This is a genomic window from Bradyrhizobium campsiandrae, assembly GCF_014529705.1.
In the GTDB taxonomy this organism is placed as follows: domain Bacteria; phylum Pseudomonadota; class Alphaproteobacteria; order Rhizobiales; family Xanthobacteraceae; genus Bradyrhizobium; species Bradyrhizobium campsiandrae.
This window is the reverse complement of the sequence record NZ_JAANIH010000056.1, coordinates 1-57671: the sequence shown is the minus strand read 5'-3', so window position 1 is coordinate 57671 and position 57671 is coordinate 1. Positions and strand designations below refer to the sequence as shown.

The 57671-nt window shown below is 62.7% G+C and carries 43 protein-coding genes and 3 pseudogenes (1 of these 46 running past the window's edge); 22 read left to right on the top strand and 24 right to left on the bottom strand.

What is annotated here, in order from left to right:
* On the bottom strand, window positions 1-412 hold the 5' portion of the coding sequence (locus G8O24_RS31855; protein WP_024343199.1) for a response regulator transcription factor. The gene continues 242 nt to the left of window position 1, outside the view; the window shows 412 of its 654 coding nt (coding positions 1-412); its start codon is at window positions 410-412; the stop codon falls past the left edge of the window.
* Window positions 413-609: 197 nt separating this feature from the next.
* On the opposite strand from G8O24_RS31855, the gene G8O24_RS31850 reads away from it, so the two are divergent.
* The 3 genes from G8O24_RS31850 to G8O24_RS31840 all read left to right on the top strand — a co-directional run bounded on the left by G8O24_RS31850 (window position 610) and on the right by G8O24_RS31840 (window position 6327).
* The gene (locus G8O24_RS31850; RefSeq protein ID WP_332119274.1) at window positions 610-1806 is read left to right on the top strand and encodes a TolC family protein; all 1197 of its coding nucleotides are present in this window, start codon (window positions 610-612) and stop codon (window positions 1804-1806) included.
* On the top strand, window positions 1803-5033 hold the full coding sequence (locus G8O24_RS31845) for an efflux RND transporter permease subunit (RefSeq protein WP_006022564.1): 3231 nt from the start codon (window positions 1803-1805) through the stop codon (window positions 5031-5033). The genes G8O24_RS31850 and G8O24_RS31845 overlap by 4 nt, the downstream gene beginning before the upstream one ends.
* A gap of 598 nt (window positions 5034-5631) precedes the next feature.
* Window positions 5632-6327: a VIT1/CCC1 transporter family protein gene (locus tag G8O24_RS31840; RefSeq protein WP_006022566.1), complete on the top strand. Its 696-nt coding sequence runs from the start codon at window positions 5632-5634 to the stop codon at window positions 6325-6327.
* Window positions 6328-6875: 548 nt separating this feature from the next.
* Here the strand turns inward: G8O24_RS31840 and G8O24_RS45715 are convergent.
* Entirely contained in the window at window positions 6876-7121 is a 246-nt protein-coding gene (locus tag G8O24_RS45715; RefSeq protein ID WP_080655009.1) for a PilZ domain-containing protein, read from the bottom strand.
* A 145-nt stretch (window positions 7122-7266) separates the two neighbouring features.
* Window positions 7267-7743, bottom strand: a complete 477-nt coding sequence (locus tag G8O24_RS31830; RefSeq protein ID WP_124810153.1) for a hypothetical protein — start codon at window positions 7741-7743, stop codon at window positions 7267-7269.
* 369 nt (window positions 7744-8112) lie between these two features.
* Between G8O24_RS31830 and G8O24_RS31825 the strand changes: the two genes are divergently transcribed.
* From G8O24_RS31825 to G8O24_RS31795, 7 genes are all read left to right on the top strand, one after another.
* Window positions 8113-8409, top strand: coding sequence for a hypothetical protein (locus tag G8O24_RS31825; RefSeq protein WP_006022569.1), 297 nt, complete (start codon window positions 8113-8115; stop codon window positions 8407-8409).
* Window positions 8410-8712: 303 nt separating this feature from the next.
* Complete coding sequence (mgtA, locus tag G8O24_RS31820) at window positions 8713-11427, top strand: magnesium-translocating P-type ATPase (RefSeq protein WP_006022571.1); 2715 nt, start codon at window positions 8713-8715, stop codon at window positions 11425-11427.
* Between the two features lie 561 nt (window positions 11428-11988).
* Window positions 11989-14148, top strand: a complete 2160-nt coding sequence (locus tag G8O24_RS31815; protein ID WP_006022572.1) for a carbohydrate porin — start codon at window positions 11989-11991, stop codon at window positions 14146-14148.
* 87 nt (window positions 14149-14235) lie between these two features.
* Window positions 14236-14934: an MgtC/SapB family protein gene (locus G8O24_RS31810; RefSeq protein WP_006022573.1), complete on the top strand. Its 699-nt coding sequence runs from the start codon at window positions 14236-14238 to the stop codon at window positions 14932-14934.
* A 90-nt stretch (window positions 14935-15024) separates the two neighbouring features.
* Complete coding sequence (locus G8O24_RS31805) at window positions 15025-16089, top strand: sensor histidine kinase (protein ID WP_006022574.1); 1065 nt, start codon at window positions 15025-15027, stop codon at window positions 16087-16089.
* Window positions 16089-16721, top strand: coding sequence for a response regulator transcription factor (locus G8O24_RS31800; protein WP_006022575.1), 633 nt, complete (start codon window positions 16089-16091; stop codon window positions 16719-16721). The genes G8O24_RS31805 and G8O24_RS31800 overlap by 1 nt, the downstream gene beginning before the upstream one ends.
* A 311-nt stretch (window positions 16722-17032) precedes the next feature.
* Entirely contained in the window at window positions 17033-17992 is a 960-nt protein-coding gene (locus G8O24_RS31795; RefSeq protein ID WP_024343196.1) for a LysR family transcriptional regulator, read from the top strand.
* Here G8O24_RS31795 and G8O24_RS31790 read toward each other — a convergent pair.
* The 13 genes and pseudogenes from G8O24_RS31790 to G8O24_RS31730 all read right to left on the bottom strand — a co-directional run bounded on the left by G8O24_RS31790 (window position 17925) and on the right by G8O24_RS31730 (window position 32958).
* Entirely contained in the window at window positions 17925-18164 is a 240-nt protein-coding gene (locus tag G8O24_RS31790) for a DUF2274 domain-containing protein (protein WP_006022577.1), read from the bottom strand. The two genes, G8O24_RS31795 and G8O24_RS31790, sit on opposite strands and share 68 nt — an antisense overlap.
* Before the next feature lies 1 nt (window position 18165).
* Window positions 18166-18648, bottom strand: a pseudogene (locus tag G8O24_RS31785) (TraB/TrbI/VirB10 family type IV secretion system protein); the annotation flags it as partial.
* Between the two features lies 1 nt (window position 18649).
* Window positions 18650-18808, bottom strand: a pseudogene (locus tag G8O24_RS31780) (DUF736 family protein); the annotation flags it as partial.
* Between the two features lie 581 nt (window positions 18809-19389).
* Complete coding sequence (locus tag G8O24_RS31775) at window positions 19390-19830, bottom strand: hypothetical protein (protein ID WP_006022613.1); 441 nt, start codon at window positions 19828-19830, stop codon at window positions 19390-19392.
* Between the two features lie 142 nt (window positions 19831-19972).
* Window positions 19973-20140, bottom strand: a complete 168-nt coding sequence (locus tag G8O24_RS31770; RefSeq protein ID WP_006022614.1) for a hypothetical protein — start codon at window positions 20138-20140, stop codon at window positions 19973-19975.
* A 178-nt stretch (window positions 20141-20318) separates the two neighbouring features.
* Window positions 20319-20723 (bottom strand): hypothetical protein, encoded by a 405-nt coding sequence (locus G8O24_RS31765; protein WP_155248356.1) that lies wholly within the window; start codon window positions 20721-20723, stop codon window positions 20319-20321.
* Between the two features lie 133 nt (window positions 20724-20856).
* On the bottom strand, window positions 20857-21780 hold the full coding sequence (locus G8O24_RS31760) for a DUF2493 domain-containing protein (RefSeq protein ID WP_006022616.1): 924 nt from the start codon (window positions 21778-21780) through the stop codon (window positions 20857-20859).
* A 308-nt stretch (window positions 21781-22088) separates the two neighbouring features.
* A complete protein-coding gene (locus tag G8O24_RS31755) occupies window positions 22089-23126 on the bottom strand; it encodes a DUF7146 domain-containing protein (protein ID WP_006022617.1) in 1038 nt (345 codons plus the stop codon).
* Entirely contained in the window at window positions 23126-27439 is a 4314-nt protein-coding gene (locus tag G8O24_RS31750; RefSeq protein ID WP_006022618.1) for a strawberry notch family protein, read from the bottom strand. Before G8O24_RS31750 ends, G8O24_RS31755 begins: the two co-directional genes overlap by 1 nt.
* A 149-nt stretch (window positions 27440-27588) precedes the next feature.
* The gene (locus tag G8O24_RS31745; protein WP_006022619.1) at window positions 27589-28002 is read right to left on the bottom strand and encodes a hypothetical protein; all 414 of its coding nucleotides are present in this window, start codon (window positions 28000-28002) and stop codon (window positions 27589-27591) included.
* Window positions 28003-28168: 166 nt separating this feature from the next.
* Window positions 28169-30307 carry a ParB/RepB/Spo0J family partition protein gene (locus G8O24_RS31740; protein WP_188106285.1) on the bottom strand — a complete coding sequence of 713 codons (2139 nt, stop codon included), beginning with the start codon at window positions 30305-30307 and terminating at the stop codon, window positions 28169-28171.
* 187 nt (window positions 30308-30494) lie between these two features.
* Window positions 30495-31613: a DUF3800 domain-containing protein gene (locus tag G8O24_RS31735; RefSeq protein ID WP_006022621.1), complete on the bottom strand. Its 1119-nt coding sequence runs from the start codon at window positions 31611-31613 to the stop codon at window positions 30495-30497.
* Window positions 31614-31764: 151 nt separating this feature from the next.
* The gene (locus G8O24_RS31730) at window positions 31765-32958 is read right to left on the bottom strand and encodes a hypothetical protein (protein ID WP_024338475.1); all 1194 of its coding nucleotides are present in this window, start codon (window positions 32956-32958) and stop codon (window positions 31765-31767) included.
* Between the two features lie 256 nt (window positions 32959-33214).
* Here G8O24_RS31730 and G8O24_RS31725 point away from each other — a divergent pair, with 256 nt between their 5' ends.
* The 11 genes from G8O24_RS31725 (at window position 33215) to G8O24_RS31675 (ending at window position 46700) form a co-directional block, all read left to right on the top strand.
* Window positions 33215-33844, top strand: coding sequence for a DUF6088 family protein (locus G8O24_RS31725; protein WP_006023614.1), 630 nt, complete (start codon window positions 33215-33217; stop codon window positions 33842-33844).
* A gap of 75 nt (window positions 33845-33919) precedes the next feature.
* Window positions 33920-34750 (top strand): DUF6088 family protein, encoded by an 831-nt coding sequence (locus G8O24_RS31720; RefSeq protein ID WP_006023613.1) that lies wholly within the window; start codon window positions 33920-33922, stop codon window positions 34748-34750.
* Window positions 34747-35826, top strand: a complete 1080-nt coding sequence (locus G8O24_RS31715) for a nucleotidyl transferase AbiEii/AbiGii toxin family protein (protein ID WP_006023612.1) — start codon at window positions 34747-34749, stop codon at window positions 35824-35826. The genes G8O24_RS31720 and G8O24_RS31715 overlap by 4 nt, the downstream gene beginning before the upstream one ends.
* Entirely contained in the window at window positions 35823-36680 is an 858-nt protein-coding gene (locus G8O24_RS31710) for a response regulator transcription factor (protein ID WP_006023611.1), read from the top strand. Before G8O24_RS31715 ends, G8O24_RS31710 begins: the two co-directional genes overlap by 4 nt.
* Window positions 36677-37255, top strand: coding sequence for a hypothetical protein (locus tag G8O24_RS31705; protein ID WP_006023610.1), 579 nt, complete (start codon window positions 36677-36679; stop codon window positions 37253-37255). The genes G8O24_RS31710 and G8O24_RS31705 overlap by 4 nt, the downstream gene beginning before the upstream one ends.
* A gap of 1 nt (window position 37256) precedes the next feature.
* The gene (locus tag G8O24_RS31700; RefSeq protein ID WP_006023609.1) at window positions 37257-40658 is read left to right on the top strand and encodes a UvrD-helicase domain-containing protein; all 3402 of its coding nucleotides are present in this window, start codon (window positions 37257-37259) and stop codon (window positions 40656-40658) included.
* A gap of 81 nt (window positions 40659-40739) precedes the next feature.
* Window positions 40740-41486, top strand: a complete 747-nt coding sequence (locus G8O24_RS31695; RefSeq protein WP_006023608.1) for a multiubiquitin domain-containing protein — start codon at window positions 40740-40742, stop codon at window positions 41484-41486.
* Window positions 41461-42633 (top strand): ThiF family adenylyltransferase, encoded by a 1173-nt coding sequence (locus tag G8O24_RS31690; RefSeq protein ID WP_006023607.1) that lies wholly within the window; start codon window positions 41461-41463, stop codon window positions 42631-42633. The genes G8O24_RS31695 and G8O24_RS31690 overlap by 26 nt, the downstream gene beginning before the upstream one ends.
* The gene (locus G8O24_RS31685; protein ID WP_006023606.1) at window positions 42630-43070 is read left to right on the top strand and encodes a ubiquitination-like system serine protease family protein; all 441 of its coding nucleotides are present in this window, start codon (window positions 42630-42632) and stop codon (window positions 43068-43070) included. The genes G8O24_RS31690 and G8O24_RS31685 overlap by 4 nt, the downstream gene beginning before the upstream one ends.
* 277 nt (window positions 43071-43347) lie before the next feature.
* Window positions 43348-43584: a DUF2158 domain-containing protein gene (locus G8O24_RS31680; RefSeq protein ID WP_006023605.1), complete on the top strand. Its 237-nt coding sequence runs from the start codon at window positions 43348-43350 to the stop codon at window positions 43582-43584.
* An 11-nt stretch (window positions 43585-43595) separates the two neighbouring features.
* Window positions 43596-46700 (top strand): DEAD/DEAH box helicase, encoded by a 3105-nt coding sequence (locus tag G8O24_RS31675; protein ID WP_006023604.1) that lies wholly within the window; start codon window positions 43596-43598, stop codon window positions 46698-46700.
* A 306-nt stretch (window positions 46701-47006) separates the two neighbouring features.
* Here G8O24_RS31675 and G8O24_RS31670 read toward each other — a convergent pair whose 3' ends face one another.
* From G8O24_RS31670 to G8O24_RS31635, 8 genes and pseudogenes are all read right to left on the bottom strand, one after another.
* The gene (locus G8O24_RS31670; protein WP_188106284.1) at window positions 47007-48368 is read right to left on the bottom strand and encodes a tyrosine-type recombinase/integrase; all 1362 of its coding nucleotides are present in this window, start codon (window positions 48366-48368) and stop codon (window positions 47007-47009) included.
* Between the two features lie 199 nt (window positions 48369-48567).
* Window positions 48568-50202, bottom strand: coding sequence for a recombinase family protein (locus tag G8O24_RS31665; RefSeq protein ID WP_188106282.1), 1635 nt, complete (start codon window positions 50200-50202; stop codon window positions 48568-48570).
* A 732-nt stretch (window positions 50203-50934) separates the two neighbouring features.
* Window positions 50935-52692, bottom strand: a complete 1758-nt coding sequence (locus G8O24_RS31660; RefSeq protein ID WP_188106280.1) for a type IV secretory system conjugative DNA transfer family protein — start codon at window positions 52690-52692, stop codon at window positions 50935-50937.
* Window positions 52692-53327 carry a MarR family winged helix-turn-helix transcriptional regulator gene (locus G8O24_RS31655; RefSeq protein WP_188106278.1) on the bottom strand — a complete coding sequence of 212 codons (636 nt, stop codon included), beginning with the start codon at window positions 53325-53327 and terminating at the stop codon, window positions 52692-52694. The genes G8O24_RS31660 and G8O24_RS31655 overlap by 1 nt, the downstream gene beginning before the upstream one ends.
* A gap of 181 nt (window positions 53328-53508) precedes the next feature.
* A complete protein-coding gene (locus G8O24_RS31650) occupies window positions 53509-53841 on the bottom strand; it encodes a hypothetical protein (protein WP_188106276.1) in 333 nt (110 codons plus the stop codon).
* Window positions 53841-54065, bottom strand: coding sequence for a hypothetical protein (locus G8O24_RS31645; protein WP_188106275.1), 225 nt, complete (start codon window positions 54063-54065; stop codon window positions 53841-53843). Before G8O24_RS31645 ends, G8O24_RS31650 begins: the two co-directional genes overlap by 1 nt.
* A 497-nt stretch (window positions 54066-54562) precedes the next feature.
* A pseudogene (locus tag G8O24_RS46395) lies at window positions 54563-55306 on the bottom strand (autotransporter outer membrane beta-barrel domain-containing protein); the annotation flags it as partial.
* A 507-nt stretch (window positions 55307-55813) separates the two neighbouring features.
* The gene (locus G8O24_RS31635) at window positions 55814-56152 is read right to left on the bottom strand and encodes a hypothetical protein (RefSeq protein WP_188106273.1); all 339 of its coding nucleotides are present in this window, start codon (window positions 56150-56152) and stop codon (window positions 55814-55816) included.
* 927 nt (window positions 56153-57079) lie between these two features.
* Here G8O24_RS31635 and G8O24_RS31630 point away from each other — a divergent pair.
* Window positions 57080-57671 (top strand): hypothetical protein (locus G8O24_RS31630; RefSeq protein ID WP_202988788.1); only part of this gene is annotated, 592 nt, incomplete at its 3' end.

Here is a 57671-nt window from a genome sequence, read left to right as displayed (position 1 = left end):
CAACGGGGTCAAGCACGATATCTCCGTGGCGCAATTCGGAGGTGGCTTGGCCCGCGACGCGCCGCATCAGCGCGCGCAGGCGAGCTGCGACTTCGTCGACGTGAAACGGCTTCGCCACATAGTCATCAGCCCCTGCATTGAGACCTTCCACCTTCTCAGTCCAGCTGCTGCGCGCAGTCAGGATCAGGACCGGTGTGGCGGCCCCGGTACGTCGCAACCTCCGTAAGACCTCGATGCCTGACAGGCCGGGTAAACCGAGATCGAGAACGATCGCGTCGAATTCTTCTTGCAGCGCGAAGGAAAGGGCGTGCTCACCATCTTCCACATGCTCAACGACAAAGCCAAAGCTGGCCAACCCTTCCTTCAGGCGGGCGCCAATGTCCTGATCGTCTTCGACAAGAAGAATGCGAATGGTCATGTCTCCTGATTGCTGCAGTCCGATACTGGATCAACCTGCATTTACGCTGACAGCTTGTGTTCAGACTAGCGTGGCAATCAGGCGTCTAGAAGTCAGTGTTGAGACTCGTGCCAATGTTAAAATTGCTCCTGATAATCGTTCGCATATCAACAATTATCTTGGTGACCCCAGCCTTCGCTCAGCAGGCCGCCGTGCTGTCGATTGATGCACTTGCCAATTCCGTCGTGGCAAGTAACCCCGAACGACGCTTTTATTTCCAGCAGATCGGGCTTGCAGGTGTTGAGCGCGACGCGGCTGATCGCCTGCCGGACCCTGAAGCTGCATTCGAGTTAGGCGAACGCCGGATGGCCGACGGCCTGACAGGTGCACCGAAAGGCGCCGGGCCGACATATGGCTTGTCGATTATGCAGCCGCTCGACTTTGCCGGACGCGGGGCGCTCCGTCGCGCCATCGCCGAGCATCAGATCGCGCTGGCGCGGCTCGGTCTTGCGCAATTCGACGCAACGCTCGCAAGCCGGGCACGCTCTTTGGGATATGCCTTGTTCGCGGCCGAGCGGAAAGCCGCCGCGGCACGCGACGTTGCCGCGCGGATGCGCGAGCTTGCACGCGTTGTGGAGCAGCGGGATCCGGCGGGCATCGCCACCACGCTGGACACGGCCATTCTGGATGCGGGTGCCATCACGGCGGAGCGAAATGCCGCGATGGCTGATTCCGAGACCAGCACGATCGTCTACGAACTGAATCAACTTCGCGGCGCGCCGCTCAAAGCGCGGCTCCGCATTGCTCCGCCCGATATCACGCTGCCCGGCCTTCCGTCGGTCGAGCGCATGGCGCAACAAGCTGGCATCAACAATTTCGAGATTCAGTCGCTGCGCGCGCAATTGCAGCAGCAAGGGTTGCGCGTTGACCTCGCACAAGCAGCGCGTGTGCCGAACGTCTCAGTCGGTCCCTACTTCAATCGCGCGAAGTCAGACAGCCGCGAGACCAATTTCGGCATACGGCTGACGACGACGTTGCCGCTTTGGAATAGCCAGGCTGCTGGCCTCGCACAGGAGTTGAGCCGTCAATCCCAGGGCGATGCGGCCCTGCTCGCCGCCAACCGACGGATCGCGAGGCAGGTTTACGAACAGGCAGCCTACTACGAGGCGAAGCGTCGAGCCCTTGCGGGCTGGCCAGCCGGGGCCACCGAGAAATTTGCGGCCGCAGCTACCGCCGCCGCCGATAGTTATCGCCAGGGAGCGATCCCGATCGCAACTTACGTCGAGATGCAGCGCCAGTATCTGGACGCGCTGTCGGCTCTGCTCGACACGCGACGTGAGGCTATGGAAGCGATGCTTCAACTTCGGGCGCTCAATGGCGGCCGCAGCTTCGACGGCGTGTCCCGATGACGCGGCGGATTCTGGAATGGACAACCGGTCGACCAGCCACGGTGATGATCATCGCTTTGCTGATCGCTGGTCTTGGAATCTGGTCTTTCGTGAATCTGCAAATCGATGTCATTCCCGACATCACAGGCGTGCAGGTGCAGATCAACACGACTGTTCCTGCCCTGGCGCCAGAGGAAATCGAGCGTCTTGTGACGCTGCCCATCGAGCGCAGCATGGGTGGTCAGCCGGGCCTGCGGGAAATGCGATCGCTCACCAAGACCGGACTGTCACAGGTCACGCTCATCTATCAGGACGGCACGGACCAGCTTCGCGCACGCCAATTCGTCAACGAGCGGCTTTCTGCAGTGCGCGACATGCTGCCAGCCGGATCATCGCCGCGCCTCGCTCCGATCACCACCGGGCTTGGCGAAATCTGGTACTACACACTCGAATGGGCGCAACCGCCGTCCGATTTGGACGAGCGGCAACAACTGATGGAGTTGTTCGAGGCTCAGGAATATATCGTGCGCCCGATGCTGCGCGCGATCGAGGGGGTCGCCGACGTCAATTCCAACGGCGGCCTCGAACGTCAGTTTGTCATCGAGCCTGATCTGAAGAAGCTCACGACAGCGGGCATCACGCCGAGCGAGCTTGCCCAGGCTGTTGGCGCCAACGTCGCCAATGCCGGCGGCGGGACCATCACCAAGAACGGCCAACGCTTCACCGTCCGAACCGAAGCGCGTGTCACGACGGCGGAGATGATCCGCGCATTACCCGTGAAATTCGCAGGTGGCGTGCGGCCGCTGACTGTAGCGGATCTGGCGACCGTGACCATCGGCCATGCTCCACGCGATGGCGCCGCGACCACCAACGGCAAGGAAACCGTGCTCGGCACAGTGATGATGCTGGTCGGGCAGAACAGCCGGGACGTTGCCCGGCGCGTCGATGCGCAATTGCCGAACCTGCGCGCCGCGCTGCCCAAAGGCATGATCCTTCAGGTTCAGTACGATCGTTCAGAATTGGTGGATCGCACCATCGCGACGGTCGAGCGCAACCTTGGCGAGGGAGCGTTGCTGGTCGCCGTCGTATTGCTGATCGTGGTCGGCAACTGGCGCGCGGCATTTATCGTCGCGTCGGTCATCCCGCTGGCCTTTCTCATGATGATCTCGGGCATGCATGCGCTCGGTATATCGGGCAATCTGATGAGCCTCGGCGCGCTCGACTTCGGCCTGGTCGTAGATGGCGCGATCGTCGTCGTGGAAAACACATTGCGTCTGATGGGCGAGGCACAGCGCCTCAAGGGGCGCGAGCTGACGGCCGATGAACGCCGTCGCATCGTCATCAACGCTGCGGGGGGCGTGGCGCGGCCCGTGTTCTTCGGCATGGCCATCATCGCGCTGGTTTATGTGCCGGTACTCAGCCTGGGCGGCGTCGAGGGGAAGCTGTTTCAGCCGATGGCGCAAGCCGTGATGCTGGCGCTGGCAGCGGCGCTGATCGTTACCTTTACGCTAGTGCCGGCGCTGTGCGCCCGGCTGCTACGAGGCGAGAAGGTGCGTCAGCCGAGCGTCAGTGAAAAGGAAGATTCTCTCCCGGAGATAACCGCCGACAACCACATCACGCATAACGGTGGCTTCGCCGGCCTCGTGATCCGGGGCTACCGTCCCGTCCTGGACTTCGCCCTCCGTCATCCCGCTGCCCTTCTCGTTCCATCGGCAGTCCTGTTGGCCGTGGCATTGAGGATATTCCTGACCCTTGGCTCGCAGTTTACGCCACGCCTCGATGAGGGCTCCATCACGGCGATGGTCTACAAGCCCGTGGGGATGTCGCTCGACCGTAGCCTTGAGATCGAGCAGCAAACCGAGCGTGAAATTTTGCGTCGCTTTCCGCAAGTGACCCGAACCTTCTCCCGCATCGGCACCAGCGCGGTTGCGACCGACCCGATGCCGCCGAATGAGAACGACCTCTACATCTTCTACAAGCCGCTCGACCAATGGCCGCAAGGTCCGGACATGCCGCGCAACAAGAGCGAGCTGGTTGCGGCGATCGAAAAGGCTGCCACTGCGCTGGCGCCGGAGCAGTCATTCCTTTTCGCGCAGCCTATCGAGATGCGCTTCAACGAAATGTTGGAGGGCACGCGGGCGGATCTGTCGGTCAAGATATTCGGAGACGACTACGACGTGCTTGAGCGGCTCGCCGCGCAGGCGCGAGAGGAATTGCAAGGCGTGCCCGGCACCGCCAATGCCGCATTCGAAGCGGCCAGCCGCACCCACAGTGTGGTGGTCGAGATCAATCACGACGCGATGGTGCGGTTGGGGCTGGGAACCGCCGAGGTCAACCGTGCCATTGCGTCAGCGATCGGTGGGGACGAGGTCGGCTTCATCGCGGACGGAGAGCATCGACACGCGATCGTCGTTCGTATGCCCGAGTCCTTACGCGCGGACACAAAATCGATCCTCTCCCTTCCATTGCGCGTCGGCGCGTCCGGCCTTGTGCCGCTGGACCGCGTTGCAAGTCTGCGCGAGATGAGAACGGTCGAACCGATCCTGCACGACAATGGTAAGCGCCGCGCCGCCTTGATGGTCAATCTCAACACCAGCGACATCGAAGGTTATGTGACCGCAGCGCGTGCACGCCTCGACGGCAAGCTTGCGCTGCCTGAATCCTATCGCATCGAGTTCGGAGGCCAGTTCCGTCAGCTAGAAGCGGCCCGAGCCCGTCTGATGATCGTCGTGCCGGCGGCGCTGCTGATGATCTTCTTGCTCGTTTATTCGGCGTTGGGGAGCGTCCGTCATGCCGCCGTCGTCTATACCGGTATTCCGTTTGCGATCACCGGTGGCGTGCTGGCACTCTGGCTACGTGACATGCCATTCTCGATCACCGCCGCGATCGGCTTTATCGCGGTCTCCGGCATCGCGATGCTGAATGGTCTCGTTCTGATCGATCATATCAATGCGTTGCGGCGGAAGCTGCCTGTTATCGAGGCAGTCCGGCAAGCCGCCACGGATCGGCTCCGTCCGGTATTGTCGACCGCCATGGTCGCGGGAATCGGCTTCGTACCGATGGCGATTTCACAGGGCGCGGGAGCGGAGGTGCAACGACCGCTCGCCACTGTCGTCATCGGCGGCGTCCTGTCGTCCACCGTTCTGACGCTGCTGCTGTTGCCGGCGATCTACCGATGGATGGAGCGCCGCTCCGCAGCCGTCGTCGAACGAGAGAAACAGCCGTTGGAAGTGGAGGTTTCAGCATGAAAAGATCGAATCGGCTCCGTGACGTGGCAATCTTAGCCGCTATGACGTCACTTTTCTTTGTCTCGCCGGCCCTCTCGCTCGCAAGTTCTCCTGTCCATGACAATCAACCCAGTCCTTTCTACGTGCAAAACCTGCCGGCGGAAGTGCGGGCAGGCCTTCAAAAATACAGGAAGGTATGTGGCGATGAATTGACAACAACGCGTGGCTTCAGCCGCTTCATTGACGTTGGGAACGTTCGTCTCATCGCTCTTCATCTTCATGAACTCAGATGTGGCGACCGCCTTACGTTTTGTAGCAGCGGAAAATGCCTCCATCAGGTCTACATGTCGCACCACGGACGATATCATCTGGTGATGAGTGTCAGGGCAAATGAAGTCACGTTGAGAGGCCTGGACAACACTCCGGCGATTGAAGTTGAATGCGGCTTTGGACTACAGCGTATGTGGCGATGGAACGGTAGGCGTTTCATCGGAAGATAGCATCATTGATCAGCCTGACCGGCCAAGTTTCCAGATCGATCTCGAAGGCAAGGCGCCTTTTCCTATGTGCTCAGCGCCGCGTTACAAAGCCTTAGAAATGTAATTCAGGACCATGTTCCATGCGAGCCCTTCATAAAGAGAACCATCTGATCGAACGAATAGGTTGGCTTCGCGCAGCGGTGCTAGGCGCCAATGACGGGCTGATTTCAACATCGAGTCTGATCGTCGGTGTTGCCGCCGCGACCGCCGCTTCCCACGAAATTCTGGTTGCTGGCGTAGCGGGGCTCGTCGCCGGAGCAATGTCGATGGCTGCAGGCGAATATGTGTCGGTCAGTTCCCAGGCCGATACGGAAGAAGCCGACATGGCGCGTGAGCGCCGCGAACTTGCCACGCAACCTGAAGCGGAGCTGGCCGAACTCGCCGCGATCTACGAGCAGCGTGGTGTAACGCCCGAACTGGCGCGACAGGTCGCCGAGCAGATGATGGCAAAGGACGCCTTCGGGGCCCATGCGCGGGATGAACTCGGACTGACCAGTCATGTGATGGCGAAGCCAGTTCAAGCGGCTTTCACTTCGGCGGTCACCTTCGCATCTGGCGCGACTTTGCCGCTGGCCGTCGCTCTCCTGTCGCCGGCCTGGACCGCCACCTGGACCGTCTCCATTGCCTGCCTCATCGGACTTGGCGTTCTCGGAGCGATCGGCGCTCGCGCTGGCGGCGCCAGCATATGGAAACCCACTCTTCGGGTCGTGTTTTGGGGAGCAGTCGCCATGGCCTCAACTGCGACCATTGGTGCCCTCATCGGTCGAGCCGTCTAGTTCGCGGAGCTCTCTATTTTTTAATCGATTTTGCACTCGATATTTGCATCGCTGCAGAATGGGATTTTCTGCGATGTATTCCAGCGGTACCCAATCACACATGCCGCGGACTTCAGGACTAGGAGAGAGCCACTGCGTACGCGGCCCAGATTTGGAAAGAGCTAGTCATTTCCTCATAGACCCGGGAGAAGCAAAATACCGGATACCTTGTACTTGGTCCGATATCAGCTCCGCGTTCGGTTCGGCGCACCCGTTTGGGTGGGGCTATTGGCGGCAGCCGGCGAACGCTGAAAGATGAGAGGATCACGATGCCCCAAAATAAATTAATCGCAGATTCAATCACATATGCGTTCGCACTTTTATCCAGTACGGCGCGCCATTCTCCTTGTGAGATTGGCTCTTTCCCCCACACATTGTCCTTGTTATTTCTGTAGCCTGCCGTCCGGCCATATCAGCCGTCACGCCTGCAGCGCCGTGCGCGCGGCCAGTATCTCGGGCCAGCGCCTTTACACTCGCCCTTGAAAGTGAAGGCGCGTTCTAGCTTTGTGTCAATCGAACGCCACGCCGATGCGCGTAGCGCTCCGCCAGACTATTCGACACTGTGAGCAAGCGCCGCCAGGTTCTATTTTCAGCTCGAAGGCATCCGGAATGTTCAGGGCAGCAGGAACTTCGAGGCAGGCGCCTGTGTCCGACAAGTTTCGGACGACGCAACTTATCACGGACGATCGCTGATTGAGAATGATCTTCCCCGTCAACAGCGTGCGGCGACGGCGAGTGGTGCGACGCTCCGTCATAACCAATACCAAACGACGCCGCAGGCGGTTGTCGCTGCCCCGCGTCTCGCCTCGACGGCCACCTTCGCGATTCCCGTATCGCGTGGCAGGTTATTGGCGAGTATTTTGAAGACGAGAGCCCCCGGCATAGCGCACTCGCAATACTTCAACGTAGAAACACCATCCGCGCGGTTTGGCCGAGCAGGACAAAGGCCAAAGATTCGTCCCAGTAGCTCAAGACTCCCAATCTGAATCGTTGGTGGTTCATGAGGGCCAAGGCACAGCTGATAGCCGCGCTCATAAACAGCATCATCGTAAGCGCTTTCCCGAATCCCCAGGGCAGCGGGCTTTGAGCACCGGCAAAGATCAGCACGATCAAAAGTTTGAGAGAAAGGCGACGGAGCACAAAGCGCGAGTCCGACGTCATTTTCGGCTCGGCTGCATAACGACGTCGTATCCGCGAAGAGGCAGTACGAAAGAGACACTGCGATAAACGCAATGTCGGTCGGGCAAAGGCATCCAAGCCCGTGCGGCGAAACCGAAACGCCGCTTTCAGAAAGGTTAAGGACAACGAATAAAGCAATCGCCGAAGACGAGGGCTTCGCGCGACGATGCGCTCGACAAGAACCATATCGATACCCACACTAGACCTCGGATCGAAATAAATCAGAGCGATCACATCGCTAGTGAAGTCGACGCGCCCGTGTCCGGTGAGTCTAAGCGGCTTGATATTGCGCAGGTAGTTATCGCCGAAGACCTTACAATATACGATGGTATATCCCGGATATTGTTTTGTATATCGGATCAACCCCGCAAGACACTGTCACTCAAGGAATGACGGTGATATCCAGCCAATGTCATCTAGCGGCTCCAACCCGCTGCCGACGCATGAGGATCAACGAGCAATGCCAAGCGACAGTAGTCGAGCAAGCGTGCCGCTCAGGTCGTTCTCGCGAGTCTGAATCATCAGTCTCGCCTGTGACGGCCGAGCGGCTCGTCACGGAGGTGAGACATGACTCTCCAATTTTTTACTCTGCCGGCTTCGCTCCGCGTTTCGCGGATCGCCTCGCCGAAACGCAATCCCGCATTCGCCGACCCGCGATGCGAGCGTGACCGTCCTTTCACGAAGTCTCCCCGCACGAACCGGACTCGACTGGTCGCGGCGTGGCGTGTCAATGGCGAGACCGGTCGGCTCGAATGCATCTGGATGCTTGACGCCGAACCAGACACGGGCGGCGGGTTGCGCCGATTGATCGAGCGCGCCGGACTCCTTCTTGCAGTTTACCAGCATGGTCGCTTTGCGGCGTGAGGCGTGTGATGCATTCCCTCACGCTGCATAAGGCCAGCACGGCGATGGTTCTGGTGTCCGCCGGCCTGGACGGGCTTCACCCCCGCCGGGGCGGCAATCCGTACTCGCGCAGAATCGCACGGTCGCGCGAAGGTGCGGACCCTCCCTGGTGAAGAGCGGCTGCGCTGCTCAAGCGCGGTCCGAATGCCGAGCGTCGTGAAGATGCATCGGTTTCATTATCCCCTCAGCCGACCAAGACCCCAAGCGCCGAAGACCGTGCCGAGAGGCGCATGGTCTCGGCGCTTGCGGCAGGAGATTCATCCAATGAATGCCCCCATCCTCAAGGCGGCTCTCAAGCCGCGCGGAAAAGACGAACGCAAGCTGTCGATGAAGGCGGTCCGTGAAGCCCAGAATGGGTTGGATGACACCTTCGAAAACGTCAAAGGCGACCGCAACGGCCTGATTGCCCGAGATGCGATCGAACGGCTGGCAAAAGACGGCCCCAATGAGGTTGCGCAAGAGCGACGCCTGCCAGCGGTTGTTCAGTTTTTTGGCGCTTTCAAGAATCCGTTCATTGCAGTGCTGCTGATCCTGGCTGGGATCAGCGCTGTAACGGACATCTGGCTTCGGCTTCAACATGGCGAGGATGCGGATCCGACAAAAGTCACCATCATCATCGTGATGGTGCTTGCCAGCGCCTTGATGCGCTTCGTTCAGGAGTACCGATCGAGCGCTGCGGCCGAAGCTCTGAAGGCGATGGTCCGCACGACGGCGACGGTTCTTCGTCGAGGATCGGCAACGTCAAATCCCGAAGCATTCGAAATCCCGATGCGAGAGATCGTCGCCGGCGACATCGTGCGTCTTTCAGCAGGGGATATGATCCCGGCAGACGTGAGGCTGATCGAATCCCGCGATCTGTTTGTGAGCCAGGCAGTGCTCACCGGTGAGGCCATCCCTGTTGAGAAGTATGACACGCTCGGGTCTGTCGCCGAGAAGTCCGCGGCGAGCGTAGCGTCCAGCGAAATGAACGCGCTCGACATGCCCAACGTCTGCTTCATGGGCACCAACGTCGTGAGCGGCACGGCGACCGCGCTTGTCGTTGCCACGGGTGCTCGCACCTATTTCGGATCGTTAGCCAAGGCGATCGTCGGATCGCGCGCTCAAACGGCGTTCGATCGCGGCATCAACAGTGTGAGCTGGCTGCTCATCCGCTTCATGCTCGTCATGGTTCCTGTCGTCTTTGTCATCAACGGCCTGACCAAAGGCGACTGGGTGGAAGCGCTGTTGTTCGGCCTTGCCGTCGCCGTCGGACTTACCCCCGAAATGCTGCCGATGATCGTTTCCTCGAACCTCGCGAAGGGCGCCGTAGCGATGGCGCGGCGCAAAGTCGTCGTGAAGCGACTCAACGCCATTCAGAACTTCGGCGCGATGGATGTTCTCTGCACGGACAAGACCGGCACGCTGACTCAGGACAAGATCATTCTGGAGCACCACGTCGACGTTACCGGGCAACCCAACGCTGACGTTCTCCGGTTGGGCTGGTTGAACAGCTACCACCAGAGCGGCGTGAAGAACCTGATGGATCAGGCCGTCGTGCGATTCGCCGGGGCGGAGCCAGCCATCACGAACACGGCCGCGAGCTACCGAAAAGTCGATGAACTTCCGTTCGACTTCGTGCGCCGCCGACTCTCAGTGGTCGTCGAGGGCGAGGACGGAGATCACTTGCTCATCTGCAAGGGCGCGGTTGAGGAGATGCTGTCGATCTCTACGCACGTCAGAAGAGGCAAAGATCTGATCCGCCTTGGTGACGTTGAGCGCAAGAATCTGGCTGCGATGGCTCGGGCGTACAACGAGGACGGATTCCGTGTGCTGGTCGTCGCCACCCGAGGGTTTGTGGCGTCCGAGGCCAAGACGCATTATGCCATCGCGGACGAAGCCGATCTCACGATTCAGGGGTTCCTTACTTTTCTCGACCCGCCAAAGGAGACGGCTGGACCAGCAATCGCTGCGCTCGCGGAGCATGGCGTCAAGGTCAAGGTTCTTACGGGCGACAATGCGGTCGTGAGTGCCAAGATCTGCCGTGAAGTAGGACTTGAACCGGGCCAAGCCGTACTCGGGCGCGACATAGAAAAATTGGACGACACCGCGCTTCGCGTTTTGGTCGAGGAGCGGACGATCTTCGCGAAGCTCACTCCGCTCCAGAAGTCGCGTGTATTGCAGGCGCTTCAGGCTAACGGTCATACCGTCGGATTTCTCGGTGACGGCATCAATGACGCCCCGGCGCTGCGCGATGCCGATGTCGGCATTTCCGTCGATAGCGGCGCCGATATTGCGAAGGAGTCGGCCGATATCATCCTGCTCGAGAAGAGCCTGATGGTTCTTGAGGAGGGTGTGCTGAAGGGGCGCGAAACCTTCGGCAACATCATGAAATACCTCAACATGACCGCCAGCTCGAACTTCGGAAACGTGTTTTCAGTGCTGGTGGCGAGCGCATTCATTCCGTTCCTGCCGATGCTGTCGATCCATTTGCTCGTGCAAAACCTGATGTACGACATTTCCCAATTGGCGCTGCCTTGGGATCACATGGACAAGGAGTTTCTCAGCAAACCGCGGAAGTGGGATGCCAAGAATATCGGTCGTTTCATGATCTGGATCGGGCCGACGTCCTCGATCTTCGACATCACGACGTTCGCTCTGATGTGGTTCGTCTTTGCCGCCAATAGCCCGGAGCATCAATCGCTCTTTCAGTCGGGCTGGTTCATCGAGGGCCTGCTTTCTCAAACGCTCGTGGTCCATATGCTGCGTACCCAGAAGATTCCCTTCGTCAACAGCACAGCGGCTTTGCCGGTCTTGCTGATGTCGAGCGTCATCTGCGTACTGGGGATCTATTTGCCGTTCTCTCCGCTGGGAGCAGCCATCGGATTGCAGCCCCTGCCTATCGCCTACTTCCCGTGGCTGGCCGGAACGCTGCTCTGCTACTGCCTCGTCGCTCAACTGATGAAGACCGTCTACATCCGCCGGTTCGGACAATGGTTCTGACGGCCAAGCGCATGAGAGGTCCTGATCATGTCCACATCACCGTTGATCCTGAGATTTGCGCCGCCGCAGGCTGGAGACTGCCCGCGACAAGGGCCGCCACCGCCGAGGCGACAAGCGCCGCGTCCGCCCCACAATCGCGAGCCGGGCGATGCCAGGTCGTCGCTTCGGAATCGGTTGGACAGACGTTTGTGTTGGGCTTTGGCGGTTTTGGCGATGTTCGTGACGCATGCGGCCGTTCACCTTGCTCGTCGCCGTCTGCTGGACGGTTTCAAGCTCAGATTCCTGCTGCGTTGCGGCGCACGGTTGAACAGAGCGGCGATATCGCGAATGCGGCGTTGCCGCTGGTGAGCCACACAAGCGCAAAACGATCGCTTGCATGGAACCAAAGCACGAGGCCCGGACCTGAACCGGACTTCGATCAGCAAGGAGCTTCAAATGGACGACCCATCTAGTCGCGGCGCGACCAACAACTCGCGCCGCTTGAATTCACGAGAAAACTAGGAGGGCAGCTCGCGGCTATTGGCGCCGGGCGCTCTCGCAACCCGACGCCAGGAGTAGCCCATGACTTATTTTACGACCCACGGACTTCCCAATTTCACTATCACCACCGGACTGAAGGTTTTCAGGCGTCGTCGGGTTCTTTTTTGCCGACTGATGGTGATCGCTTTCTACTTGCTGGCGCTCGGTCTTGTAGCGGTTCTTCAGGTAACCAAAGCGCACGCGCAAGAACTTCAAACGACTCCCGGCCATCCGGATGCGGCACGGCTCAACACTAGTGGACCGCAACCCATCCTGGCGATGCCAACGAAGGCACCGGGGGCCTCGCGTGACAATAAGGTGGAATCGGGCGGGCCCGACTGGTCGGGCGTCTATTTTGGCGGACACACCGGTTTCGGGGCTGGCAGCCTTGGCCCGGGAACGAACCCCGTCTTGAATCAGTCCGTTGGCCTGCCGCCTACGGTGACAGGAATGATCGGCGGCTTTCAGGGAGGCTACAACTTTCAGGCCAGCGATCGTTGGGTGCTCGGCGCGGAAGCCGATGTCACTTTTGTGAGCCCGCCCGATGAGACGCGACGGATACCGGCTCCCTTCAACACATCCCTGGATGTCGTGGGGACGGTGCGTGGCAGGATCGGCTATGCTTTTGGCCCATTCCTCCCCTATGCAACGGGAGGCCTCGCTTGGACACGAACGAACGTCGACATCAATGGCGATGACGGCAGCGTTTTGTCAAAACTGGGGCGCTGGCACGCTGGGTGGACGGCAGGCGCAGGTGTCGAAATGGCCTTGGGCGGACCATGGACGGCACGCGTCCAGTACGACTACCTCGATCTGGCTTCCTCGACCTATCGACTCGATGGTGCCGGACTGCGCGATGTGTCCGTCCGCCCCCGAACCCAGAGGTTCACGCTTGGCCTGAACTACCGACTGGGCGATGTGGCCTCGACACTCCCAAGACCACCGGCAACTGTCGAAATGTCGCCGGACTGGAATATTCATGGCCAGACCACATTCATCGCCCAAGGCTATCCCGCGATTCGTTCCCCCTACGCTTCCAGCGCCAGCCTGCCCGGTGGTGGGCAAGTTCGTGAGACGTGGACCGCGGACGCATTTCTTGGCGTGAGGCTTTGGGACGGTGGTGCGTTCTATTTCAATCCCGAGCTAGCCCAAGGCTTCGGGCTGAACGGGACGCTCGGACTCGCAGGCTTTCCAAATGGAGAAGCGCAAAAAGGCGGCGCTGAATTTCCGAAATTTCGGCCACAGCGCTACTATCTTCAGCAGACATTCGGTCTTGGTGGCGAGCAGGAGGATGTCGCAGACGGCCCCCTGCAACTGGCGGGGCGACGCGATATCGATCGCGTCACTGTCACGGTTGGTCGTTTCGCGGTTGGCGATTTCTTCGACGCGAATGCCTATGCCAAGGATCCGCGCGCGGATTTCATGAATTGGGCAATCTGGTCGTCGGGGGCCTATGACTTCCCCGCCGACCTTCCCGGCATGACGCGCGGTGCGGTCATCGAGCTGAATCGTAAGGATTGGGCTGTGCGAGCCGGGGCCTTCCAAGTGCCCAGGGAGCCGAACAGTGATGTTTTGGTCTTCAATGGGGGCGGCGGTGGCGCCGTCGAGTTCGAGGAACGGCACAGCCTGTTCGGGCAGCCGGGTAAGGTTCGGATCGGCGCTTTCATCAACCGTGGTTACACCGGCGCGTATCGCGACGCTATCAACCTCGCGCAAGCGAGCCCTCAAACAGATATCAACGATGCGATGACGGCCCTGCGCCGCAATCAGAATAAGTATGGCTTTTATGGAAATATCGAACAGGCTTTGACAGCTGACCTCGGGCTTTTCGCCCGTGCAAGCTGGAACGACGGCCGCACCGAAATCCTCTCCTTCACGGACATCGACCGCAGCATTTCCGGTGGTTTCTCCCTAAAGGGTTCTGCATGGGGACGGCCTGCGGACACGATCGGAGTCGGTGCTGCGGTCAACGGCCTCTCGAGTGCACATCGTAACTTCCTCGCCGCCGGAGGCACGGGGTTGCTGATCGGTGATGGGAGACTGCGCTACGGCCACGAGTCGATCGTCGAGGCGTATTACGCCTTGCGGGTCAACGGCTGGAGCACCGTCACCTTCGACTATCAGTTTGTTGCAAACCCCGCCTACAACGCCGACCGCGGACCAGCCTCGATTCTGTCGCTTCGCGCCCACGCCGAATTCTGACAGCGAGTGGAGTGGCAATTCCAGCAATAGCGCGGGCTTGCGCCTCGGGAGGGCGCGACCGACGCAACGAGATGGGAACACATTCAGATGGATTGGCAAAGCCTTGGCCACACCGCACTCACGCTCGGGGGCGCATTCCTTCTTGGCGGCTTGATCGGCTTCGAACGGCAATGGCGCCAGCGCCTGGCCGGGCTGCGAACCAATACCCTCGTCGCGCTCGGCGCGGCCATCTTCGTCCTCTTTGCCGGGCTGTTCCCCGGCGAGGCGAGCCCGACGCGCGTTGCGGCCCAGATTGTTTCCGGCATCGGCTTTATGGGCGCCGGCATCATCTTCAAGGAAGGGTTGAATGTGCGCGGGCTCAACACCGCCGCGACGCTGTGGTGCTCCGCCGCGATCGGCGCGCTGTGTGGGGCCGGATTTTTCTTTCATGCATTGATTGCGACGACGTTCGTCATCGCCGTCAACGCAGTTCTGCGCCCGCTCGTGCGCCTCGTTGAGCGCCAGTCATTCGCCGCAAGCCCGTTGGACAGCGCATATGCGATCAGCATCATCTGCCATGGAGAGGCTGAGGCGCATGTTCGGGCGCTTCTTCTTCGCGATCTCGCCGGTGCGCTGCACATCCGCGACCTCGAAAGCACGAATATCGAGGACACAAACCGAGTCCAGGTGAGCGCGACAGTGCGAGCCGACACTCGGCAGGATCGCCTTTTGGAACAGATTATCGGTCGTCTCAGTCTGGAGCCGCTGGTAACATCTGCTCGGTGGCGGTTCGAGCCAGGCGAGTGACCGAGAAGCAATAGTTATCTAGGTACACGGCGGAGTAGATTCTCCAGGGAAGAATATTGAAAGTAGGTAAGTTGATCGAGAAGGTGAACAATGCTCAAGATCGCCAATGATATACGTCCCGGATCGGCGCTGACGTTGATCGCGATGGGCGTTGCGATGGCCGGCATTTTTATCGCCGATACGGTCACGGACTACGCCATCGCAGCGGCCGTATTCTACACAGCGGTCATTCTCGTTGCGACACGCATCTTGTCTGGCACGGCTGTAGTGGCCCTCGCTTGCATTTGTGTCGCGCTGACCCTGATCAGTTTTTTCTTGACCCACTCCGGTGCGTATGAGGTCGGCATCGTCAATACCGGGATTAGTATCGTTGCGATCGGCGTTACAACCTATCTCAGTTTAAGGATGGTGGCTGCGAAGGCCGAGGCGCTGGAGGCGCGCGATCGGCTTTTGCGAATTGCGCGGGTCACGACGCTCGGTCAACTGTCGGCGTCGATCGCGCACGAAGTCAACCAGCCCCTGGCTGCCGTCGTCGCCAGCGGCGGCGCGTGCACCCGATGGCTTGCCCAGGAGCCGCCAAATCTCGACAAGGCCCGCCTCGCGCTCGACCGCATCGTCAGCGATGCCAACCGGGCAAGCCAGGTCATCGCGCGCATTCGCGCCCTTTCGAAGGGCGAGGCGCCGCGCCGACAACCATTCGACCTCAGGGAAGCTGTCATGGAAATCGCGACCTTGTCGCGCGGCGAGATCGAGCGTGGCGGCGTCGCCTTGCAACTGGACCTGCATGACGGCCTACCTCGCGTTTTTGCCGATCGGGTCCAGATCCAGCAGGTCATCAGCAATCTCGTCCTCAATGCGACCGAGGCGATGTCGGACCGCGCATTGCCCGAGCGTCGTCTGCGAATTGCCGCCTCGCAGGATGGACGGGATGCGATCGTTCTCGCGGTGGCCGATTCCGGCACCGGTCTGGCGCCGGGAGCTCGTGAGCACCTCTTTGACGCCTTCTGGACGACGAAAGAGGGAGGCATGGGTCTTGGCCTTACCATCAGTCAGACGATCGTTGAAGCGAATGGCGGACAGATTTCCGCGGCTCCAGTCCCTGGAGGCGGGACCGTATTTGAGGTGCGCCTGCCGCGCCACATGGAGGCAGCCTGATGAAAAATGAACCGACGGCGGATTCGCGGCCGCAGCCCATCGTCTATGTCATCGATGACGATCGGTCCGTTCGCGCCGCGCTCGAAGATTTGCTCGCATCCGTTGGGCTACAGGTGCGCTCGTATAGCTCGGTTGCCGAATTTCTGGAAAGCTCCATGCCGGACGCGCCCGGCTGCCTGCTGCTCGATGTGAGAATGCCCGGACAAAGCGGGATCGATTTTCATCGGCAAATGCCTGAATACGGCATTCATCTGCCGACGATATTCATCACGGGACATGGGGACATCACGATGGGCGTGAACGCCATCAAGAATGGCGCCTTCGAGTTCTTGACCAAGCCGTTTCGCGACCAAGACCTGCTGGATGCTATCCAACAAGCGATCGAAAAAGACCGGCGAAGGCGCGAGAGCGAAGCGCGTTCGCTGGATTTGAATGCGCGTTGGGAGACATTGACGCCCGGCGAACGAGACGTTTTCAAGCTCGTTGTAAAGGGCCTCCTCAATAAACAAATCGCCGCCGACCTGAATGTTAGCGAGATCACGGTGAAGGTTCGCCGTAGCCATCTCATGCAGAAGATGCAGGCCAAGACGATTATTGACCTTGTTAGAATGTCGGACAGTTTGAGCGTTTGAATCTCGACTGAGAGGAGAGCCCCTGCACCGCGAACTGGTGCGCGATCTGCGCGGGCGTGCCACCCCCCCCCTTTCAGAACACGGTATATTTCGAAGATACGTTGGTATATCGAATCTATATAAGATCATCGGCCAATGAGCGTCTGTAGCCGTCTATTCTAGGGTGAGAATCGGGAGGTCTTGCCTTAGCTGCGGTCGGGGCGCGATGGTCGTGGTAGATGGTGCTTACAGAGCGATGCTCGCAACGAGCGGACGATGGACCGTCGCGAGGCCAGGAATCATTTCGAATAGATCTCGGTCGCAATTGACCGATGCTTGAATTCCGCCAGATCCGGTATTTTCTTGCGGCGGCCGAATATGGCAGCTTCCGAAAGGCGGCCTTGGCCTTGGGAATACAGGAATCGGCGATCAGCCGTCGCGTTCGCGATCTCGAAGACGAACTCGGCGCTTCCCTATTTCAGAGGCACAACGGCGGCGTCTGCCTGACGTTGGCAGGACAGCAGTTTGTGCGTCGAGCACGCAAAGCACTTCAACAGATCGACTGCGGCGCGAAGGATGTGGCCGCCATAGGTCGCTCCGAGCGGGGGCATATCAAGGTCGGCATCTTTTCGTCGCTCGCGTCTGGATTCCTGTCCGATCTGCTGGGAGCCTACGGCAAGGAGCATGCAAGTGTACGGGTCGAATTTTTTGACGGCGATCCTGCGGATCACGTTGCCTCGATCCGGCGACTTCAACTCGATGTGGCTTTTATCACGGGAACCACACAGTGGTCGGACTGTGAAACAGAGCAACTTTGGTCCGAGCGAGTATTCGCCGTACTTCCCAGCGATCATCCTCTCTCTGAGAAATCGGAGCTTGGCTGGCGTGATCTTGTGGACGAGAGATTCATTGTAAGTGACGGTGCCCCTGGATCGGAAATTCACGACTATTTGGTTCAACGCCTCGCCGATCTTGGGCGTCACCCAGAAATCGATACCCAATACGTCGGGAGGGACAATCTCCTGTCGCTTGTGGCGATCGGCCAAGGCGTCACGGTCATGAGCGAGGCCGGGACGGCGGCTCAGTTTCCGGGAACTGCCTATCGGCAGCTTGCCGGCGAGGTTCTGCCGTTCTGCGCGGTGTGGTCGCCGCGGAATGATAACCCGGCCTGGCGCCGCCTCCTCAGTCTTGCGCGTTCAATGTCGCGCTCGGCTGCCGCCACAATCATTCAGACGGTTTCGGCAGTTCTTTTGACTTCCTCGCTTTCGCAAATCCCCGATCCGTGGCTATGAACCGCTCCAGCATCGGAGCGATGAGGCGAACGGGATCGGCCGGCGGTTGCCTCGCTTCGCGGCCGAGAATTTCTGCGTAGGCCGTTAGGTCGCGATGCAGGCTTGCCGGTAACTCCACCGTGACCTTCACCGGTTTGTCGTCGACGATCGCTCCCAATTTCAGCTTGGTCATGTCAGCCTCCGTAGGGTTCGAGAACGAGATCGCGGGTGACGATGACGCGGACGGGCAAGCCTGGCCGGATGGTGAGGGTCGGTGCGATGTTGAGCTGGCGCTGGACGATCTGCTGGCCGGTTTGACTGACGCTATTGGAGGCACCCTGTCGCAGCGCCCGCACAATATCGCTGTCCTGGCCAGACGAGCCCGCCTCCGCACCGATGCTCAGAATCGTGGAAAGTGCAGCGGCCTTGAACAGTTCGCCCCAGTGATAGTCGACGCCATCCTCAAGGCCCGCATAGCCCTCGGCGTCCGCACCAGGCTGACGCTCCAGAACGATGGAGCGGCCATTGGGGAAGATCAGCCGGTTCCAGACGAGAAGTATGCGCCTCTGACCGAAGCCGACGCCACTGTCATACTGGCCGATAACGCGCGTGCCCTGTGGCACAAGCAGGATCTTGCCGGTCGGGCTGTCATAGATGTTCTCCGTCACCTGTGCGGTTTTCCGCGCGGCCGACCAGAACCCGGTGGCTGGGGGCGTTCTCGCCGGTGGCGCGGGTGTCGGGGACGATGCGCACGCCCTTGGCTTGGACGCTGAGGGTTACGATTTCGCCGGTGAACTCGTTCGAGCCGGTCTTCTTGAAGGTGCCGATGGTCGCCATTGTAAGTCTCCGTTTCGTTTTCGGGACCGCTCCATTGCGGCCTCGATGGCGATCGACAGGCCGGAGGCGACCGACGCCGCATCGCTTGCGACCGGAGCAACGCGGAGGATGGCAGGAACGACTTTGTTGTTTCGCGAGGAATGACGGCCTTGGCCGGCAGGGGAAGAAAGTCGGGACGCGCCGTTGCGGCATAGGCGGTCGAGGCGCAGCCGTCCTTCGGTCAGATCAGGCCATTGGAGAGGCCGTTCGGAGCGGTCTGGAGACAATCAGGAACGGAAGATCATGGCGACCCGGTCGCAACCAGCAGACGGCGCAAGCTGAAGATCATCTGCGACCCGTCCTCCCCTTGTACAGGCGAGGGTCGAGCTTTCGTTTCGAAGTCGGCCAGTGGAGATGACGCCCTCGACTTCGTGTTGCACCGTTCCCGCGCACAGAGGCGCCGAGCAGAAATCCGGGCGCTGTTGAGGCGGCCGCACGATGGGCTTCAGTCAGGTTCCGGTGACGCGGCTCCCTCTCCAACTGCACAACGCTGAGGGCTGAAACCCCCGACTGGTCGTCCCGGCGACGGTTCCGTCGTGGTGTCAGGCTGGTGCAATGCCCTGGCTGGACGGGCCGGTGCTTGCCATCCCAGCGACGCGCGCGAACGCGGTGACGCCGACCGCGACCGCACCGATGACGGAGAACACGAGCTGCCAGGTCTCCGACGGCATGGTGTGTTTCACGATGCCATGCGTGGCGTGGAAGCCGGCGATCGCCGCGGGTGCGACAAATGCCAGCGCGATCAGCAGGCGTGCCCAGAGCGGGCGGACAATTCCAAGCAAGAGCTGCCCCACGCCCAACGTCAGGCCGGCGCCGAGCATGCCGATAAGGATGGCGCCGAGCCAGCCCGCGCCAGTGTCATAGGCCCAGGTGCCGGCGGTCACGCCCGCGAAGAATGGCAGTGCGAACACCGCGAGCGTGAACAGCAACCAGCACAAGATGCCGATGGCTGCGAAGGATAGGACAATGCCGAGGATAATCATGGTGGTGTCTCCGAAAGAGCAAATTCTGACGGTCGCGCCTTCCACCACCACCACGGCGCATTCGGGAGCATAGCAAAAGCTGTGCTCCGTCGGGAGCGGAAACCGCAGGGGTCTCCGCGTCGCCTGGAAGGGTGGCGCGCCGTCATGGCGCGAAGGGATCGACCTCGTGGACGATCTCCGAGACGTCGCCGTCGTATTCGTTTGCGGGTGTCACCGAGAGAGTGCCGTCGCCCGCGCGGAAGATGACGATGACGGCCATCAGCGTGGTGGCGAGGCTGAAGGCGAAGGCGTGTGCGTCGGGGAAGGACATCGATCCGGCTCCTGTTTCGAGCGGAGGACCATCCCCCCGCTGACAGGCGCCCGATGTGTTCGGCCGATGGCCGCAATCACCGCGCAGGCAACGCCGGCGCGGCGGCACGCTATGCGTAGTCCGACCCTTTACGGGTTGATGGCGTCAGGCCATCGGCTGGACCAAGGACCAGCGCCATTCAGCGGGGAGTGGTCTTCTCCGGGCTGGGAGCCGAGTCGATGTGGCCGTGACGTTGGTGAAGCCGTACTGTCTGCGCGAGCTGCCGTGCGACCTCACCTGCGTCATCCGCAAAGCCTGGTGGCCATTTCCTCGACGGCTCGCGCTGAAACCCGCCACGCTGAAAATGCGGATGGAGGTGGCTGATAATCCACTCGATGCGTGAAGGAGGCACCAAGCCGGCTTGAGCCGAATAATGGAGTGCCTTGGCGAGATCGTGCCCGATGTTCGCGCGGTTCCAAACATCATCGGTCGCGACGTTAAGCAGATAGGATTTGAGGAGGAGTTCGATGGCAATTGCAATCGCATGAAGGGCTTGATTGTCGAATCCTTGATCCGCCGCCCATTCGGCGGCTGCAGCCTTCACGGTGGCATTCTCCAGGAAAACCGCAGCGAGAACGGCGTCCGAACGTGCCGGTTTCGGGAGTGGCTTCAGTCGCTGCATTCGTTGCGTTATGCCATAGGCTTGGCCGTTTAGCAGGTGCCCGATGCGGCGGCGCTTACGCGCCGCCGAATTTCCACACCGGGATGCCGAGCTTCTTGGCTTTGTCGGCGAGGTTGTCATTGATGCCGGTGCCGGGGAAGTGCAGCACGCCCTTCGGCAGGATTTGCAGCATCTCGTCATTGCGTTTGAAGGGTGCTGCCCGGCCGTGCTTCGTCCAGTCGGGTGCAAAGCCGATCTGTGGGACATTGCGATTCCTGGCCCAGAGAGAAGCGATCTTCTCGGCACCCTTCGGCGACTTGCCGTGGATCAGCACCATGTCGGGGTGCTTCTCGTGAACCTGGTCGAGCTTGGCCCAGATGAGGTGATGGTTGTCGAAATCGAGCCCGCCGGTGACGGCGATCTTCGGTCCAGGCGGCAGGAGCACTTCCTGCTCGGCACGCTTCTTCGCCATGATGAAGTCGCGGCTGTCGATCATCGCCGAGGTGAGGTTGCGATGATTGACCTTCGATCCTGACCGCGGGAGCCAGGCTTTGCCGACCTGGCGTTCGTAGTGCTCGGCGGCCTGGTCGCGCATCAGTTCGAAGGCGGTCTGGCGTTCGACCTGTGTCTTGCCCTCGGCGATCAGGCGCTCGAGATCGACCGACTTCACCTCGCTGCCGTCCTGTTCGCGTTGGGAGCGCTTTTGGGCCTGCTCGTTGTCGTCGAGCTCGCGGTTGATCCGTTCGGCGGCGCGATGAAAGACGTTCACGGTCGACCAGAGGAGATCGTCGAGGTCGGGTTCGAGGCGCGTGTCCTCCAGGGTCACGATCAGGGCGTCGAAGATGTCGGCGACCGCGCCCGCGACCGCGTTGCCGTCCGGCAGAAGCCGCTGATCGGGTTCGTCGGCGAAAGGCCGGTAGCCGTGGAGCTGCAATTCGTTGAGGACGTGGTCAGTCGGTGAGGATTCGTGGTGCGGTTCGTAGTCGTCGAGATCGCGCATCGGATGCTCCGTCGGATGGACCGCGACCGTCGCGGCCTTCATGGCGACGAAGCACACCGGCGGGGCGGCCCTGCACCCGGAGCGCGAGCGAGGGCCGGAGCGTCAGCGGAGGATGGCGGAGGCCGGCTATTTTGTTTCGCGATGGAAAGCGGCCCCTTGGGGCCGCGCCGGAAAATAGTCGGCCGCAGCCATTGCCGGGCCGGCCTGCCTGTGGGCCGATCGCCCTCTCGAAGGCCGAGGCGCGGTCCTCTCCGATCCGCTGCGTCTGAGCGAGTACGGCGGCGGGGCCGCTGCCGCTTCCTTACCGGCTATGCCGCCAGCGCCATGAAGCGTGCGACGTCCTGCGGCCCGAGCTGTACCCGAGTCTGACTGCGCAATGTCGCGATGCCGAGGGTGCGGAGATCCTCGTTGAAGTCCCCGAGCTGTGGAGAGATCACGATCGCCTCGATCCCGGCCGCGTTCGCCCGTTCGATCAGGCTGTCACGCGCACCATCGCCTGCCGGATCGTCATCGCGCAGGATGTAGAGCCGCCGCAGCGTGTCCGGGAACAGGATGGCGGCGAGATGTGCCGCGGAGAGCGCCGCCACCATCGGCATGTTGGGCACGACCTGGCGGATTGAAAGGACCGTCTCGATGCCTTCGCCGGCTGCCATCACTTCGCCACCAGCGCCAAAGCGGACCGCGTTGCCGAGGAGATCGCCCATCGCCCGGCGCGGGGTTTCGAATGGCGCCTTGTCGTGGCGTCGTGAGTCGAGCCAGGTGCGATGCGCCCCGGTGATCATGCCGTCGAGGTCAGTGACAGCGGCGATCATGGCCGGCCAAGTCTCGGTCGGCGCATGCTCGTCCGGGCGATAATAGCAGTGCGGGTGGAAATACAGATTTCCGGCTCCACGGAGATCCGTAATGCCGCGTTGCCGGAGATACGCCGCGACGATTGTGCCCGCAATCGGCTGCGACATGCGGATGAGGCGCCGTGCGGCTTCGGGCGATCCATGTGGTGCGGGCGCCAGCGGCTGGAAGGCGGAGGGTTCCGGCGCTGGTGGTGGCATGCTGAGGAAGAGCCGAGCCTCGTCGGCGACATCCTTGAAGTCGATGAGGCCGCAGCTCTCGCGGATGACGTCGAGGAGGTCTCCATGCTCGCCGGTAGCGGCGTCAGTCCATTTCCCGGCGGGGCCTTTGGGCGAGTCCTTGAGCCGGACGTACATCGAGCGGCCCTTAGTGTTACGGGCGTCGCCCACCTGCCAGTAGTTGCCCTGACGGTGGCCATTGCTGAGATAATGGCGGCACACCGCCTCGGCCTGTCGGCCGAGACGTTGCGCGAGATCGGATGCGTCGAGACGGGCCATCACGCTGCCTCCCGCTCGCCGACGCGCTGGATCGGGTAGGTGCCGATCAGCTTGCCGATGATGGTCGCGCCGTCCGCGCCGACGGGCACGAAGAAGCGGAGCTTCCACGAGATGATCTCGCTGAAGAGGCCAAAGGCGCGCAGGCGCTCGCGCATCGCGTCGGTGAAGCCGGAGAGTTCGATGCGATCGGCGCCCATGACGCGCACGCGACGGAGTTGGAGGCCTTCGGCGAGATCGAGGATTGTCTTGCCCTCGATGAGCGCGGCATAGGCATGGTCGGCGGACAGGTTCGTCGTTCCGACTGTCGTGGCGTTGGCGACCCATGCGGGCGACACGCGGCGGCCGATGATCCGTTCCCCGTCATCGGTCTGGAGCCGATAGACACGGCTCGACTCGTTGGGCAGCCGCTTCCAGATCGGCAGCAGCAGGCCAGCGACGATGTGGATCGTGGAATCGGAATAGGCTGGCACCTCCGCGATCTCGGCGTTCCAGGCGGCGGTGAACTCGGCGCGACTGGCGGCGATCCAATGGCTTTCGTCCATCATGCGGATGGAGGCGTGATGCTGCTCCATCGGCCGGATCAGCCGCACGCGGCGTTCGATCTCCCCGTCGTCGAGCATCAGCGAAGGCGCTGGAAGCTGAACCGCGGCGCGGTGGGAGCGCTCGTTGACCAGCAACTTGGCGACCGGATCGTCGAGCCAAGCCATCGCCTCCTCGGCGGTCATCGGCCGGTTGCGCTCGCGCTGTTGGATGGTCAGCAGGCTGGTTTCCGCGCCGGTGCCGGGATGGGTGTAGATGGTCTGGCGATCGGTGACGACGAAGCTCTCCGCGCGCAGCGTCTCCAGTCCGATGTCGTAGATGCCGGCGGCGATCGCGCCCTCGACCTTGGCGGTCAGAAGCTGCTCGAAGGCGGCGAACAGGACGTCCTGCAGGTCGATGGTGAGCGCGAGCAGGCGGTTGAGAAAGGTTGTGATCGGCGGGAGCTCGTCCTTGATGCCGTTGTCGTCCATCAGCTTCAGGCCGGTCGTGTCCTCGAACCGCTGGAGCGAGCACCCTTCGATCTTGCCGCGGACGATCAGGATGTAGAGCTGGCGAAGCGCATCGCGCGCATAGTGGCTCTCCAGATTGTCCTCGGGTCGGAACAGGCCCTGGCCGCCGGTCTGGCGCTGTCCGCGCGTGATCGCGCCCAGCGTGTCGAGCCGGCGCGCGATGGTCGATAGGAAGCGCTTCTCCGCCTTCACATTGGTCGCGATCGGACGGAAGAGCGGCGGCTGCGCCTGGTTGGTGCGGTGGGTGCGGCCGAGGCCTTGGATCGCGGCGTCGGCTTTCCAGCCCGGCTCAAGCAGATAGTGGACGCGAAGCCGCGTGTTCCGTGCCGACAGCTCCGCATGGTAGCTGCGGCCCGTACCGCCGGCATCGCTGAACACGAGCACGCGCTTCATGTCGTCCATGAAGGCCTGGGTCTCGGCGAGATTGGCGGACGCCGCGCGGGTCTCGACCACAAGGCGCTGTCCCTTGCGCACGATACGACGCGAGCGGCCGGTGACTTCGGCCACCACGTCCGCGCCGAAATGCTGGACGATCTGGTCGAGCGCGCCCGGCACCGGCGGAAGGCTCGCGAGTTTCTCGATCAGCTCGGTGCGGCGGGCGACCGCCTCGCGGCTCTCGACCGGCTGGCCGTCGCGAAAGACCGGACGCGAGGACATATTGCCCTCGCCGTCGCTGAAGGGCTCGTAGAGCTGCACCGGGAAGGAATGGGCGAGATAATCGAGGACATATTCGCGGGGCGTGATGTCGACGCGAATGTCATTCCACTCCTCGGTCGGAACTTCGGCCAAGCGCCGTTCCATCAGCGCCTCGCCGGTCGAGACGATCTGGATGACCGCGGAATGCCCGGCCTCCAGGTCCGCCGCGATCGAGCGGATCAACGTCGGCGTCTTCATCGATGTTAGCAGATGACCGAAGAAACGCTGCTTGGCGCTTTCGAAGGCGGAGCGCGCGGCGGATTTGGCCTGGCGGTTCAACGTCCCGGTCGAGCCGGTGATGTTGGCCGCCTGCATGGCCGCATCGAGATGGTTGTGGATGATGGCGAAGGCGCCGGCATAAGCATCGTAGATGCGCCGCTGCTCGGCGGTCAGCTCGTGCTCGACCAGCTCATATTCGACGCCGTCGAACGACAGCGATCGGGCGGTGTAGAGGCCGAGCGCGCGAAGGTCGCGGGCAAGCACCTCCATCGCCGCGACGCCGCCGGCCTCGATCGCCTCGACAAACTCGGCGCGGGTCGAGAAGGGAAAATCGTCGCCACCCCACAGACCGAGGCGCTGCGCGTAGGCAAGGTTCTGGACCGTGGTGGCGCCGGTGGCGGAGACATAGACGACGCGGGCATTGGGCAAGGCGTGCTGCAGGCGAAGCCCCGCGCGCCCTTGCTGCGAGGGCGTGACATCGCCCCGTTCTCCCTTGCCGCCGCCAGCGTTCTGCATCGCGTGCGCCTCGTCGAAAATGATCACTCCGTCGAAATCGGAGCCCAACCATTCGACGATCTGCTTGACCCGCGAAACCTTCTCGCCGCGGTCGTCGGAACGCAGCGTGGCATAGGTTGTAAATAGGACGCCTTCCGGCAGAGCGATCGGCTTGCCCCGCGGGAAGCGCGAGAGCGGCGTGACCAGCAGGCGCTCCATGCCGAGTGCGGACCAGTCGCGCTGCGCATCCTCAATCAGCTTGTCGGATTTGGAGATCCAGACCGCCTTGCGCCGGCCCTGCATCCAGTTGTCGAGCACGATGCTGGCCGACTCGCGCCCCTTTCCGACGCCGGTGCCGTCGCCGATGAAGAAGCCGCGGCGGAAGCGGACGACGCCGTTTGCATCATCGGCGGCGGCCGCCACGACATCGAAAGTGTCGTCGATGGTCCAGGAACCTGCGAGAAAATCGGAATGGGCTTCGCCCGCGAAGATCAGGGTTTCGAGCTGGGAGTCTGAGAGCGAGTCCATGATGGTCGCTGGCAGCGTCGGCCGATAGCTCGGCTTGGGCGGGGCGACCGAGGCCATGGCGGCGGATTGCACGAGCTTGGTGGGATGGGCCTGAGAGCCGGGAATACGGATCGTCTGCAATCCGTATTGCTCGTAGATCGCGTCGCTGAGGCGGGCGCCCTCGGCCGGGGTCCAGTCGACGGTCTCATAGGCGAGCGGCACGCCCTCGGGATCGGCGAGGCCCACGCGGGTCGCCGATGTCGCCGCGGTGCGCGCGAGATAGCCGCGAACGGTGCGCGGCGTGGCGCCGGTCGGCATGACCTGAACAGCAGGCGCGACAGCCAGGCGCGGCGGCACATGCTCGGCGATCCACGTCATCAGCGTGGCGATGTCGGGAGCGGTGCCGGGGGACGCCGGAAATGCGGATGGCTCGTCGGCCGGGATCTTGTCGATCACGGTCAGCCGGGTTTCGACGGTCGTGCCGTGCTTGGCATAGACTGAGCCATGGACGGCGGCGGTGAACACGACGCGGCCCCTCTCCTGCAGGCGGACGAAGGCGTCGCGCCAGGCCGGTATGTCGGGGCCGAAATTCGCGCCGGTGATCGCGACCAGGCGCCCGCCATCGGCGAGCCGCGCGAGCGCGGATGCGAGATGGCGATAGGCTGCGTCGGCGACACGCCCCTCGACATTGGCGAGGACCGAGAATGGCGGGTTCATCACCACGATTGTTGGGACGGTCGCCGGGTCGAGATGATCGTCGATCTGGGCTGCGTCGAAGCGGGTCACGGGAATGGCCGGAAAGAGGGAGGAGATGAGTGCGGCCCGGGTTTCGGCGAGTTCGTTGAGGACAAGCGTGCCGCCGGCGATCTCGGCGAGGATGGCGAGCAGGCCGGTGCCGGCCGATGGTTCGAGCACGCGATCGGCGGGTGTGATGGCGGCCGCAGTGATCGCGGCCAGGCCGAGCGGGATCGGCGTCGAGAATTGCTGGAAGGCCTGCGCCTCCTCGGAGCGGCGCGTGTGGGTGGGCAGAAGTCCCGCGATCTTGCCGAACAGAGGAACCGCCGCAGCCGGAGACCCGGCTTTGCGCAAAAGCGCCTTTCCGTATTTGCGGAGCATGAGGACGGTTGCGGCTTCGCAGGCGTCATAGGCGTCCTTCCAGTCCCAGGCGCCGGCAGTATCGGACGCGCCGAAGGCGGTCTCCATGGCGGTGCGCAAGACCGCGGCGTCGATGCGCTCGCCGCGCTCGATGTGAGGAAGGAGGAGAAGTGCCGCGGCATGGATGGCGGCAGCGTCGGTCGGCTGATCGGCGGCGGTCGGCAGCGCCGCCGCAAGGGTGTGAGCATTCATGGGAGACGTCCTCGGGAGAGCGGAGCGGGAAAGCCCGCCGGCGCTCTCTCTCGGACCGGACGGGCTCAAACCCGTCCCGGCCTTCCTCTCGCTCTCAAGGGGCGCGGCCCGGCCGCGCCATCAAGCGACAGACAATGGTCTCGATGATGTCAGGCACCATCGCCGCCATCGATCACCTCGGCGAGCCAACCGTTGGTATAGATCCACGCCACAGTTTCGCCGGTCGCGAGATCGAGGACATGCGCGCCGCCACCGAAGCCATCGAGACGCGGCCGGGAGCAGGTGTTGGCGTACTGAAAGCCCCATCGGCCGGTGAGGTGGAATTCGGCGGCGCAGCGTATGACGAACTGGATCAGCCGTTCGGGATCGCCGGTGACATCGTCGCGCATCCAGAGTTTGGAGCCGCCATGCTCGGGCTGGATGGACAGGAGGAAGCCATCGGACGGCGGTTCCTCGGATGCTCCGTCCTCGGACAGTTGGTTGTAGAGATCGAGCGCGCGGGCTGCGGTCTCGGGCGTGCCGACATCGAGCAGGCATGAGAAATGGGTGAAATAGTCGGCCATGAGGCCACTCCCGGAGAGCAGGGAACGGGAGAGCCGGCAGGCGCTCTCTCCTCCATGTCCGGCTCGCCACGTCCGGGCCAAACTCTCCCTCTCGATCGGCGCGCATGAAAAAAGCCCGACGCCCCCGAAGGGACGCCGGGCTCGCCAAGTCAGATGAGGACCGCCGTCACTCCGCGGCGGCGAGGTGCCGTTCCTCCTCATCATCGGTGTTGGTCTCCTCGTCATCGCCGTCGAGGAAGTCCGGCAACGCCTCGTCGCCCTCGCCAGAGTCCGCCTCGGTGCTTTCGGCATCGGCGCCGGAATTGCGCAGCGGTTCGGGCAGCCAGCCCGTCTCGGCGAGGAGACGTTCGGCTTCGGTCGCCATGTCGCCCTTCTTCAGATGTGCGATGAGTTGGGCGGCGCGCTCGCCGGCGCCTTCACGCACCGCTTCGAGGATGCGGGGCTTGGTGACGCGGCCGAGATAGTTGGCGACGGTCGGCCGCCACCCGGCTTCGGCCATGTCGAGCCCGACCGCCAGCGACAGGCGATCGGCTTCGGCGATGCGCTGTTCGACACTATGCGCCGAGACACGGCCACCGTAGCGATCGGCCCGCTCATAAAGCGCATTGACGCCGAACGAAGCGCAATGGGCGAAGAGTTCGGCCTGTTCGGGGCCAGTCAGTGCGGCCAGCCCATCCCAGAGATCAGCGACTTTGGCCGGGAGCCGTTTGCGCCAGCTATCGTGCCGGGCCTCGATCGCCTTGGCATAGACGCTGGCACGAAGCCCTTCGGGCTGCGAATGGAAGGTCGTGCCCCGCACGCTGACCTCCATCGCGAAGCCGTACTGGCTGCCGCCGTAGAACACGTCCTGGCAGAACTTGTGCAGGACGGCGACGAAGGCGACCGAGGGATCGGTGGCGAGCTTGTCGCGGAGCGCGAGGGTGCGATCGGCGGTCAGCTCCGTGATCAGTCGATCGGGGAGCGGCTTGATCGTGTCGTCCTCGTCCTCCTCCTCGGGCTCGGCAGGTTTGCCGCAGATGGTGATGACCGCGCGCTGGACCGAAGGCGACGCCGGATAGTCAGCGTCATCGTCGCCGCCATCCTGCTCTTCACCCTCGCCATCGCCCGCCTGGTTGGCGATCTCGTCCTCGGGTCGGACATAGCCGCGGTCGATCGACAGCGTGCCGTCGGCGTCCAGGCTGACGAAGACCCCGGCGATCGCGATGTCGGCGGGTTCGTAGTGGACCGGCCGCTCGTCGAAGCTGGCGAGCGCGGTTTCGATTTCGCCAAGGCGCTGATCGATCTCGTCCGGCAACTCGTCGGCGTTCTCATATTCGGCCTCCAGCTTGGCGCACTCGGCGTTGAGCGCCTCGATGGTCGCCTGTTCGTCAGCCGTCAGGTCGAGCGGCGTGCCCACGATCTCGCGCAGGCCGTGGGTGGCGCCATAGGGGAAGCTCATCGCCACCTCGATCCATTTCCAGCCTTCGCCGGCGATCGCTTCGGCGGAGGCTTTCAGCTTGTCGGCGACCAGGCGATCGAGCAGCGCAGGATCCTGCAGCCAGCCGCCGTCGTCATCCTGGAAGAGATCGCGCAGCACGCAGCCGCCGTTGGTTTCATAGGCATCGATGCCGACGAATACGGCCCGCTTGTCGGATGCGCGGACGGCGGTCTCGGTCAGCATGCGCCGGATCTGGTAGGGTTCCCTCTGCCAGCTATTGCGAACCGACTCCCAGACCTGCTCCTGACGCGCATGATCGTTGGTGACGGTGAAGGCCATGAGCTGTTCGAGCGTGATGCCGTCCTCGGCATAGATATCGAGCAATGACGGCGAGACGGCCGCGAGGCGAAGCCGCTGCTTCACGACCTGGACGGACGCGAAGAATGCAGCCGCAATCGCCTCCTCGGTCATGCCCTTCTCGCGCATCGCCTGGAACGCGCGGAACTGGTCGAGAGGATGCAGCGGGGCGCGTTCGATATTCTCGGCCAGCGACACCTCGTCGACGAGGATGTCGGCATTGGCGTCCGACACCACGCACGGCACCTTGGAGGTCTTGGTGAGGCGCTTCTGCTTGACGAGGAGCTGCAGCGCGCGGAAGCGACGCCCGCCCGCCGGCACTTCGTACATGCCGGTTTCCTGGCCGTCGGCATCGAGCACCGGCCGGACGTGGAGGGACTGGATGAGACCGCGCCGGGTGATCGACTCGGCCAGCTCGTCGATCGAGACGCCAGCCTTGACGCGGCGGACGTTCGACTGGCTCAGCACCAGCTTGTTGAAGGGGATGTCCTGCGCCGACGACAGGGTGATCTTCTGAATGGCAGTTGCCATGAGACTTACTCCGCGACGGGCGCCGAAAGCCTCTCTCTCGACCCTAAACCCGTCACGAAGCGAAGCACCGCCCTCTCACTCTAGGAGGGCAGCGACACCATCAAACGCCATCGGTAAGGTCACTGCCAGAACCGGCGATGATCCCGCGCCAGTCCTTCGTATTCGCCCATGACGGCTTGATGCCGCCCTAGAAATTCGAGCGCGGTTCGATGCCGAGGAAGCGGATCATGTTGTCGGGCGCGACGAAGTTGACACCCGAACCCAAGCTGCGGTCGCCTGTTGCGACGAGGCGGCGGAAAATCGCTACCTTGTCAGGATGCATGGGGGCGCCGCCCCACACAGCGTCCTGTACATATCGCGCGATGAAACCGGCGAGGACGTCGGCGACCTGAATGCCGATAGAATCGTGCGATCGCTGGAATTGCAGGTCGGCCGCCTGCGAGAATTCGAAGTCGGCCGTCTGCAGGGGCAATTTCACGCCAAGCTGCGCCAGGTCCTCTGCGAGCTTCTTGTTGTGCAGAAGAATGTCTCCGAACTGCAATTGCTCGTCGTGGAACAGCGTCACGCCGGAAACCTGCTTTCGCGCGAAGCGATTGATCCGGGCGTAGATGTTGGTGAACGATGTCAGGTTCGGCAGAACCCAGAGCAGCTTCCCGGCGGGATTCTTGTCGGGAATCGGTAATGCCCGCTCGACGGCCTTGGCTTTCGGCAGCTTGCGGAAGTCCTTCAAGCTGTCGCGCGCAAAACGGATGATCCCCGCCGCCACGTCAGTAGGCGGAACTCCGCTTCCCTGCGCCCACCGAATTATTTGCTTGTAAAGTTCGCGTATTTCCGCGTGGTCTCTGCTTTGGCAACATGCGGCAAAGGCGTGAGCCAGCTCGGGAGGTGCATATAGCGCCATGTAGTTCGCCATAACGCCCTTCATCCAAAGGGCGCCAGGTTGAGTGTCGCATTCCCCCACATAGGGCACCACCATTCGCTCGATGATGTTCACGACAACGAAGAAGTGCTTGTCGACAAGCTCGATAAAGATTGGGGCGCGGCGCGTCTCAAGGAGGTCCAGAAGATCAAAGATGAAGCGCGGCTTGTCATAAGCCTGTTTTGATTTGAGCTCCGACGACTGGATGCGGTGCGCCTTTTTTAGTGCGCCCAATTTATCGGTGAAGTCCTGGTCGAGCGTGCAGCCGAATGCAGCCAAGGCGAACATGCGCTGTTCGACGAAGTAGGAGTCGATTTTGACCGTGCTCAGGTCGCCGGTATTGCCGCTTTCATCGATGTAATATTCCGCAGGCGCCTGCTCTAGCATTCTGTATCCAGTCGCTCGTTTGGCGATTGTGCTCCATGCCGCACCACTGAATAGGTGACCTGGATCTGGGCCACAAGACAGCCCGGAAACAGTATGGCTAGGGGACGCAAAGCCGGAGACACGGACAACCGCATCTCCGGCATTGCGGGGATCAGGCGGCGCGATCGAGCAGCTTCTTGGCCTTGCCTTCGAGCTCGAGCCGCGCGTCCTGGTGGGGCTTGTCGCGCGCGACGGCGGTGATGCCCTGGACGAAATCGAAGATGCTTTCCGGCGGGCGGCCTTCCTCGGCCAGCACCGCGTCGATGATTTTGCCCGTCTCGGCTTTCGAGAAGCCGCGGCGGCGCAGGAATTCGGTGCGCTCTTCGTCCTTGTGCGCGACGATGCGTTCGCGCGCCGCCTTGATGCCGGTGATGAACGGCTGCGGTGAGGAGTCCGCGAAGCTGAGCAAGGCCGGCGCCGCCTCATGGGCGAAGCGCGAAGCGGCGTATTTGGAATGGCGGATGGAGATCTCCTCGAAATCTTCGACGCCCCACAAATTGCGATTCTGGCACACGGCCCTGAGATAGAAGGACGCGATACCAAGGGTCTTGGCGCCCACTTCGCTGTTCCAGGCATAGAAGCCCCTGAAATAGAGATCGGGCGATCCATCCGCGAGCTTGCCGGCTTCGATCGGATTCAGATCGTCGACGAGGAAAAGGAAGACGTCGCGATCGGAAGCGTAGAGCGTCGTGGTGTCCTTGGTGATGTCGACGCGCGGATTATAGACGCCGGTCGACCAGTCGAGGACACCGGGCACTTTCCAACGGGTGTCGCCGGTGCCGTTGCCGGCGATGCGCTGCACGGCTTCGACCAGCTCGTGGTCGTAGATCCGGCCGTAGTCGGGGCCGGTCACGGCGCGCAGCTCGACGCGGCCGTCGTCGGTCTCGAGGGTCTTGATCTGCTCGGCGCGGTGGGCGGTCAGCCCATATTGCAGGTTGATGCCGGCGAGCGCGGCGGGGAGCTGCCGCAGATAGGCGGCCGGCGCGCCGACCTGGCTCGCGAGCTGACCAAAACTCCAGTGCGTCGGAGCGATGGGCTTGTCGGCGCCTGGTAGGATCAGGGCAAGCCGTTCGGGATCGGTGCGGCTGGCTTCGACATGGATAAGCGCGGATTCGACAACGCGCGTTCGGCTGCGCTCGGTGCGCTCGCGGACGGTCCGGCCGAGTTCGGCGAGCGAGAGATAGCGCTCGTCGTCGGGTCGCGAGAACCACTCCGAGGAAACCCGACCGATGCGCTCGCCGCGGTTGATGTCCACCTTCCAGCCGCCACTCACGTCGCGCCGGGCATCGAGAACCTGCATGTTCATGGGATCAAACTCCATGACGGGCGCCGGAAGACTCTCTCCCGACCCTCAACCCGTCACGGAAATCCGGTCCACACTCTCACTCTAATGAGGGCGTTGCGGGGTCTCCCCGCAGAAGGGGTCGGCCGAGACCCTGGGCTCGGCCGCAGGGGAAGGCTTTCCCCTCCAGGCCCCCTCTCAATCGCTGGCCCTTCCAGTCGGTTTGGGGGAGATTGAAAACTGTCAGAAAACCGCATATATTTCTGACAGGAGAAGTGCCGTGCAACGACTGACCGAACAGATTCTGGCGCACACCGAGGGCTTGCCCGAGGGCGCTCCGATCGCGGCGAAGAGCCTGCTCCATCTCGGCAATCGCGCCGCGGTGGATCAAGCCTTGTCGCGACTGGCTGAACGTGGCCGGCTGATGCGTGCCGGGCGCGGCGTCTATCTGCGCCCGGTTTCGAGTCGGTTCGGCGTCCGCGCGCCCTCCGTCGAGAAGGCCGTCGAAGCCCTCGCGCTCCAGCGCGGCGAAACCATCGTGTCGAACGGTGCCGCGGCCGCTAACGCGCTCGGCCTCACGACACAGGTGCCGGTCCGGTCGGTCTATCTGACATCGGGCCGTAGCCGGACGATGAATCTGGGCCAGCAGGTCGTCGAGCTGCGGCATGCGCCGCGCTGGCAGTTGGCGCTGGCCGATCGGCCCGCCGGACAGGCGGTGCGAGCGCTCGCCTGGCTGGGGCCGGAAAAGGCAGAAGCCGCCTTGATGACGTTGAAGCGCAAGTTGCCGTCTTCCACGTTCGGCGAACTCGTCGCGGTCGCGCCCCAGCTACCGAGCTGGCTCGCCAGGACGGTCGGCAAAGTTGCATACGGCCGAAGGAGCCATTCTCAGGTGGGCGGCCTACCTATTTAGATTGTCCGAAATTTGTATATTTATTTCGGACAATCCACTTGGTTCGCGTCCGAAAAAGGACTACAATTTTCGGACATGAACACCGACTCGCCCGATCTGAAGAAAGCCATGCTCGAGCGCATCCGTGCGGATGCGCCACGCAAGGTCTGGACGCCCAGTGACTTCGTCGATCTCGCCTCGCGGGACGCGGTCGATAAGGCGTTGCAGCGGCTGACGAAGGTCGAAATCCTTAGGCGGATTGATCGTGGGCTCTACGATCAGCCTGGCTTCAACAAACTCACCCAGAAACCCAATCCGCCTGATCCGCGCTCAGTCATCGACGCCGTCGGGCGACGTGACCAAACCCGGATGCTTGTCGACGGCATGACCGCGGCGAACGATCTGGGCCTAACTGACGCCGTCCCCGCCAAAATCGTGGTGCACACCGACGCTCGGCGCCGCGCGATCAAGCTCGGCAACGTAACGATCACCTTCCGTCCAACCGCGGCCAGCAAGCTATTCTGGGCCGGACGACCAGCGATGCGCGTCGTCCAAGCGCTTCACTGGCTGCGCGATCTCCTGGTTCGTGAAGGAGAAAGTGATCAGGTTAGGCGCAAGCTCGCCAATCTTTTCGAAGATCCCACGGTGGGACCGCCCCTCAAAGCGGATCTCACTGCCGGTATGACAGCTCTTCCGACATGGATGTGGGTGTTTCTCAAGCCGCTCGTTGAAAGCGACGCCGGCGTTCGTCGTCGGCACGTCGATGATGATCGTGATGATGCTGATCATGATCGTCATCAACAAAGAACGGCGGACGATGCCGATGATCAGCGTCATGCTGCCGTCGCCCGGCCCAAGCGAAAGCCGCTCTCCCCGCAGAAGGCACAAACTGCCAAGCGCGGTGCAGCCCGGGCGGTGAAGACATGAATCCGGCTTTCGACGAGGTTCTCGCGGCCGGGTCGGACGCGATGTTGAGCGCCTTCGATACGACGGCGCTACGCCTCGGCACGGCGTCTCAGAATATCGAGAAGGACTTCTGGGTCTGCTGGACGCTGGATGCCTTGTTCAATGGCTTGAAAGAGGGCGGACCCCGCCTCCTCTTCAAAGGTGGAACCTCCCTGTCCAAAGGGTTTGGTTTGATCAATCGCTTCTCCGAAGACATTGATGTCACGGTGTTTCGGGACGACATCGGCGAGCCGGCGACCATCGAGGAGCTCGAAGCGCTGAGTAGCAAAAAGCGCCGGGCGCGCCTCGATGCGATCAAGGACGCCTGCCAAGCCTACATCAACGGCCCGCTGCGGGCTGAGTTGACGCAGATCCTGCAGGACCGGCTTCAGGCTGCCGGCCTCGATGCCGGCGCGGCCCGAGTGGAAGCCGATGACGCTGATCCCGACGGGCAGACGCTTCTGATCTGGTATCCCGCGGCGACGCCGCGATCGGATTATGTGCGGGCAGCGATCAAGATCGAGTCGGGCGCGAAATCCGCGCTCGATCCGAACAGCGAAGTGCCGATCAAACCCTATGTCGATGATGATCTGCCGGCGCTCGACCTGACCGTGCCGGCCGTCCGCACGGTCGATCCGGAACGTACCTTCTGGGACAAGGTTGTCATCCTCCATGGGCTGCGGCGCTGGTTCGACAAGCGCGGCGAGCTGCGCGGGGGCGGCCAACGCGTTTCCCGTCACTATTATGACCTGCACCAGCTCGCCGCGGCCCGCGTCGGCGCCGCCGCCATCGCTGATCCGGCGCTCGGTGCGGATTGCGTCGCGCACGCCCGGATGTTCTTCAATCGACCGGACTTCGATCTCGCGAGCGCTGCGCCTGGCTCGTTTGCACTCGCCCCGCATGACGCGATGATCGAGCAACTGCGCGTCGACTACAGGGCCATGCAGGGCATGATCTTTGGCGATCCACCGGATTTCGAGGCGGTGCTCGACAGCATCGGCTCGCTCGAGACGCGTCTCAACAAGAAGGGCGATACGGGAGGCGGGGCCGCGCGATGAACCAGTTGGAGGGAGCTTTCGACACCGGGCAAAAGGCAGACGCGCGTGGCGCGGGCGAAGCGATCGTAACCCCGCTGCGCAAACGCCGCCTCAGCGGCGAACTCTACGAGCGCGACCCGAAGATAGAAGCCCTCATCGCCGAATTGGCAGTCCTGCCGCGTGATGGCTTGATCGCCAGGGCGGAAATCACCAAGCGCTCGGACCCGGGCTACGTCCCGAGCGAATGTCTCGTTTACTTCATTCGCGCGAGCCGTCGCGACAACAACGAGGTGTGGTTCGAGCGCCTCTATCGGATCTTGACCGAACGGGTGCTGCGCAGTTTGCCCAGGGCGGAAAGCTCCGATGGAAAGACGGAATCGCTGACGCGCGGGGTCGTGCGCGACAAGGTGTTCGGCCGGTTCGTCGAGCTCTTTTCGGCGGACCGCGCCGCCTACGACGAAAAGGTCGACTACTTCGAGGTGCGCTTCGATGGCGCGCTAGCGAGCCTGCGGCGCGATGCGCAGGAAAAGGCCTGGCGCGACGAAAACCGTTCCCAGCCCCTCGAATATGACGAGGAGAGCGGAGAACTGTCACCGGAGGTCGAGGCGGCCGCAGGGACCCACGATCCCTTCGCCGTGTCGGATTTCGACGACCCGTCTTACCGGTCGCGCCTGGATGCAGCGATTGAAGCTCTACCGACAGAACAAAGCAGGATCATTCACATGTTGAGACAGGGCTTCCCCATCGACTCCAAGGAGCCGGACGTCATGACCATCGCCAAGGCTTTGGGCCGCTCCGAAAAGACCGTCCGAACCTACCGCGACAAGGCCTTCGCCGCCCTGCGAGCTGCCATGGCCGACGGAGACGAGCGGTGAGCCCCGGCGGCGGACGTCCATCCCGCGAGGCCGTGCTCGACGCGTTCGCGGTCGAGAGCGAGCCTGGCCGGTCGACCTTGGAACGCTATCTGCGGCTATACCCGGAATATGCCGGGGAGCTCATCGACCTCTCGCGCGAACTCAGCCGCGAGGCTTATGAAGATGCCGCACCCCTCTCTGCTACCGATCGGGCGCTGATCGACGCTGCCTGGTCGCAACACGCGAAGGTTATGCCGGCGGCAGCAGCCGACCCTTTCGCGGCGCTGACGGTCGATGACTGGCGCGCCGTCGCGCAGCGTCTGGACGTGCCCCGGCAGGTCGTGACCGCACTGCGCGAACGGCGGGTCTCTCTCGTCAGTATCCCGCGACGCTTCCTGGCGATATTGGCGGATGCGATGCGCAGCTCTGTCGCACAGTTGGAGTCGTCCTGGGGGCCAGCGCACCTGATTGTCGCGCGCAGCTATAAGGCCGACAGCAAACCGGTGGCCGGCGAGCAGGTCACCTTCGAGCAAGTGCTGATCGATGCCGGCGTCCCGGCCGAGAAGCGCGCCCGGCTGTTGGCGGAGGCGGACTGACATGGACAGTGTGGAGCTCGCCAGGCAAGTCGCCGCCGAGCTTCACGCTCGCCTCGTTGCATCCGGCGCCGATCCCTGGTCGCCCTATGACTTTGCTGTCGCCGAGGCCAAGCGGCGGGGGATTGATGTCGAACGGACTGCCGCCGGCGCAGCCGTCCTCAATGGCGGCCGCGCGACTTTCGTCGCCGCCGACGATCTGATTCTTCACGAGAATATGGGCTCTCCGTTCGAGCAAGCTTTCCTCGTGGCGCATGAGATCGGCCATGTCGAGCTGGGCGACGATCCTGGTGGCGAAGCGGCGCCGATGATTGATCCGGCACGCCCGGCCGAGCCCTCACCAGTCGGAATGGATCGGGTTGTCGATTATGGACGCCGGCAACGCCGCGAAGTCCAGATGGACCTGTTCGCGCGCGAACTGCTGCTTCCGCGCACCGTCGCGCGGGCGCTCCATGTCGACCAAGGGCTCGCCGCGTCCGCCATCGCCGCGAAGCTCGGCGCGCCGTTCGAGGTCGTCGCGCAGCAGTTGTTCGATGCTTTGCTGCTGCCGCCCGTGCCTCCCGCCGCGACTGCGGCGCATGTCGAACGGCCGCTCAATCCGCTGCAAGCGGCCGCTGCGGCGCATCGCGGCGAAGCCTATCTGCTTGAGGCGGGGCCTGGCACCGGCAAGACGCAGACGCTGATCGCGCGCGTCGAGGGCCTTCTAGGCGAGGGCGTCGATCCACGGCGCATACTGCTGTTGACCTTTTCGAACAAGGCAGCGGGCGAGATGGCCGAGCGGATCGCGCGCAAGCGGCCCGAGGCTGCGGCCGCGATGTGGATCGGCACGTTCCATGCCTTCGGCCTCGATATCATCCGTCGTTTCCATGCGGAGCTCGGCCTGCCGAAGGACCCGCGGATGATGGACCGGACCGAAGCGGTCGAACTCCTCGAGGGGGAGTTCCCGCGGCTTAGGCTCGCGTACTACCGCAATCTTTACGATCCGACCCAGATCATTGCCGACATGTTGGCCGCCGTATCGCGGGCGAAGGATGAGGTGGTCGACGCCGAAACCTACGCCGCGCTCGCCGACGCCATGCAGGCGAAAGCCCAGGACTCGGATGCGCGCGAGGCGGCGGAACGCGCCGGCGAGGTTGCCCGCGTCTACGCGGCCTACGAACAGCTCAAGCGCAACGCGCATTGCATCGACTTCGGCGATCTTGTCGCCTTGCCGGTGCAACTGCTCGAAAAGGAGGCGGCCATCTGCGCGGCGCTGCAGGCGCAATATGATCATGTCCTGGTGGATGAGTATCAGGACGTGAACCGCAGCAGCGTGCGGCTGCTGAGCGCACTGCGGCCCGACGGCCGCAATCTCTGGATGGTCGGCGACGCCAAGCAGTCGATCTACCGGTTTCGCGGTGCCTCATCCTTCAACATAACCCGGTTCGGCAAGGAGGACTTCGCCGGTGGCAATCGCGGTCGATTGAAGCGTAATTATCGTTCGGTGCCGGAGATTGTCGCCAGCTTCTCCAGTTTCGCGATCACGATGCGCGCCGGCGATGCGGATAGTGGCCTCGACGCGGACCGCGACGCCAATGGACATAGGCCCGAGTTGCGCACGGTCCAGCGCGCCGAGCAGCAGCAGGTCGCCCTGGCCGACGCTATCGAGGAGCTGCGGCGTGACGGCTACGCCTATCGTGACCAGGCGGTCCTGTGCACCGGCAACGAAAAGCTGTCGACGATCGGGCAGGACCTGGAACGGCTCGGCGTGCCGGTCCTCTTCCTGGGAAGTCTGTTCGAGCGGGGTGAGGTCAAGGATCTCCTGGCTCTCCTCTCGATCCTGGTCGATCGGCGCGCCATGGGCCTGGTGCGCATTGCCTGCTGGCGAGACTTCGCCACCTCCTTTGCCGATGTGGTCGCGGTCTTCGACCATCTGCGGGCGGCCGAGCACGCGCCGGCGGGCTGGCTGCGGCATGGCGAGGCGATCCCCGGTTTGAGCGACAGGGGGCGGCAGACCGTTGCCAAGCTCGCGACTGCGCTCGATGGTTTCGATCAGACGGCCTCGCCCTGGACCGTGCTCGCGACGCTGTTGCTCGATCGCACACGCATCGCCGCGCGCCTGGGCGCGTCGGAGGATCTCGCCGACCGCACACGGGGCATCGCGATCTGGCAATTCCTCAACTTTGTGCGGGTACAACCGGCCGGACGCGGGCTGCCCATCACGCGCCTGCTCGATCGTGTGCGCAGGCTCGTGCGGCTCGGCGACGACCGCGACCTGCGCCAATTGCCGGCGGCCGCCCAGCATCTCGACGCCGTGCGGCTGATGACCATCCATGGCGCCAAGGGCCTAGAGTTCGGTGGCGTCCATATTCCTGGGCTTAACAGCGACACGATCCCACGCACGCCGCCGGCGCCGCCCTGTCCGGCGCCCGACGGGATGATCGCGGGGGCGGAGGGCAGTGCGCTGGAGGCGTTCCGCGCAGGTCAGGCCGAGGAGCAGGAGTGCCTATTTTACGTGGCGCAGTCGCGCGCCCGCGATCGCCTGATCCTTTATGCGCCGACCGAGAAGAGTAACGGCCACAACCGACCGCTTTCGCCATTCCTCGACCGTCTCGGGGCGACCTTAACACGCCGTTCGCTCGTGCCGGCACGGCCGCTTCCCGTGGCCGCGGAAGCTCGGGATATCGATTTGGTGGTCGACGGACGGCTGCGGTTAGGCGCCCCGCAGATCGCTCTTTATGAATCCTGCCCGCGTCGCTTCTTCTACACGCATGTCCTGCAGGTCGGCGGCCGGCGAACCGCGACCGCCTTCATGCATCTGCATGAGGCGGTTCGCGTGGTGGTCGAGGCGGTGATCGCGTCGGATGGACCCGTGTCCGAGCAGGCGCTGCAAGATCGCATCGATGCGGCGCTCGCCGGCGAGGGGCTCGGCGAGCACGGCTATCGCGCGGAATTCCGCGATCTGGCGCTGGCAATGCTGCGCTTCTTCCTGGCGAACCGCGCCGAAGCAGTCCCCGAAGCGCCGGTCGCGCTCAGCCTCAGTTTCGGCGGCGAGGAGATCATCGTTCGGCCGGACGAGGTGCTGGTGCGGCCGGACGGCATCCGCGCCGTGCGCCGCATTCGCACGGGTCACATGCGGTCGGCCGAGGGCAAGGATGTCGGCGCGGCGGCGCTGATGCTGGCGGTCAGGCAGTCCTTTCCCGGCGCGGTCGCAGAGCTCGTCCATCTTTCCGACGGCGAGGCACATGCGCTTGCCTTGTCCGATCGGGAGCTGAAGGGGCGCAAGGACAAGCTCGCAAAGTTTCTCGGCGACATCCGCGCCGGACGGTTTCCGGCCGAGGTTTCGTCGCGCACCTGCCCGAACTGCCCGGCCTTCTTCATCTGCGGGCAGACCCCCGACGGCCCCTTGCAAAAAAAGTTCGTCTGACCTTACCGGTCGGCCTCCCTCGCTCCGATTGGACCCTTAGAGCCGCGGCGCTGCCTCGGCCGAACCTAAGGACCCAATCTTATGAACACCGAAGAACTTCTTGATTACGACGATCTCGGCAACGCCCTGCGCGAAGGCCGGGCGTTGCGTCCGGCGCGGGGGTATCGCTTTCTCCTCGCGCAGGGCGATCTCAACTTCCAGTCCCGTGTGGTGAGCGATCCCGTGCCGCTCGGCCGCCAGTTGCTGGAAGCCGCGGCACTCGACCCGCGGGACGGTTACAGCCTCATCGCGATCCTGCCCTCGGGCGATTTCGAGGATGTGAGGCTCAACGAGCCGTTCGACCTGCGTGAGCGCGGCGCCGAGCGGTTCATCGCCTTCCAGACCGACCGCGACTTCAAGCTGACCCTCAACGACCACGAGCTGCTCTGGGGCAAGCCGGTCATCAGCGGCACGGTGCTCTACGGCCTCGCCAAGCCCGGCGAGGGGGAGGCCGTCTTCCTCGAGGTTCCCGGCGGTGAAGATCGCCTGATCGAGCATGGCGAGCTGATCGATCTGGTCCAGCCCGGCATCGAGCGGTTCATCACCGCGCGGCTGACGTTCGAGATCATCGTCAATTCGCGGCCGCGCACGGTGAACGCCCGCACGGTGACGTTCGAACAGATCGTCCAGCTCGCCTTCCCGGGCCAGCACGAACCCAACGTCGTCTTCTCGATGACCTATCGGCACGCGGCGTCGACGCCGCCCGCCGGTGAGCTCGGGGTTGGCGGCTCCGTCGACGTCAAGAAGAAGGGCACGGTGTTCAATGTCACGCGCACTGTTCAGTCGTAATCCGGACCTCAAGCGGCTGCGGGACGAAGGCTACTTCGTCCAGCAGCAGGGCGGGTATCTCGTTATGCGCGAGGTGCCGTATGTCGATGCGCGCCGGGAGGTGCGCATCGGCACCCTCATCTCCAGCCTCACGCTGGCCGGAGATCAGACGCGCCCGCCCGACACCCATGTCATCCACTGGGACGGCGATTTCCCGTGCCACGCCGACGGCAGGCCCATCCAGGGCATCTCGCATGCGGCCGGCGCCTTCGATCTCGGCCACGGCCTGAAGGCGACGCACAGCTTCTCCAGCAAGCCAGACGGCGGCTACTCGGACTACCACCACAAGATGACGAGCTACGCGAATATCCTCGCGGGCCCGGCCGCAGTGCTGAAGTCCGGCGCGACGCCTCGCACCTTCCGCGAACCGGAAGAGGAGGAGGACAGCGTCTTCAACTATGTCGAGACCGCCTCCGACCGTGTCGGGATCGGCGTCCTGACCGAGCGACTCGTCAACGAGCGGGTCGCCATCATCGGCGTCGGGGGGACCGGCGGCTACATCCTGGATTTCGTCGCCAAGACGCCTGTCCGGGAAATCCGGCTGTTCGACAGCGACGAGTTCCTGACCCATAACGCGTTTCGCGCGCCGGGCGCTCCGAGCCTGGAGGAATTGCGGGAAGCGCCCAAGAAGGTCGAATACCTGAAGCGCATCTACAGCCGGATGCACCGGAACATCGTGGCGCACGATGTCGCGCTCGGCGTCGACAACATTCACCTTCTCGACGGCGTCACCTTCGCGTTCCTGTCCCTCGATGCGGGTGACGCTAAGCGGCTGATCGTAGAGAAGCTCGAGGCGATCGGCGCCGCGTTCGTCGATGTTGGCATGGGGCTCGAGCTCGACGAGGGGTCGCTGGGCGGCATCCTGCGCGTCACCGCCAGTACGCCGGAGAAGCGCGATCACGCGCGGCAGCGCATTTCCTTCGTCGGCGGCGGCGCCAAGGACATCTACGCCTCCAACATCCAGGTCGCGGATCTCAACGCCCTGAATGCTGTCCTCGCGGTCGTCAAGTGGAAGAAGATTCGCGGCTTCTACCGCGACCTCGAGCGCGAGCATCACTGCACCTACACCACCGACGGCAACATGCTGATCAACGGGGATCTCGCGTGATACGGCACAAGCGACTCGAACATCGTTTCGTCGAACACATCCCTGAGCGCCTTGAGGCAGGCATTCTCTATGTTTCGATGGAATATGCCACATCAGCCCACAGCTGCTGCTGCGGTTGCGGCGAGGAGGTCGTCGCCCCCTTCACGCCGACGGACTGGAAGATGACGTTCGATGGCGAGACCGTCTCCCTTCGGCCGTCGATCGGCAATTGGACGCTGAAATGCCGGTCACACTATGTGATCGACCGCAGCAAGGTGATCGAGGCCGGCCCCTGGAGTGACGAGCAGGTCGAAGCCGAGCGTCGTCGTGACCGCGCTGCCAAAGCGCGCTTCTACGGGCAGACGCCAGCGATCGAACTTGCCGTTCAGCCCGCTCCCGTCAAGGCGGCTCCCGGCTTCTGGCGCCGCGCCTGGCGTTGGCTATCTGGCAGATCGTGACGATAGGCCCGACGGCAGGTTGCCGTCGGGCTATCCCGCTTCGGAACGCAGCGCAGCCCTAAGAGACAAATCAAGAACATCTATCAGGAGCTTACACGGTCTTCGCCGAAATCCTTGTGCAAGGAATGACCGACACACCATATATTGATGTTAGGCATGGGGCGATCTCCTAGCACGTGCGCGTCTCCACTCATGGTGGTGGGGACGTGGGCGAGCTTCTTGCGACCTCCTCCGGTGCCTGGCGAGGACAGATAGGCATCGAGAAGGAGCGTGGAGAATGGATGCTACCGAATTCAAGCCCGGCGATCTTGTGCGGGTGAAGTCAGGCGGGCCGATCATGACGGTCGAGCAGGTCGGGAAGACGGCCATGCTGGAGGAGGATGCCGTCTGGTGTGTCTGGTTCGAGAAGGTGGGCAACAAGCAGGTCGCGCGGAAAGACACGTTCGCGCCGGTCGTGCTGGAGAAGGCTGAGAAGCCACGAGCCGCGTTCTCCGTCGGCGTCGTTCGGGCGTAGCGTGGTGCCTCATGCCGTTTCGCGGCCTGTTCATCGGCATCGACCGTTATAGCTCGACCGGCATTGATGAGCTGACCTGCGCGCGTCGCGACGCGACGGCGCTGGAGGCACTGTTCTTCGACACGCTGGGCGGCAGCACAGTCTTGCTGGCAGATGCGGAGGCCACGCGGCAGCGGATTGAGGACGCATTTGCCGACCTGGCCGGCTGCGGCCCCGAGGATACGGTGGTGATCGCGTTCTCCGGCCATGGGTCGGAGACACATGAGCTCGTCACCCACGACGCGAATCCAGATGATCTCGCCGGCTCCGCGATCCCGCTCGAGCTGTTGCAGGAATGGTTCTCGCGGATACCGGCAAAGCGCCTGATCCTGTTCCTCGACTGTTGTTTTTCCGGCGGCATTGGGGCGAAGGTTCTGCACGTCGATGCGAAGCCGCGCAGCCTTTTGTCCGCCGAAGCGCGCCTGGCTCAGCTTGGCGGCGCTGGTCGGATCATCTTCACCGCCTCCGCGGCGACCGAGCCCGCCTATGAGCACCGCCGGTTCGGGCACGGCTTTCTGACCCACTTTCTGCTTGAGGCGCTATGTGGCGCCGAGGAAGTCGTGAGCGGCGGCAAGCTCTCGCTCTACCGCCTCCTCGAGCATGTCACGAGCCGCGTCCGGGCGGCCGCGCTGCAGGGCGGCAAAGAGCAGAACCCGACCATGCGCGGGAGCATCGACGGCGATGTCGCGTGGCCCGTGTTCGTGCCGGGCGCTAAGTATCGGGCGGCCTTCCCGGCGCGTCTGCCTGCCAAGGTGACGTCCGATCTTGCCAGCCTCTCGTCGGCCGGTTTCCCCGACGCGCTTGTCACCGCCTGGGCTGGAGCGATCCCGTCCTTGAATGCGCTTCAGATCTCCGCCATCACCGACTTCGGCGTGCTGGACGGCGAGAACCTGGTGGTGTCGGCCCCGACATCCTCGGGCAAGACGATGGTGGGCGAGCTCGCGGCGCTCCGGAACGTGCTGGATCGCAAACGGGCTTTGTTTCTGCTGCCGCTTAAGGCCCTTGTGGCAGACAAGCGGCGGCACTTCGAGAGCGTCTATGGCGGTTTCGGGGTCCGCACGGTGGAAGCGACGGGCGAGACGGACGACATCGCGCCTCTGCTGCGGGGCCAATACGATGTCGGTCTCCTGACCTATGAGAAGTTCGCCGCGATCGCGCTGACATTCCCTCATGTGCTGGCGCAGGTCGGCGCGATCGTGATCGACGAAGCGCAGATGATCGCCGACCGTGGCCGCGGCGCGAATCTGGAGTTCATTTTGACGCTCATCCGGATGCGCCGGCGTGAGGGGATCGAGCCCCAACTGATCGCGCTTTCGGCTGTGATCGGGGACACGAACGGCCTTGAGCAATGGCTCGGCGCGCGGCTCTTGCGGCGCACGGAGCGGCCCGTTCCGCTTGAGGAGGGCTTGTTGCTCGGCACCGGGCATTTCCGCTTTCTTGACCCGGAGAATGGCAATGAGCAGGTTGAGGGGCCGCTCGTTCGGCGTCTTGTCGGCGGCAAAGGATCCAGCCAGGATTGGATCATCCCGCTGGTGCGCAAGCTTGTCGCCGAAGGCCAGCAGGTGATCGTGTTTCGCGAAACCAAGGGCGAAGCCCGCGGCTGCGCCAACTATCTCGCAGAGTCGCTCGGATTGCCTCCGGCTGCCGAGGCGCTGACGCAGATGCCCGGCGGCGATCCCTCGCAGGCCAGCGCCGACTTGCGGAGCGCGCTGGGGCGCGGCGTCGCTTTCCACAACTCGGATCTCGACCGCGAAGAGCGGCGCGTCATCGAGGAAGAATTTCGCCGTAGCGGCTCGGGCCTGCGCGTCATCGCAGCCACGACGACGCTGGCGATGGGCGTGAACACGCCCGCGTCATCGGTCATCATCGCCGGCTTGAATCATCCCGGCGACGAGCCCTATTCGGTAGCCGAATACAAGAACCTAGTCGGTCGCGCGGGAAGGCTTGGCTTCGCCGAGAAGGGAGCTTCGTATCTGCTGGCGCTCGATCCGCGCGCCGAGCATGATCTGTGGTCGCGATACGTGACCGCGGAGCCGGAAGACTTGGTGTCCCGCTTCCTCGACGGTACAACCGACCCACGCTCCCTGATTATCCGCGTCCTAGTCGCGGCACAACGAGCGGCCGGCGAAGGCGTGCCGAGCGAGGAGATTGTCGAATTTCTGGAATCGAGCTTCGGCGCGTTCCAAGCCCGGCGCGCCCATAGCGCGTGGCAGTGGAGCCGGCCGGATCTGCTTTCGGCCCTAGCGGATTTGGAACGCCACGGCCTGGTGCAGAAGAACGCTACAGGCGCGTATGAATTGACCAAGCTGGGCCGTCTCGCTGGCGAAAGCGCGGCAGAGGTCGGGTCCATCGTCGCGCTCGTAGATTGCCTCGGCTCGCTTCAGCCCCAAGAAATCAGCGATCCCGTCCTGATTGCCGCAGCTCAAACGACGGTCGAGGTCGATCAACTCCTTTTTCCGATCAACCGAAAAAGCACGCAGAAAGAGCCTCAGCTATGGCCCAACGAGCTGCAGAGGCAGAATGTGCCGTGGCACGTCCTGAACGCGCTTCAGCGCGGGACAACAGAAGATCATCAGGCGACCCTGCGTGCGAAGAAGGCGGTCGCTTGTCTTTTGTTCGTGTCCGGTCGTGCCATGAGCGAGATCGAGCGCGTGCTGACGCAGTTCGGTGGTGCGTTTGGCGGCGCCGCCGGCCCCATACGCGCGGTCGCAGCGCGGACTTGCGATCTGATGCCGGTCGCGGCTCGCGTCGCCGAGATCCTGCACCCCACGCTCGATCTCGGTGACCGTGTGAGACGTCTGGCGATCCGGTTGACATATGGCGTGCCCAGCGCCGCCGTCGACCTCGCCCAATTCGCTGGAGCCGATTTGCTGCGGGGCGACTATTGCCGCTTGGCCGCCGCGCAGCTCTGTGAGCCCGAACAGATCGACGCCGCAACTGATGACCAAATTCTGGCATGCGTGGACAAGGACAGGCGCAAGCTTGCACTTGTCCGCGATGCGGCGAAGCGCGTTGCCAAGCGTCGGGCCGAAGCGGTGGCGCCTTCCGCCCCGATCCTTGAAGTATATGTGCCCTAAATTGCGCGCAACGGGGGCGTGAGGCGATTGCGTCAGATGCCCCCTCTGCGAGACGTTCCTGCCTCAGAAAGTCTCCAATGCTGGCGGAGCCAATGCGGCAGCGGGCGATCAAGCGGTCGAACGAGACAACGCGCCGCTACGGCTGCGCTCGGTGTGCAGGAGTGTCAGGATGGTCTGCCGGTTCGGAGCAAATGACCTGGTCGCCGATGGCGCCAAACCGAAGATCGTCGATTTCTTCAAAAAGCTTTTTCGACTGCATCGTGGGCGGCGATGAATTGCTCGCCGACCAGTGGCTGATCGCAAGCCTCAAGCTGCCAAGCGACGCTCCTCGTCCTCGGCTTCGTTCCCCGGCTCTCCAACCGCTTTGGTCAGGAAGAGGTCAAGCGCAGCTCGACGAGAATCACGATCCAATGCGTAGGCCGTCTGTTTGAATTCGATCCCCTCGAGTAGCCCTTGGATGTAACCGGAGATCGTGTCGGCGGCCATGATGAGCGCAGTGTCGAGCGTGTGAATGTATTTGCTCGTCACCGAGCCCTTGGAGTGGCCGACGAGCGCCGCGATGGTCACCTCGGTGAAACCGAGATCGTTGGCGATGCTGGCAAAGCTGTGACGCAGGACATGCGGGGTGACGCCGGCGAGCGGACTGTCGCTGAAAATCTGTTCCCAATGGTTCGGGAAGCTGCCGAACGCATGGTCCTCGCCCTGACCTGGGAAGACATAGGTGCCCGCTGCGGTCTTGCGCCGTTCCTCCAGATACTCGACGACGGGCAATCCGATTGGACGAATGGACTCACCTTCCTTGCTGTCCACCAGGCGCATGCAGCTCGCGTCGGTGTCAGCTTCGATCCACATTAGCGAGATCATTTCCGAGCGGCGGCAGCCGGTGAGCGCGATCTGCCGGATGATGTCCACGGTCATGGCGTATTTTTCGTTCGCCGCGGCATCGCGAAGCATTTGCCCGAGGGTGCGATACTCCGCCTCGGTCAGCCTACGATTCCGAACATTGTCCTTGGGCTTCTTGATGCCGTGCGCCGGATTGACCTCTATAATCCCAGCATCGACAGCGTAGGTGAGGATTCCGCCCAATAGGCCGACGGTGCGCGTGGCGGTGCCCGCGCCACCACGAACAATGGCGTTTCCTCGCAGCTTTTTCGTCTTGACGGCGACGCGCGTCTTGCCGGCCATGATGTCCTTCAAGACCTTGTTGATGTCGGCCTTGGTGAGATCCTTGACCCGGCGCGCGCCGATCAGCGGGATGATGTGCCGCTCGATACGGCCAGTGTCGGTGACGATGGTGGTGGGCTTTTTCGGTCGCCCGCCCTTACCCAGAATGAGGCCCGCGTTCAGATCAGCGGTATAGAGGGCGCAAAGCTCCTTGACCGTGATGGCCTTGTGATCGAGCTGACGTTCTTCGGAAGGGTTGTCGCCGCGCGCGACGCGCCCGAGTTGGACCTTCGCTTCTTGCCGGGCTGTCTCCGGCGTCCACACGCCATGCAGGCCGATGGTGTAGCGTCGCGTGCGTCCAACAGCGCGATATTGGATGAGGTAGCTGCGCTTGCCGGAGGCGAACACGCGGAGGCCGAAACCGGGCAGTTCGTCGTCCCAGATAAAATAGTCCTTCTCGCGAACATCGGCAGCGTCCACGATCCGCTTGGTCAGCTTTGCCATGAGGTGTTCCCCTCGCTAGTGAGGGGCTGCTTCCGCGGAAGCACCACGGAAGCAACCGGATGGATATCGGAGCGAAATTCTGGATAGACAGTTCGGCGCGGAAATACGAATTGTCTAGTATCTTCAGTTACATATCGCATTGTAGCGTGCCCTGTCGTGCATTTAGGATAGGCAGGCTAAATTGCTCCGAAGGCAAAGGTCACACGTTCGAATCGTGTCGGGTGCGCCATTCTCGGTCAAAGTTGGGCACCATGCTGCCCATCTTATCGTGACGCTCGATGAGATCGCAAATCGCGTCGTTCGGCCCCGTGATGCGGATTTGGTCGGGGCCGATGCAGACCTCCGCAACGAAAAGGCGCAGCCACTGGCGACGAAAGGCTGGATCGGCGCTTTGCAGGCGCGACTTGATCTTATCGGAAAACTGACCGAGCTTGGCCGCGTCCAATACGACTGGATTGATTGATTTGCGGCGTCCAAGCTGAGCGATGGCGGTTTCATGCTCGATACGCTGGAGGCGGAGGGCATCGACCCGTTCGCGCATCAGGGGGTCGTTGTGATCGGCAAAGCCGTCCTCGATGGCGCTATAGATTCTTGCCAACCGCTTGGTTGCGTCTTCCAGCGATTTGCGGTGATGGGCGATCTCGGTTGCAATTTGGTTGCCCTTACCAGCCGCCTTGGCGGCCATCTGGGCGACCAGTGAGGATAGCCGATTGGGTTCGAGGACCTTCTCGCTGACAGCATCCAAGACCAGCTCGTCGGCCTTATCCATTCGGATCGACTGCCCCTTGCAGGCAATCTTGCCCTTGTTGGCCTGGTTGGCGCAGGTGAGATAGCGATATTGGCCGCTCTTGCCGGTTCGAAGTTGCATTCCGCCGCCGCAGTTTTCGCAAACAGCGATGCCGGCCAGCAGCGTCGGGCCGTTCGTGATCCGGGCGGGAGTTTCAGACGGCCGGCGAGACTTCAGCGCGTGTTGGGTGGCAATGAAAGTATCGATATCAATGATGGCAGGTATTTCATACTTGACCCACTCCGATTGGGGTCTCGGCTTGCGCGTGCGACTGTCAACGCGATTGAAATAGTGAACCCCGATACACGATTCTGATTTCAGAATGTGCTCAATACTCGCCGTGTAGAAGAGCTTCCCTCTGCGCCGGTAGCCGTTGTTATTCAGATAAGTCGCGATTGCTTTGATGCCCATCGGAGGCAGGCCTTCCTGCCTGCCCAGCGCAAGTTTGAAGATGAGGCAGACAATGGCGGCTTCATCATCATCCTTGACGAGCTTTTTCTTTTCCTTCTTTCGCAGGACCGCGACCACCTCGGTCTTGTGGCCGTAGGGAGGGCTTGACCCATTGAAATATCCTTCCTCGGCGTTCGCCAGCATCACGTCGCGCACCACCTCCGCATTGACTTCGGAGGCATGACCATCGAAGGCCGCCAAGATGGTCTCAAGCAATTCGCCGGCTGCGCCGTCGGGAATTTCCTGTGTGGCAGATAGAAGCTTGACGCCGGCGGCTTTCAGCATGTCCTTGTAGTGCAGGTACATTCGTGCATTTCTGAAGTACCTGCTGAAATTGTAGACGATGACTTCCCGAATGCAGTTTTTCGGGTCGCACGCGAAGGCGATCATTTCCTTGAACTTTGCGCGTTGATCGGTGCGCCCCGATAGGCCCTTATCAACGAAAATCTCTACCAGCTCGCGATTGCGCGTCTCGCAGAAGGTCTGAATTTTCTCGGACTGCTCGCTGAGTGAGGTGGTATGAGCCGCCTGTCTTCGGGTGCTGACGCGTGCGTACCCGATTGCACGCTCCGCCCGCGGATTGTCCTGGCTTGCCATCGTGTCCTTCCAGTCGGCGACGGACGGGTGAATGGATCACCCGTCCGTATCCGGTCGCATGAGGTCCGCAAGTATGTCGCCGACCCAATGCAGCAGCAAGTCCACTTCCGCGTCCGTGACCGGAATGGGCGTTGCCGTTTCTTGATCGGCCTTTACCAGCCCTTTTCTACTCGGGTTGGCCTTTGTTGCCGCAGAGGTCGCACCGGTTTCCGTGCGCCTCGGCGGTCGTCCCGCCGTTCGTGCCGGGAAAGCACAGGCCGACGGTGGCCTTTGTTGCTTTGCCTTCACCTGACACGTAGGGGACCCGCACTGCCGATGGCCTTACGCTGCGAGGGATGACCATCGGCAGTACGGGTATGGATGCCCGCCTGCCCTCGTGCGGCCATCGCTTCCCGAAAACGGGAGCGATGACGCAATTACGGTCATCCGAACTCAAACGAGGGTCAAGAGCGGGGGCCTAAGATTCTCTGTATGAGGCCCGCCGACCTGATCTCGGTGACGGGCCTCCAGAGCCGCTTAAAGCCTCTCCAGATGCTCGCGCAAGCGAAGATGTCCGACTGGCAGGTGATGCGCGCTGGCGGCCGTGCACGCCGACGACAACGGATCGCGCCTGTCGTCGTCGGGGTCGAAGGGTGACTTCTCGCCTGTCAGAAGATGGCGCAGGCCGCGTTGGGGCTGACCAGTCACTTGCCCACCGGTTTGAACGTCCACTGTTGAAGAAATTGCATTTTCTCAGATGGCGCCTTTTCTGACCGCGATCAGCGCCGCCGTGCCGTTGTTCTTGTTGAAGACATACGCGCGACCCTTGGGAAGGGCCTTGAGATCGTCAGGGTGCGCCCGGAACTGCCGGGTCGCGCGAGCCGAAGCCTGGCCGGTAAAGCGATCGCCCTGCATCTGAGCTGTTAATTCGATGCCCGAACTCGTACCCGCCCAGCGGCTCAGGGTGTCTGCGTCGTCCGGATCGTTCGTTTGAAAGCAGATGAACGTGTTGATGCTGGCCCGGACTTGGCGGCCGAAAGCGGAACCGAGTTCGGGCGCGCCAGCGTCGAAGTCCGCGAGGCTCTGCGTCGACAAAACGCCGCAGACGCCGAACGTCCTGCCCATGTTGATCAGATTCAGAACATTGGCGGACGAGAACACACTGAATTCGTCGAAAAACAGCTTCCAGATCGAGCGAGAGGAGGTAGCAACCGCTTTGAGGTCGTTGATGACCAATTGGCCGATGACCTTGGCGGCGTTTTGAAACATCAAGGGAGGCAACACGAAGTAGACGGCTGCTCCCTCCCGCCTCGCATCTGCGAGGTTCAAAACCTGGCGGCCTTCGCGCCGGGCTCGTTCGGTATCGAACAGGACCCCGAGCGAACTGTTCGTCAGGAAGCGAATATCCGCCCGCAGGCCGTCTATCGCACTTTTTTCCGCAGCAGCGTGCTCGTTGATTTCCCTGACCAGGGCCTGCCGCTTTGGATCGGAAAAGCCCCGTCGTCCGACAATTCTCAGCAGGGCGTTGACGGAGAGCACGTCTGACAACTGCACAAGATCGACGGGGCGATTTTCGAACTCAAGCACCTTGAAGGCCGTTTGCAGAAACGCCTTCGCGAGGGACTCATAGTGTGGCTCCGTCCACTCGCGCAACTTCATGATGCGATCAGCTTTTGCCGTGTAATCCCCGTAGGCCAGCGGGTTGTAAGCGCAGCTATTCTGAAGGTTGAGGGTATTGAAGATGTAGACGGGGCGCCCTTGCCCCTTCGCAAACTTGCGAACCCGCTCGGCGAATTCTTCATCGCCCTTGCCATCGACGAACACCGAGGGTTGGCAGCGGCGTATGCTTGCTTCAACGAAATTCGCGACGACGACGGTCTTACCTTTTCCGGTAGAACCAGAAATCCCTACATGATGGTTCGCATCTGCGTCGCTAAACCAGAGCCAAAATCCAATTGCGAGATGTGAACCGATCAGGGTGTAGTTCCGGCGGAGCGACGCCGGCATGCGCTGCGCGAGCCAAGCGCATATGTAGGCAATTGGCGCGCGTCTGACGGGGGGCGTTCCCCCATTCCGTAGTAAGAGCGTTAGGCGGGAGTTTCGCCGGCCATGGGCGACCAACTCGAAAGCTCCTCCAGCGATCATGCCGACAGCGATGAGCGCCAGCCTGTCGAACGGCAATTCGGTGGGATCCAGCCAAATCAACGCGGTGACCGCCGGGAAAGTGCCGTGGCGCAGTGTCGCCCAATACGCCGGAAAAGCGATCATCCAGACGCTTGGATATGGAGTTTGCGAAAGGGAGAACGCCAGCAGCGCCGCGGCGACGGCGAGGAGGGCGAATGCCAAGTGCGGTCGGCCGAAAAATCGGCAGATGCCGACGGCGACCAGCGCCGAGACAAGCCCGATACCCGTCAACGCCAAGGTAGCAGCTGAAATTGCCACGAAGAGAACGACCGCAGTCAATGCAAACGTCGGTGCATCCACCGGACGGTTTTCTGTCTGGTCCGCCATCACACATGCTCCTTTGACGCTTCGTTTGACACATCCTTGCTGAGCCGAACGATCCTCACATGGTCGAGACCGGCGCTCGCACGGGAAACAGCCCGGGCCACCATGGCGGAGTCGGTGACGTACCAAACCTCCTTCGCCCCGAGATCGGCGGTGTGGTCGGCCATGATTGCCGCCAGACGGCGCCTTGATTTGACCGCCAGCTCCAGTTCGACGATGAAGCGGGCGCCGCCGTGATGCAGATAGCCGTCCGGAAGGTGTCTTGTTTCGGTTGCGCCGCTGGCATGACGAATCCGTCGCACCGGCTCGAACGACGAGCCGGGGAATTTCGCCGTTAGACCGCGCGCCACGTCAACGAGAAGAGCGTCATGGCGAAATTCGCCAGCACGGATGCCCTTGAGCGGAGGCAAACCGTCGCCCGCCACCAGCGCCCCTTTGGGCGTAAGAATGATGGGAGTTGCGCTCAGGATTTGGGATTTGACGCGCCGAAGCAAACCGGCCTCGATCAGCACCCGAACCCGCCTGGCTGCCGTACTGAAGTCCACGCCGCCCATCCATTTTGCGACCTGCGAAACAGTCACGAAACCGAACGAATTGATCCACAACAGAAGCGCAATATCTCGCTCAGTAATCTTCATCCAATACTCCTGCTACTCATCTCGATGATCCCGCCGCCGCCGCCCGCTCCGATGAGCGACCTGACCAAGTCCGTGAAACACTCGTGGAACGGGCTTGGTCAGGTCGCGGCGAATGCGAGGAAGTGCGGCGGCGGCGGGATTTCTTCGTGAAAACCTGCCCACCGAAGCTGGGCAGGCAGTCTCACTGTGCAGCCTTCGACGAGGTGCGCAGGCGGATGAGCTGGCCGGCCTGCACCACGCCCCGACTTACCTGAGGATTGTCAGCCTGCAGCCGGATGGGGTCCGCGTTGATCCGCTGCGCCAGTTCGGCCCACGTCATGTCGGACCGGACCTTCCACCAGCAGCCGTTGTCCGGGCACTCGAAAGAATCGCGGTCATCGATCTTGATGAGGGCCGCCTCGGACTCGGGGGGCTTGTGCGTGGCCGCGAATGTCACCAGGACAATACCCAACAGCCAAATCGGATCGCGGGTATCGACCAGCCAGCGCTTCAGGAAGCTCTTGAAGCCGGACATCAGACAGCCCCGTCCTGGTAGCCATGGGACGTGAGCAGGCCGTCCATGGCGGCGGCCTCCCAGCAGCCGGGCCGCCGTACCACCAGCGCGACGTCATCCAGCAGCATTTCGACGAGCGCCTCGATGGTCAGGCGCGAGCCGTCGAGGTGGCGGGCTTCGTCCACGTACTGCTGCACAAGCGCAGCCGTCTCGGTCGGGATTTTCACTTTGATCGTCATCGTCATCGTTTGCTCCTTTCAAGAGGAGCCAAAGGAGCATGAGGCCACCAAACCCTCAATCAGAAATATTTCAAGGATTCGAATAACTTAGGGCGACTCGCGACGAGTCCTTCGCGATCGTTGAAATACCTCGAGAATCCAAAATTCGGTTGGGCAGGCACAAAGAAAGCGATGAATCCTTGCGTCTCTCACCCGCCGAGCGGAGATTGCGCAGAGATAATCATTTGGTATCAGATGGTTATGTCTACTGCGTCCAAGAAAATGCCCCTTGAGCGGCAGATTTTGGCCTCGATCGCAATGGAGGCCAAGAACTCGCCAAACTTCGCTCGGTCAAGGGCGGCTACGCCGCCGCTTGCGGTCAAGACCCTTGACCGGGCGAAGTTTGGCGAGAAAACGCACCAATGCGAACGACGCCCGGGAAGGAACCCATGTTAGCACGTCGGCTGCCGGAGGAACTGTTGAGGTGTTCGCTATCTTCTAACCGGCCATCGGCTAGGCGACGATCACCGCTGATACCGCACCACGCCCTTGGCTGCGTAGGAGCGGGTGACGGCGGAGAACTCGCCCTCTAAGGTCGCTGCCGCCGACCCGCCGCTGAACCATTTCATCTCGGCCGAAGCCGTGGTCAGGGCGGGGTCGCGCGCTTACGCCGCGCTGTTGACGACGAAGCTTGAGCCCGGCAGCGTCTGGAAGCTGGCGCCGACCGTGCGGTCGGAGTTGAAGTCGAGCGGCGAAGAGGCCGCGCAGCTTCAGGATCGCGTCCTGTGAGGCGAAGGGCTTGTCAGTGCGGACGCCAAGTTCGCTGCGCGGACCGGTGACGCTCTCGCACCATAGGCCAGCGCGAAGGTGTTGGTGCCCGAGAGAACCTGCTCGGCTAGGCCGGCAAGTCGAAGGTGGTGAACTGTCCGGCGGCGTAGAACGTGACGCCCAAGCTTATCCACGGCGAGACGAAGCGATAGCCGCCATCGACGCGGCCGGAGAAGGCGTTGGCGTTGAAGCGGGCGCGGAGCTGGTCGATGCCGGCGAACGTCACCGTGCGGTCGGTCGTGACGTCCTGCCAGCCATATGCAAGCGCCGCCGAGACATTGGCAGGCCCGTTAGTGTGGCGCACGAAGGCGCAGCCTGGAACAGGTCGGAGCGGCCGGTGCCAAGGCCGTTGCAACCGCGAAATTGGTGCCGCCGCCGGCCAGCGCAAAGCCGGCAAGCGTGTTCGGCGAGAACAGATAGTCGGGGCCCTCGGCCGTCCCGAACACCCGGCTGGTCGCCGCGTTGGAGCCAAGTGAGGCGTTGCCATGGGCGGTCTGCGCGCCGCCGAAGCCCGCCGCCCAGACGCTCCAGCGGATCGTAGGTTTGCGCCAGCGGCGCCTTGCGATAGATCGCGGCGTAGGCGTCGCGCTCGTCCTTGATGCGGGCCTTGCCGTTGGCGGCGTAGGCGCTCGCGTCAACCTTCTCGGCATAGGGTGTCGCGCCGGCCCGACGGGGCCGCCGGATTGCCACGCCGCAACGAAGGGATCGGTGAGCAGGCCCATGAACAGGTTCATAGCATCGGAGGTCGTCTGCTGCGAGGCGGTCGGCAACTCGCCGGAGGCCGTCGTCAGGCCGGCGGGATTGAGGGCGGCGAACGCGAACGGGATGCCGCCGTTGCGGTTGAAGTAACTGGTCAGCGCGTTGGCGACGTTCTGCTGGTTAACGTTGAGCGGCCCGTTCGGCGTCGAGAACAGCACGTTGATGTTCAGGAACGCGTCGTGGCTGTCTCACGTCGATTGAAGGTCCGCCATATTGGAGACGACGGCGGGATTGAAGGTGCCGATGAGAGCCCCCTTCGAATTGACGATGACAAATTGCCGCTGCCGGCCCGGAAAGCGCATCCACCGCCGCCGCCGAGCGTCGCGGTGCCCGTGACGTTGGTGCGGCTTGCATTGGCGGGCGAGACCCGGATCATGTAGGTCGAGGTCGCCGTGAATGACAGATTGCCGGTGACCGTCAGCGGTCCGAAGATGCTGCCCACCGGCGCCGCCCGGAGCAAGCGCGCCGCCGCCGACCGCTGCGTTGCCGACCGCTGCGTTGCCGGCGAGAATTCCATCGGCGTTCATCGTGGCCTACGATATCCACAGCAAGTTGATCAAGCGCGGCTCCCTGCAATATTACGCAGAGGTGTCCGCGCGGTGAGGGGCGGCTGTTTCCTGAACTTAACCGCGACTCGCGTGGCTTCTTCGGTGCGGCCTCCAGGTTCTTCAACAGCTATTCAAAGCCATTGGGTGTGAAGGTGGATAAGAAGCTGAACTTCCTCAGCCTTCGACATAGCGTTGCTGACGCATTTGGGCGTGGCGGCTATCGGACGAAGAGTTCAATGTGCTTGCTGGGCCACACAGAGACGACGACAATTGAAATCTTCGCAATCATTCAGCCGGCACGTTGAACCAGCGCGTCAAAATGAGCGAGACGGTGCGGTATTCCGGTCTCTGAGACCGACGGTAGCCGGGACATGCAGGTCAGATGCCGACACGGCGTCAGGCTCGAAAGAACCCAACGGCTTACATAGCTCGGAATAGAGAAAAGGAGCATGATCGCGATGGCGCACCGACTGGAGTATTGACTTATCGCATAGTTGTGCTTTTGATGTAATCATTAAAATTGCGTTACCGCGACTTTCTCCGATTAAAATTTAAATCCCGGGGCGTCTCATGATCATTAAATCAGCTCTTCGCCGCTTGCTTCTCACCTCAGCGTTACCGATTGCTCTCGTTGCATTCTCGGCGCCCGAACAGGCCCTTGCCGCGAGTGACACCCAATTCGGCGCTAACGGCAGCACCGGAGCGAATGGCGTAAACCCAAATGATCCAGGTGGTCCTGGCGGTGCCGGCGGACCAGCTAACGCATCCGCGGCCGGCCCTGGTGATAGCAGCAATGACGCGACAGCCTACGGCGGTTCCGGAGGCGCTGGCGGAGCTGGAGCGACGGGCGGCGCAGCCGGTCCGGGCGGTGCAGGAGGCGACGCCGCCGCATCTACGAATACTTCTGTGGCCACCGGATCCGCCTCTGCGACGTCTAATGCATTCGGCGGGTCTGGCGGCGGTTCTTATTCGCCCGGCACTGGCGGACCAGGGGGCGCGGGCGGTCAGGGTGGGTCGGCGACGGCGACGAGCTCGGCAGCAACCGGAGACGCCTCACCCGCGTTCGGCAACGCATATGCTTCTGGCGGACGTGGCGGCGATGCTTATTACGCTGGCGGGACCGGCGGCGGTGGCGGACTTGCGACGGCCGCGGCGAGTGGAAGTTCGAACGGCGGCTACGTCCAGGTCTATGGCAACATCAGCGGCGGATCGGGCGGCAACGGTTACTACGGCGCCAGCGGCGGCAATGGCGCCTCTGCGAACGCCAATAACATCATCTCCGGTTCGACGACGGGCCAATTGTATCTGAACCAGTCCGCCACCGGTGGCAGCGGCGGTTCGTCGTCCGGCAACGGCTATCCCGCTGTTGGAACGGCCGGCGCGGGCGGCAACGCCTCGTCCATGTTGTCCGTGAACGACGCGATGGCGTCTTATGTGCAAGCCTACTCGACCGCTTCCGGTGGCGGTGGCGGCTTCGCTGACGGCGGCGGCACTTCCG

Excerpts from the sequence above, each read along its gene's own strand:
- G8O24_RS31735 (WP_006022621.1), bottom strand. The coding sequence starts at position 31,613 with ATGCTAGAGCAGGCGCCTGCGGAATATTACATCGATGAAAGCGGCAAT.
- G8O24_RS31750 (WP_006022618.1), bottom strand. The coding sequence starts at position 27,439 with ATGAATGCTCACACCCTTGCGGCGGCGCTGCCGACCGCCGCCGATCAG.
- G8O24_RS31665 (WP_188106282.1), bottom strand. The coding sequence starts at position 50,202 with ATGGCAAGCCAGGACAATCCGCGGGCGGAGCGTGCAATCGGGTACGCA.
- G8O24_RS31700 (WP_006023609.1), top strand. The coding sequence starts at position 37,257 with ATGGACAGTGTGGAGCTCGCCAGGCAAGTCGCCGCCGAGCTTCACGCT.
- G8O24_RS31680 (WP_006023605.1), top strand. The coding sequence starts at position 43,348 with ATGGATGCTACCGAATTCAAGCCCGGCGATCTTGTGCGGGTGAAGTCA.
- mgtA (WP_006022571.1), top strand. The coding sequence starts at position 8,713 with ATGAATGCCCCCATCCTCAAGGCGGCTCTCAAGCCGCGCGGAAAAGAC.
- G8O24_RS31810 (WP_006022573.1), top strand. The coding sequence starts at position 14,236 with ATGGATTGGCAAAGCCTTGGCCACACCGCACTCACGCTCGGGGGCGCA.
- G8O24_RS31690 (WP_006023607.1), top strand. The coding sequence starts at position 41,461 with ATGTCACGCGCACTGTTCAGTCGTAATCCGGACCTCAAGCGGCTGCGG.
- G8O24_RS31660 (WP_188106280.1), bottom strand. The coding sequence starts at position 52,692 with ATGGCGGACCAGACAGAAAACCGTCCGGTGGATGCACCGACGTTTGCA.
- G8O24_RS31645 (WP_188106275.1), bottom strand. The coding sequence starts at position 54,065 with ATGACGATGACGATCAAAGTGAAAATCCCGACCGAGACGGCTGCGCTT.
- G8O24_RS31740 (WP_188106285.1), bottom strand. The coding sequence starts at position 30,307 with ATGGCAACTGCCATTCAGAAGATCACCCTGTCGTCGGCGCAGGACATC.
- G8O24_RS31715 (WP_006023612.1), top strand. The coding sequence starts at position 34,747 with ATGAATCCGGCTTTCGACGAGGTTCTCGCGGCCGGGTCGGACGCGATG.
- G8O24_RS31695 (WP_006023608.1), top strand. The coding sequence starts at position 40,740 with ATGAACACCGAAGAACTTCTTGATTACGACGATCTCGGCAACGCCCTG.
- G8O24_RS31650 (WP_188106276.1), bottom strand. The coding sequence starts at position 53,841 with ATGTCCGGCTTCAAGAGCTTCCTGAAGCGCTGGCTGGTCGATACCCGC.
- G8O24_RS31825 (WP_006022569.1), top strand. The coding sequence starts at position 8,113 with ATGACTCTCCAATTTTTTACTCTGCCGGCTTCGCTCCGCGTTTCGCGG.
- G8O24_RS31775 (WP_006022613.1), bottom strand. The coding sequence starts at position 19,830 with ATGATTATCCTCGGCATTGTCCTATCCTTCGCAGCCATCGGCATCTTG.
- G8O24_RS31790 (WP_006022577.1), bottom strand. The coding sequence starts at position 18,164 with ATGACCAAGCTGAAATTGGGAGCGATCGTCGACGACAAACCGGTGAAG.
- G8O24_RS31710 (WP_006023611.1), top strand. The coding sequence starts at position 35,823 with ATGAACCAGTTGGAGGGAGCTTTCGACACCGGGCAAAAGGCAGACGCG.
- G8O24_RS31745 (WP_006022619.1), bottom strand. The coding sequence starts at position 28,002 with ATGGCCGACTATTTCACCCATTTCTCATGCCTGCTCGATGTCGGCACG.
- G8O24_RS31670 (WP_188106284.1), bottom strand. The coding sequence starts at position 48,368 with ATGGCAAAGCTGACCAAGCGGATCGTGGACGCTGCCGATGTTCGCGAG.
- G8O24_RS31730 (WP_024338475.1), bottom strand. The coding sequence starts at position 32,958 with ATGAACATGCAGGTTCTCGATGCCCGGCGCGACGTGAGTGGCGGCTGG.
- G8O24_RS31800 (WP_006022575.1), top strand. The coding sequence starts at position 16,089 with ATGAAAAATGAACCGACGGCGGATTCGCGGCCGCAGCCCATCGTCTAT.
- G8O24_RS45715 (WP_080655009.1), bottom strand. The coding sequence starts at position 7,121 with ATGACGGAGCGTCGCACCACTCGCCGTCGCCGCACGCTGTTGACGGGG.
- G8O24_RS31815 (WP_006022572.1), top strand. The coding sequence starts at position 11,989 with ATGACTTATTTTACGACCCACGGACTTCCCAATTTCACTATCACCACC.
- G8O24_RS31635 (WP_188106273.1), bottom strand. The coding sequence starts at position 56,152 with ATGAACGCCGATGGAATTCTCGCCGGCAACGCAGCGGTCGGCAACGCA.
- G8O24_RS31755 (WP_006022617.1), bottom strand. The coding sequence starts at position 23,126 with ATGGCCCGTCTCGACGCATCCGATCTCGCGCAACGTCTCGGCCGACAG.
- G8O24_RS31805 (WP_006022574.1), top strand. The coding sequence starts at position 15,025 with ATGCTCAAGATCGCCAATGATATACGTCCCGGATCGGCGCTGACGTTG.
- G8O24_RS31840 (WP_006022566.1), top strand. The coding sequence starts at position 5,632 with ATGCGAGCCCTTCATAAAGAGAACCATCTGATCGAACGAATAGGTTGG.
- G8O24_RS31720 (WP_006023613.1), top strand. The coding sequence starts at position 33,920 with ATGAACACCGACTCGCCCGATCTGAAGAAAGCCATGCTCGAGCGCATC.
- G8O24_RS31675 (WP_006023604.1), top strand. The coding sequence starts at position 43,596 with ATGCCGTTTCGCGGCCTGTTCATCGGCATCGACCGTTATAGCTCGACC.
- G8O24_RS31770 (WP_006022614.1), bottom strand. The coding sequence starts at position 20,140 with ATGTCCTTCCCCGACGCACACGCCTTCGCCTTCAGCCTCGCCACCACG.
- G8O24_RS31795 (WP_024343196.1), top strand. The coding sequence starts at position 17,033 with ATGCTTGAATTCCGCCAGATCCGGTATTTTCTTGCGGCGGCCGAATAT.
- G8O24_RS31760 (WP_006022616.1), bottom strand. The coding sequence starts at position 21,780 with ATGCGCGATCTCGACGACTACGAACCGCACCACGAATCCTCACCGACT.
- G8O24_RS31845 (WP_006022564.1), top strand. The coding sequence starts at position 1,803 with ATGACGCGGCGGATTCTGGAATGGACAACCGGTCGACCAGCCACGGTG.
- G8O24_RS31655 (WP_188106278.1), bottom strand. The coding sequence starts at position 53,327 with ATGAAGATTACTGAGCGAGATATTGCGCTTCTGTTGTGGATCAATTCG.